The 57,671-nt window shown below is 48.3% G+C and carries 47 protein-coding genes; 44 read left to right on the top strand and 3 right to left on the bottom strand.

Features of this window, described 5'->3' with window-relative positions; genetic code table 11:
* The first annotated feature begins 285 nt into the window (after window positions 1-285).
* The 29 genes from ASG81_RS15145 to ASG81_RS15285 all read left to right on the top strand — a co-directional run bounded on the left by ASG81_RS15145 (window position 286) and on the right by ASG81_RS15285 (window position 33,813).
* A complete protein-coding gene (locus ASG81_RS15145) occupies window positions 286-2,370 on the top strand; it encodes a hypothetical protein (protein WP_056635727.1) in 2,085 nt (694 codons plus the stop codon).
* An 80-nt stretch (window positions 2,371-2,450) separates the two neighbouring features.
* Entirely contained in the window at window positions 2,451-2,939 is a 489-nt protein-coding gene (locus ASG81_RS15150; protein ID WP_235548886.1) for a hypothetical protein, read from the top strand.
* Between the two features lie 113 nt (window positions 2,940-3,052).
* Window positions 3,053-3,331: an alpha/beta-type small acid-soluble spore protein gene (locus tag ASG81_RS15155; protein ID WP_056635734.1), complete on the top strand. Its 279-nt coding sequence runs from the start codon at window positions 3,053-3,055 to the stop codon at window positions 3,329-3,331.
* A gap of 159 nt (window positions 3,332-3,490) precedes the next feature.
* Window positions 3,491-4,705, top strand: a complete 1,215-nt coding sequence (gene metK / locus ASG81_RS15160) for a methionine adenosyltransferase (RefSeq protein ID WP_056635737.1) — start codon at window positions 3,491-3,493, stop codon at window positions 4,703-4,705.
* 182 nt (window positions 4,706-4,887) lie between these two features.
* Window positions 4,888-9,270 carry an Ig-like domain-containing protein gene (locus ASG81_RS15165; RefSeq protein ID WP_056635742.1) on the top strand — a complete coding sequence of 1,461 codons (4,383 nt, stop codon included), beginning with the start codon at window positions 4,888-4,890 and terminating at the stop codon, window positions 9,268-9,270.
* Between the two features lie 176 nt (window positions 9,271-9,446).
* On the top strand, window positions 9,447-12,158 hold the full coding sequence (locus ASG81_RS15170) for a stalk domain-containing protein (protein ID WP_056635745.1): 2,712 nt from the start codon (window positions 9,447-9,449) through the stop codon (window positions 12,156-12,158).
* A gap of 76 nt (window positions 12,159-12,234) precedes the next feature.
* Entirely contained in the window at window positions 12,235-13,395 is a 1,161-nt protein-coding gene (locus ASG81_RS15175; protein WP_056635749.1) for a sensor histidine kinase, read from the top strand.
* 7 nt (window positions 13,396-13,402) lie between these two features.
* The gene (locus ASG81_RS15180; RefSeq protein WP_056635867.1) at window positions 13,403-14,131 is read left to right on the top strand and encodes a response regulator; all 729 of its coding nucleotides are present in this window, start codon (window positions 13,403-13,405) and stop codon (window positions 14,129-14,131) included.
* Between the two features lie 415 nt (window positions 14,132-14,546).
* Window positions 14,547-15,008: a hypothetical protein gene (locus ASG81_RS15185; RefSeq protein WP_056635752.1), complete on the top strand. Its 462-nt coding sequence runs from the start codon at window positions 14,547-14,549 to the stop codon at window positions 15,006-15,008.
* Window positions 15,009-15,129: 121 nt separating this feature from the next.
* On the top strand, window positions 15,130-17,253 hold the full coding sequence (locus ASG81_RS15190) for a DEAD/DEAH box helicase (protein WP_056635755.1): 2,124 nt from the start codon (window positions 15,130-15,132) through the stop codon (window positions 17,251-17,253).
* Window positions 17,250-18,143: a ComF family protein gene (locus tag ASG81_RS15195; protein ID WP_056635758.1), complete on the top strand. Its 894-nt coding sequence runs from the start codon at window positions 17,250-17,252 to the stop codon at window positions 18,141-18,143. Before ASG81_RS15190 ends, ASG81_RS15195 begins: the two co-directional genes overlap by 4 nt.
* Before the next feature lie 112 nt (window positions 18,144-18,255).
* Window positions 18,256-18,672 carry a TIGR03826 family flagellar region protein gene (locus ASG81_RS15200; RefSeq protein ID WP_056635761.1) on the top strand — a complete coding sequence of 139 codons (417 nt, stop codon included), beginning with the start codon at window positions 18,256-18,258 and terminating at the stop codon, window positions 18,670-18,672.
* A gap of 111 nt (window positions 18,673-18,783) precedes the next feature.
* Window positions 18,784-19,050 carry a flagellar biosynthesis anti-sigma factor FlgM gene (gene flgM, locus ASG81_RS15205; protein ID WP_056635763.1) on the top strand — a complete coding sequence of 89 codons (267 nt, stop codon included), beginning with the start codon at window positions 18,784-18,786 and terminating at the stop codon, window positions 19,048-19,050.
* Window positions 19,051-19,058: 8 nt separating this feature from the next.
* Entirely contained in the window at window positions 19,059-19,562 is a 504-nt protein-coding gene (locus ASG81_RS15210; RefSeq protein WP_056635766.1) for a flagellar protein FlgN, read from the top strand.
* Window positions 19,563-19,580: 18 nt separating this feature from the next.
* Window positions 19,581-21,140: a flagellar hook-associated protein FlgK gene (gene flgK / locus ASG81_RS15215; protein ID WP_056635769.1), complete on the top strand. Its 1,560-nt coding sequence runs from the start codon at window positions 19,581-19,583 to the stop codon at window positions 21,138-21,140.
* A gap of 27 nt (window positions 21,141-21,167) precedes the next feature.
* The gene (gene flgL, locus ASG81_RS15220) at window positions 21,168-22,127 is read left to right on the top strand and encodes a flagellar hook-associated protein FlgL (protein WP_056635772.1); all 960 of its coding nucleotides are present in this window, start codon (window positions 21,168-21,170) and stop codon (window positions 22,125-22,127) included.
* Between the two features lie 11 nt (window positions 22,128-22,138).
* Window positions 22,139-22,705 (top strand): DUF6470 family protein, encoded by a 567-nt coding sequence (locus ASG81_RS15225; RefSeq protein WP_056635775.1) that lies wholly within the window; start codon window positions 22,139-22,141, stop codon window positions 22,703-22,705.
* Between the two features lie 109 nt (window positions 22,706-22,814).
* A complete protein-coding gene (gene fliW / locus ASG81_RS15230; RefSeq protein ID WP_235548887.1) occupies window positions 22,815-23,207 on the top strand; it encodes a flagellar assembly protein FliW in 393 nt (130 codons plus the stop codon).
* 12 nt (window positions 23,208-23,219) lie between these two features.
* Window positions 23,220-23,444, top strand: a complete 225-nt coding sequence (csrA, locus tag ASG81_RS15235) for a carbon storage regulator CsrA (RefSeq protein WP_056635777.1) — start codon at window positions 23,220-23,222, stop codon at window positions 23,442-23,444.
* A 139-nt stretch (window positions 23,445-23,583) separates the two neighbouring features.
* Window positions 23,584-24,714 carry a flagellin N-terminal helical domain-containing protein gene (locus ASG81_RS15240; protein WP_056635780.1) on the top strand — a complete coding sequence of 377 codons (1,131 nt, stop codon included), beginning with the start codon at window positions 23,584-23,586 and terminating at the stop codon, window positions 24,712-24,714.
* A gap of 116 nt (window positions 24,715-24,830) precedes the next feature.
* The gene (locus tag ASG81_RS15245; protein WP_081417364.1) at window positions 24,831-25,244 is read left to right on the top strand and encodes a flagellar protein FlaG; all 414 of its coding nucleotides are present in this window, start codon (window positions 24,831-24,833) and stop codon (window positions 25,242-25,244) included.
* A 27-nt stretch (window positions 25,245-25,271) separates the two neighbouring features.
* Complete coding sequence (gene fliD, locus ASG81_RS15250; RefSeq protein ID WP_056635785.1) at window positions 25,272-27,068, top strand: flagellar filament capping protein FliD; 1,797 nt, start codon at window positions 25,272-25,274, stop codon at window positions 27,066-27,068.
* An 11-nt stretch (window positions 27,069-27,079) separates the two neighbouring features.
* Complete coding sequence (gene fliS / locus ASG81_RS15255; RefSeq protein WP_056635787.1) at window positions 27,080-27,505, top strand: flagellar export chaperone FliS; 426 nt, start codon at window positions 27,080-27,082, stop codon at window positions 27,503-27,505.
* Complete coding sequence (locus tag ASG81_RS15260) at window positions 27,465-27,803, top strand: hypothetical protein (protein WP_235548888.1); 339 nt, start codon at window positions 27,465-27,467, stop codon at window positions 27,801-27,803. The genes fliS and ASG81_RS15260 overlap by 41 nt, the downstream gene beginning before the upstream one ends.
* Window positions 27,804-27,990: 187 nt before the next feature.
* Window positions 27,991-28,188, top strand: coding sequence for a cold-shock protein (locus ASG81_RS15265; protein ID WP_056635794.1), 198 nt, complete (start codon window positions 27,991-27,993; stop codon window positions 28,186-28,188).
* 274 nt (window positions 28,189-28,462) lie between these two features.
* Entirely contained in the window at window positions 28,463-29,008 is a 546-nt protein-coding gene (hpf, locus tag ASG81_RS15270; protein ID WP_056635797.1) for a ribosome hibernation-promoting factor, HPF/YfiA family, read from the top strand.
* Window positions 29,009-29,147: 139 nt separating this feature from the next.
* Window positions 29,148-31,655 (top strand): preprotein translocase subunit SecA, encoded by a 2,508-nt coding sequence (gene secA / locus ASG81_RS15275; RefSeq protein ID WP_056635800.1) that lies wholly within the window; start codon window positions 29,148-29,150, stop codon window positions 31,653-31,655.
* Window positions 31,656-31,722: 67 nt separating this feature from the next.
* Window positions 31,723-32,830, top strand: a protein-coding gene (gene prfB / locus ASG81_RS15280; RefSeq protein ID WP_155971574.1) for a peptide chain release factor 2 whose coding sequence is annotated in 2 segments (ribosomal slippage) — window positions 31,723-31,794 and window positions 31,796-32,830 — 1,107 coding nt in all. Because the reading frame shifts where the segments join, the coding sequence is not laid out codon by codon here.
* A 98-nt stretch (window positions 32,831-32,928) separates the two neighbouring features.
* Complete coding sequence (locus ASG81_RS15285; protein WP_056635805.1) at window positions 32,929-33,813, top strand: YitT family protein; 885 nt, start codon at window positions 32,929-32,931, stop codon at window positions 33,811-33,813.
* 14 nt (window positions 33,814-33,827) lie between these two features.
* Here the strand turns inward: ASG81_RS15285 and ASG81_RS15290 are convergent, their stop codons facing one another.
* A complete protein-coding gene (locus tag ASG81_RS15290) occupies window positions 33,828-34,232 on the bottom strand; it encodes a hypothetical protein (RefSeq protein ID WP_056635808.1) in 405 nt (134 codons plus the stop codon).
* 372 nt (window positions 34,233-34,604) lie between these two features.
* Here ASG81_RS15290 and argC point away from each other — a divergent pair, with 372 nt between their 5' ends.
* The 7 genes from argC (at window position 34,605) to argH (ending at window position 42,736) form a co-directional block, all read left to right on the top strand.
* On the top strand, window positions 34,605-35,654 hold the full coding sequence (argC, locus tag ASG81_RS15295) for an N-acetyl-gamma-glutamyl-phosphate reductase (RefSeq protein ID WP_056635809.1): 1,050 nt from the start codon (window positions 34,605-34,607) through the stop codon (window positions 35,652-35,654).
* Between the two features lie 68 nt (window positions 35,655-35,722).
* Entirely contained in the window at window positions 35,723-36,964 is a 1,242-nt protein-coding gene (gene argJ / locus ASG81_RS15300; RefSeq protein ID WP_056635812.1) for a bifunctional ornithine acetyltransferase/N-acetylglutamate synthase, read from the top strand.
* Window positions 36,965-37,015: 51 nt separating this feature from the next.
* A complete protein-coding gene (argB, locus tag ASG81_RS15305) occupies window positions 37,016-37,801 on the top strand; it encodes an acetylglutamate kinase (RefSeq protein WP_056635881.1) in 786 nt (261 codons plus the stop codon).
* A 5-nt stretch (window positions 37,802-37,806) separates the two neighbouring features.
* On the top strand, window positions 37,807-39,009 hold the full coding sequence (locus tag ASG81_RS15310; RefSeq protein WP_056635815.1) for an acetylornithine transaminase: 1,203 nt from the start codon (window positions 37,807-37,809) through the stop codon (window positions 39,007-39,009).
* Window positions 39,010-39,054: 45 nt separating this feature from the next.
* Complete coding sequence (gene argF / locus ASG81_RS15315; RefSeq protein WP_056635819.1) at window positions 39,055-40,014, top strand: ornithine carbamoyltransferase; 960 nt, start codon at window positions 39,055-39,057, stop codon at window positions 40,012-40,014.
* A 50-nt stretch (window positions 40,015-40,064) separates the two neighbouring features.
* A complete protein-coding gene (locus tag ASG81_RS15320; RefSeq protein WP_056635822.1) occupies window positions 40,065-41,294 on the top strand; it encodes an argininosuccinate synthase in 1,230 nt (409 codons plus the stop codon).
* Window positions 41,295-41,320: 26 nt separating this feature from the next.
* Complete coding sequence (gene argH, locus ASG81_RS15325) at window positions 41,321-42,736, top strand: argininosuccinate lyase (protein ID WP_056635825.1); 1,416 nt, start codon at window positions 41,321-41,323, stop codon at window positions 42,734-42,736.
* Between the two features lie 123 nt (window positions 42,737-42,859).
* Here argH and ASG81_RS15330 read toward each other — a convergent pair whose 3' ends face one another.
* On the bottom strand, window positions 42,860-44,311 hold the full coding sequence (locus ASG81_RS15330) for a VanW family protein (RefSeq protein WP_162255031.1): 1,452 nt from the start codon (window positions 44,309-44,311) through the stop codon (window positions 42,860-42,862).
* Between the two features lie 203 nt (window positions 44,312-44,514).
* On the opposite strand from ASG81_RS15330, the gene ftsE reads away from it, so the two are divergent.
* From ftsE to ASG81_RS15370, 8 genes are all read left to right on the top strand, one after another.
* The gene (ftsE, locus tag ASG81_RS15335) at window positions 44,515-45,201 is read left to right on the top strand and encodes a cell division ATP-binding protein FtsE (protein ID WP_056635834.1); all 687 of its coding nucleotides are present in this window, start codon (window positions 44,515-44,517) and stop codon (window positions 45,199-45,201) included.
* Window positions 45,191-46,108: a permease-like cell division protein FtsX gene (ftsX, locus tag ASG81_RS15340; RefSeq protein ID WP_056635838.1), complete on the top strand. Its 918-nt coding sequence runs from the start codon at window positions 45,191-45,193 to the stop codon at window positions 46,106-46,108. Before ftsE ends, ftsX begins: the two co-directional genes overlap by 11 nt.
* A 12-nt stretch (window positions 46,109-46,120) precedes the next feature.
* The gene (locus ASG81_RS15345; RefSeq protein WP_235548889.1) at window positions 46,121-47,422 is read left to right on the top strand and encodes a murein hydrolase activator EnvC family protein; all 1,302 of its coding nucleotides are present in this window, start codon (window positions 46,121-46,123) and stop codon (window positions 47,420-47,422) included.
* Between the two features lie 183 nt (window positions 47,423-47,605).
* Complete coding sequence (locus ASG81_RS15350) at window positions 47,606-49,063, top strand: S41 family peptidase (protein WP_056635839.1); 1,458 nt, start codon at window positions 47,606-47,608, stop codon at window positions 49,061-49,063.
* 105 nt (window positions 49,064-49,168) lie between these two features.
* Window positions 49,169-50,449, top strand: a complete 1,281-nt coding sequence (locus ASG81_RS15355; RefSeq protein ID WP_056635843.1) for a PDZ domain-containing protein — start codon at window positions 49,169-49,171, stop codon at window positions 50,447-50,449.
* Window positions 50,450-50,876: 427 nt separating this feature from the next.
* Window positions 50,877-52,877 carry an excinuclease ABC subunit UvrB gene (gene uvrB, locus ASG81_RS15360; RefSeq protein WP_056635887.1) on the top strand — a complete coding sequence of 667 codons (2,001 nt, stop codon included), beginning with the start codon at window positions 50,877-50,879 and terminating at the stop codon, window positions 52,875-52,877.
* 16 nt (window positions 52,878-52,893) lie between these two features.
* Window positions 52,894-55,776: an excinuclease ABC subunit UvrA gene (gene uvrA, locus ASG81_RS15365; RefSeq protein WP_056635845.1), complete on the top strand. Its 2,883-nt coding sequence runs from the start codon at window positions 52,894-52,896 to the stop codon at window positions 55,774-55,776.
* A gap of 626 nt (window positions 55,777-56,402) precedes the next feature.
* Entirely contained in the window at window positions 56,403-56,618 is a 216-nt protein-coding gene (locus tag ASG81_RS15370) for a hypothetical protein (protein ID WP_056635848.1), read from the top strand.
* A 61-nt stretch (window positions 56,619-56,679) separates the two neighbouring features.
* On the opposite strand, the gene ASG81_RS15375 is transcribed toward ASG81_RS15370, so the two are convergent.
* Window positions 56,680-57,648, bottom strand: coding sequence for a sugar phosphate isomerase/epimerase family protein (locus ASG81_RS15375; RefSeq protein WP_056635852.1), 969 nt, complete (start codon window positions 57,646-57,648; stop codon window positions 56,680-56,682).
* Window positions 57,649-57,671: the final 23 nt, after the last annotated feature.

Raw genomic sequence — 57,671 nt, forward strand, 5'->3', positions numbered from 1 at the left:
ATACAACGAATTACGGAATATTTCGTGAACCGCCGTATACCGAACGGTATGTACGGTGGTGTGAGAGGTCGGGGGCTAGCCGCCCCCTCCTACTCGATTCATACGCACATTAAATAGCTTAGTAAAACTAACAATTTTATCGTTTTTATTAGTTAGAATAGGAGGTTAGCGATGCTTCGAAAGCTTGTTTGATATCTTTATAAATCAATCACTTTTCAAGCGAAACAAATACCTATCTTTTATCGTCTAAATATGAAAAGCTAAAGATTAGGAGTGATTAATAACATGCGACACAGCATTAGAAAAACATCCATATTCATATCCTTACTTATGGTTCTAGTCGTAATGCTGAGTGCAGTTCCTTCCAGCTTTGCAGCTGCAACAGCAGAAGCGGCGGTGAACAAGAAGGTGTACATAACAAAGGCATCTTATGTACAGCTTATCGATGCCAATTTGATTCCAAGCTCGAGTGGAGCTACGGCTAGCTTTACATTTACTTTTTACAATGGGGATAGCAAAGATCTTATACTTAACGATTATTGGGCACGCTTGAGATCGGTTGGCGGTACGAAATACACATTAACGCTGCTCGATCAAACAAAAAAGAAGATAGCGCCAAAATCGTCTGCAACATTAACGTTCTACAGTCAAGTCGGATCAAAAGCAAGTTTGGATCAGTTAGTAATCAACATTATTAAATTTGATTTTTCGGTTTCCGGCTATGAACGCACGGTAGCAAAGTATACCTTTCCTAAAGGATACTCGAATTTTGTGAAGGCTGGCGGTTTCAAAACCATTTTGGTCAACAATTCCAATGTCAATGTAAGAATTGACCAAATTAACGTAAGGAAAAAGGATAAGAACTATGAATTTAATCTAAGTTATGTGGTACGTAATACAAGCAGGTTTGGTGTTACCCTCCCTCAGTATAATTATTATGTGCAAACTTCGGCAGGGTTGTATAAGCTGTCATTGAAAAACAAGACAGACGAAACTCTCCTTCTAGAGCCAACGGTGCTAAATGCGGTACGGTTAACTGGCAGCATCCCATCGACGCTGGCGATTACAGGCTGGAAGCTCATTATTACTGATAATGCAGGCGCTGAGGCAAACAAAGTAGAGTTACCAGTCGTTACTTTAGATATTCCTTTCAAATTGACAACAACTCCAGCTGGTTCGTCGGTTACCACTTTCACAAACGAAAGCGGTACTTATGAGGTTACGCTCAAATCTGTGCAGAGATTGCCATGGACGACGAAGGACCGCGTTATCGCAGAGATGGTCATTCGCAACAAAGAATCGGTTTTTGTTCCATTACCGGATTTGACCGGGCAATTTGTCATTGATGAGAACATTAAGCTAGATTCCAAAATAGTTGCAGGCACTGAGGTTATCGGGTTAGCGCCAGGCGGCTCAGCGACCGTACATTTTATTGGAGAAATTCCTTTCTCGTATTCTTGGAGGAAATTCAGTCTTCAATTAAGCGAGAAGACAGGAGAACAAACAAATTTGCTTGCTGATCTTACAAAATCTTCGATTGCAGCTGTTCCAACCGTAAAAGCAGGTTCTGTATATACACAATCTGTTGCCGGATCTCAGCTTACTGCTCAAGTAACCGATGTAAGAACCTATAAAGGCGAAGATAGTGATATATATGCCGTCTATGTCGAAGTGACGAATAAACAAAATCGAAGCAATTTCCTTCCGGCATGGGCAGGCTATTTTAAAACAGCAGACGGTAATTATTATGAAGTTAAGATGGTTAAGGCTAACAATGTGATCAAGCCTTCCAATAAAGAGCAAATTATTTTGTATGCAGATTTACCGGTTAATGCAAATAAAGAAGGTATACAGCTTCTGATCGGTGAGGCTTACGATGATAGTGGCGTGATTATGGGAACAGGCACAGCTAAAGGATATATTCGACCAATTCAACTTGAGCTTCCTGCTGAGAAAACAGATATTTCAAGCTTTAAACAAATGAAGGCAGGACCATATACAGTAGATATGACATATTTCAATGCATTTATGGATGGTTACTTGCTCGATATTGACATGGGAGCAACCTTGGTGAAAGACCGCATGTATGATGGCTTTACTCAAAACAAGTTGACAATGGTGCTGGAAAAAGAACGTACAAATGAAGTCATTTTAACACATACCATAGATTTGGAAGGCAAGTCGGATGGAGGAACGACCTGGAAGGTTGGAGAAAACTACTCCGAATTGACTAAAGATATGACGACAACGCCGGTATGGGATGACTATACGCTTAATATCTATGAAACGTTCGAAGGGCATAAGATAAAGCTAGCCTCGGTAGATATCAGCTGGTCCACCTATATCAACTGGCTCGACGGAACGCACTAAATTGTAAAGAAAAAACTGGTTTCTCCTACTCAAATCTAGTATCTTTATAGGAGATGCTAGAGTTGAAGGGAGAATACCAAGTGAAGAAATATGCAATTCGCGGTATAGTTTCCGCTTTGATGATTGCAGCAGGCGTGTGGGTCGGCGTTAACTTTGCTTCACCGCTTGAAGCAGAAACAAATGCGCTGACTCCGGGCTCTGTAGATGATCCAGTAGTTACAAAAAGCTATGTGGATGAGCAGGTGGCTAAACTGGGCGGCGGCACACCAGGCGGTGAGACCGGTGCTGGTTCAGACACTGCATTAGAAGTTGTAACGGTACCGGCAGGCAAGACGCTTATGGCTGGCCAAGGCACGGAGGTCATTGTGCGTGTTGGCAAAGCGGTTGCTTACAGCTCAGATGCCAGCGGCATTGCCGATCTCACGGGCGGTACGGATTTGACGAAGGGCAAGGCAGTGCCTACGAATCATCTGCTGCTGTTTCCACGTGAAGGCCGCGGTATTTTACCCGATCCGAACCAGAAGAATGGGCTGACTGTATTGGTGAAAGGCAGCTACACATTACAATAATATGGCTTAATGCTCTACATTTTACCCGAACTGACAATAGGTTATACGCTTCAAAAATGATGGAAAGATGCACAATACAATTGTGTTCCCACATTCTTTGGAGGTGTCATTTTATGAGTCGTTCGAATAAAGTGGTAGTACCCACATGTAAAGAAACATTAAATCAATGGAAGTATGAAATTGCGGCAGAATTCGGATTAACGTCAGGAGCCTACGCGGGCGCGGGCGCAGATACGGAATTCGCTGGAGAGCTAGGGGCGTCTTCTGGAGCCGGAGGCGGAAATAGCGTACAGTGGTCGGCAATTTCGACACGTCAAGCTGGTTCAGTAGGCGGAGAGATCACCAGAAGGCTGATCGCTCAGGCAGAATCGGTGCTCGGTAGCTACAAATAATTGCCGGGTAGTCCGGCGTCCATTGACACAATGCGACATTTTCGGTATCATACTGTTTTAGAAGAGTTGTCAAACAACCTTTTCCTTCGGGAAAAGGTTCATTTTTTGTGTAGAATGTTTGCACTTATATCATAATAAGGTTATAGGAGGTTGATACGGATGTCGGTTAAAGGACGCCACTTGTTCACATCAGAATCAGTAACTGAAGGCCATCCGGATAAGATCTGTGATCAAATATCCGATGCTGTCTTAGATGCATTTCTAGAAGCAGATCCAAACGCACGTGTCGCTTGTGAGGTTTCTGTTGCAACAGGCCTTGTGTTAGTAATTGGTGAAATTAGCAGCCGCGCGGATTATATTGATATTTCATCAATCGCACGCCGCACAATTAAGGAAATTGGCTACACACGTGCCAAGTACGGCTTTGACTCCAGCACATGTGCAGTATTGACGTCGCTCAATGAGCAGTCGGCTGATATTGCGCAAGGCGTTAACGCTGCGCTTGAGACTCGTGATGGCAAAGACATGAAGCAAGAGAACGAAGATATCGGCGCAGGCGACCAAGGACTTATGTTTGGTTTTGCAACAAACGAAACGCCTGAGCTTATGCCGCTTCCGATCGCATTGTCGCACCGCATCGCTCGTCGTTTGTCTGAAGTTCGGAAAAACGAGACGCTTGCTTATCTTCGTCCAGATGGTAAAACACAAGTTACCATTGAATACGTGGACGGCAAACCGGTACGTGTAGACACGATTGTCGTTTCCACGCAGCATGCCGAAGAAATCACGCTTGAGCAAATCCAACAGGATATTCTTGAGCATGTTATCAAGCCGGTCGTTCCAGTGGAATGGCTGGATGCGGATACTAAATATTTCATTAACCCTACAGGCCGTTTCGTTATCGGCGGACCTCAAGGCGATGCAGGCTTGACTGGCCGCAAAATTATCGTTGATACGTATGGCGGCTACGCTCGTCATGGCGGCGGCGCATTCTCCGGCAAGGATCCTACAAAAGTTGACCGTTCGGCAGCTTATGCCGCTCGTTATGTAGCGAAGAATATCGTAGCTGCAGGACTGGCAGACAAATGCGAAATCCAATTGGCTTACGCAATCGGTGTTGCCCAGCCGGTATCGATCAACGTAGACACTTACGGCACAGGCAATATTGGCGAAGATAAGCTCGTTGAGCTGATCACAAGCAACTTTGACCTTCGCCCGGCTGGCATTATTAAAATGCTTGATCTGCGTCGTCCAATTTACAAACAAACGGCTGCATACGGTCACTTCGGCCGTACGGATGTTGATCTTCCTTGGGAACGCGTCGACAAAGCAGAAAAGCTTAAAGCAGACGCTGGCGTAAAAAGCGGAGTATAAGCTTACATTTATTTTATAAGATGCCTTTACAGGCTTGAAAAGCTGTTTACAAAGTAGATTATCTACTTCGTAGACAGCTTTTTTATTTGCGGTCCGACTCAAAAAAGTGGAATAACCTAAATTTTTCATGTCAACTAACCGACAAATAAGGTACGAGTGTATTATTTGAGGAGTGAATTGAAATGAATCGTACCAGCAAGCTGTCTTCGTTTATCGCCATTATGCTGCTGCTGCAACTAAGCTTGACAGGCTGGTCGTCAGATCCGCAGCCTGCGGCAGCCGCATCGGCAGGACCGGTCATATTAAGCCTCAGTCCGGCTGACGATCTTAATAATGTATCCATAACGGCTGATTTGAAAATAACCTTTGATGAAAATGTAAGTAAAGGCTCTGCTTCAACATCTATTTCCATTTATGATTATGCAACGAGCAATTTGGTGGAAAGCATTCATTTATCGTCAAATCGTTTATCCATTGATTCATCGCAGCGTATTGTGACCATAGATCCAATGACTAATTTCGCACTAAATACGAATTATTACATATTGGTTGATGCCGGAGCGTTTGTTAACAATTCGAATGGTGTCGGTTATGCCGGAATCAACAGCGCAAGCAGCTGGAATTTCCGGACGGTGGCAGCGGTGGACGTGACAAGACCGACGCCTACCGGGCTTGTTCCTGCTGCTTTGCCTGTTGCGGTGACCACTCCGGTTATCATTACTTTTGACGAGCCGGTATATGCAGCAAGCGGAAACATTCAGTTGAATTCCGTAGAGGATAACAGAACGATAGCGGTTACATCGAATGCGGTTAGAGGCAGCGGGACGAACCAAATCGTTATTCAGCCTCCGGCAGCCTTACAGCCAAACACAACATATTCTGTTACAGTCCCGAGTACAGCCTTTCAGGATGCTTCAGGGAATTTTTATAATGGTACGACATGGAGCTTTACAACCGCAGCTGCGCCAGTGAACGCAGCTGCTCCTTTCGTGCCGGCAGACAATGCGACTTCCGTGCCGATTAACGCAGCACTTATGATCGAATTTGATAAAAGCGTTCAAGCACATGCTGGTAAATATATTGAAATACGGAGAATTAGCAACAATACAACCTTTGAGCGATTCAATGCGAATTCATCGAGGGTTGTTATTAATAATAATCAGGTACGGATTACGCCGAGCTCGAATCTGGAGGCGAATACGGCTTATTATGTATTGATTGATGCTGGCGCTTTTACCCAGCCTGAACCAAACGGGGATCAGTGGTATCACGGGATTGCAGGCGCATCGGTATGGAATTTTAGTACGGATCCAGGCAATGAAACGACACCGCCTGCCGCAACAGCCTTTTCCCCGGCAGCCGGCGGAACGAGTAGCAACTTGAACGCTCTGCTGCAAATCACCTTTAATGAACCTGTCTTTCCGAGCAGCGGAGCGATTGAAATTAGGGAGTCGGCAACAGGGGCGTTATTCCGAACGATTCCAATTACTTCAGAGCGAGTAACGGGCGGCGGAACGTATCAAATTACGATAGATCCAAATAAGGCGGTTAATAGCGAGGCAGTGAAAGCTTTCGTAAATAATACGAAATATTATATAACAATCGGCAATCGTGCCATTCGCGATGCGGCAGGCAATTATTATGCCGGAATTTCATCTCAGGCAGCCTGGTCTTTTACAGTCGCACAGGATACAGCAAGACCAACGCTAATGTTATTGAATCCGCTTGATAACGCCGTTTCGGTGGGGCTAAGCCAAGCCTTTACCGCAACATTCAGCGAAGCGATCAAGAAAGGCGCTGCCGGTTCGGTAACGTTCAATCCTGTCGGCAATAACGCGCTTCAGCCTATTCCGGCTAATTTTAATGTAGACGGCAACAATAATAATGTATTAATCATTACGCCAACAGAAGCACTCCAGACCAACACCGCTTATTATGTGACGATTGATGCCAGCTCGGTAACCGATCTGGCCGGAAACAATTTTGCGGGGATACTGAATGAATACCAATGGACATTCCGAACGTTTGGCTCAGATATAACGGCACCCGTCGTAAGCAAGCTGGAGTGGAGCGGAAGGGCGATTACGCTGTCCTACAATGAAGAGTTAAATGTAAATACTGTCCCGTCTATGGGAAGCTTTTACGTGACCGTTAATGGGGCGCCGCGTTCGGTGACCGGCGTTCAAATTAGAGGAGAATCGGTCATTCTAACCCTTTCAAGCCCAATCGTTGCTGGACAGCAGGTGAAGCTGTCCTACTCGAAGGCGGCAGTTGGACTTATTCAAGATGCTGCAGGAAATGAAGCAGTAAGCATTGCCAGACAGGATGTATCAGGCGTAAAGGATGTAACGCCGCCGGCAATAGTGGGCGGCAACGCTTCAGGCAGCGCGATTACCCTGGCATTCAACAAGGATTTAATGGCAGTAAACAGCTATGCCTATCTGCAATTTTCGGTTAAGGTTGGCGGAGTCACCTACAGCACCACCTCAATCTCAAGCACAGGCGGCAACATTTTGCTGACGATCAATGGTCAGGTACAAAATTATCAGAACGTTTATGTGTCTTATTCACCTGGCTCATATCCTGTTCGCGATACAGCAGGCAATTACTTGGCTGCATTCAGTAACTACAGCCTAAGCAGCGAGCCTGATCCAGGTACGCCCGCCCTTCAGTCCGTAAGCGTTAATAATGGAACCATTACGTTAAAATATAACAAAAGCATAAATTCACAAAGCGTCCCTTCTGTTGGACAGTTCAGCGTATCGGTAAATAACATCGCTCGTTCCGTTCTTCAAGTTCGCGTTTCCGGTGATTCCGTCTTATTGACGCTGGCATCAGCCGTAACGACCGGACAAGCCGTGTCCGTATCCTATTTGGCTTCCATGTCGTTAATAACGGATCTTGCAGGGAATGCTGCGCCGTCCTTTAATGATGTAACGTCTACCGGTGGTGGCAGCGCTTCGCAAAACGGCTCCATATATGGGGTTATTGCGAAGGGATCTTCGTTAACGCTGACTTTTGCCGAGACGCTAAATAGCGGCTATGTGCCTTCTTCCGCGCAGTTCCTCGTTAATGCGAACGATTCTGCAAGATCGGTATCAAAGGTAGAAATAAGCGGTTCATCCGTTATTTTAAATTTATCCTCTCCCTTTTCGGTAGGAGAGGCAGTTACGGTAACGTATTATTCGACTTCGACGGGTCTTCGTACAAATGGCGGTTTAACGATAAACAGCTTTGCGAATATAAGCGCAGCAAATCAAACGACAATATTTGACGGGTTGTCCGGTGATTATGAAGCAGCCGATGGCGGCGGTATTGGCCTGAAAACGACGGCAGCGGCCGCCACGATTGACATATCGCCTGCTGGCGTTCAAGCTAACCGTTATACGGTATCAAGCGAGAAGGCGCTTACGGCATACCAAACTGCCCGTGCTGCCGGTTTAGCTATTCCGCGCGTTGCTTTTAAGGTTCCGGTATCCGAGCGTGCTGCTATTGTAGCTATTCCAATAAGCACGCTGGACGCAGCTTACCGCTTAAATGCGAATTCGGTGTTTGCTGTTCAATACGGCGATGCAACCTACGAGCTTCGTTTAAATTCGACAGATTATGCAAAAATTAATACGCTGCTGGGCGGGCATAGCGCAGCGGGCCAGCTGCTCATTCGAATTGACCAAGGTCTATCAAATGTAACCGGAAATATCAATACAATAATAAACAGCGCCAATATTCAGCAGCTTGCCGGTCCTTATCATTTCGACGTTACCGCAGTGTATGGGAATGTGCAGCAGTCTTTAAATGAATTTAATGGTTATGTGTCGCGTACCATTCAAACCTATCAGGCTGTGGACACTGGCAAAACAGCTGTCGTATGGTTTGATCCCGCCACAGGCGGACTTTCCTATGTTCCGACAGAGCTGTCGACAAGCGGCGGCAAGACGACGGCTACGTTCAAACGGAAAGGCAACAGCTCCTATGCGCTTGTATCTAATTCATTCAGATTCTCGGATCTGTCTAAGCACTGGGCAGCCGCCGCTATCCATACGATGTCGCGAAAATTCATCGTAGAAGGCCGGACGGCAACGAATTTTGAACCGGATAAGGCTATTACACGCGGTGAATTTGCGAGCTATATCGCGAAGGGGCTTGGCTTAAGCGGCGACAAGACGGCAGCTGCTAAATTTAAGGATGTAAACACGAATACGGCAATGGGAGCGTATATTGGAGCCGCATCGAAAGCAGGAATCGCAGCAGGCAATACCGATGGCAGCTTTAAGCCGAGCAGTCCGATTACGCGCCAGGAAATGGCCGTCATGATGATTAGAGCCGCTAACGTGGCTGGCTTAATGGTCCAGCTCCCTCAATCGGCTGCCGCTTATCTTCAAAAGTATAAGGATCGCAACAAAGTTGCCGCTTGGGCGCAGGCAGATGTAGCGAAATCGGTATACATTGGCGTCATAAGCGGTAAAACGGCGACGACATTGAGTCCAAAAACGAATGCAACCCGCGCGGAAGGAACGGTCATGCTTATGCGGTTGCTGCAGAAAGTGAAGTTTTTGACCCCATAGTAAGTGAAGTGAGGCTTAACCCGCCCAAAAGATTGTGCGGGTTAAGCCTTTTTTCTTATATAGATGATATCTATCGGTTATAAGAAAACGATAGTATTAATCCATCAGACGGAACTTTTCTACTACTCTTGTAGTCTATATCTATTAGATAAAATGATGGGAGAGTTGTTAATCTAATGGGTAAGGTTCAAAATATCATCGAACGAAAGACACAGAGCTTGGGGAAGCGTGTCATGATCGCAGCGTTAGGCGGCGTATTGCTCGTGCAGCCGCTGGCATCGATCCTGCCTGGAAACTGGCAGAAGGCAATCATAGAGTCAACAGAGGCGGCTGCCAGCGATTCTGTACTGAAGCTGTCACAGCAATCATACATAACAGCAGGGGCTAAGCGGCTGGATTACGTCTTTCAAACGACGCGCGGCAGCTCGAAGGCTCAAACCGATGTGCATGTCATTGAAATCGATCTAACGAATCCCTACGTATCTTTAAATGCGATGAGCGGGAAAAATAATAGCATCGGTCAAGTAAACACAATCCTTAATATGACAAAAGAAAATGGGGCAGTAGCTGCCATTAATGCGGACGTATTCGTCATGGGCAATGAAGGTGCGCCCCTTGGCAGTCAGATTACCAGCGGCATGTTCATGACGAGTCCCGCCAAGTTAAAGGGAATGTATGCGTTCTCGGTATCGAAGGACCGAAAGCCGATGGTTGATAACTACACCTTTGAAGGCTTGGTGACGGCGTTGGATGGTTCCACCTTCCCGCTTGAGGGCCTCAATCAATCGGCCTATATTCCGGAAACGACAGGCTCTTCTTATAGTCATGTGAATGCGATATACATGTATACTAGTGCCTGGGGCGGAGCGGAGCGCCCGAAAAATTCCGGGACTACGCCTACGGAAGTGTTAGTCCGTGGCGGGCTTATTGCAGAGATTTCGATCGACAAGGCGATCACGGGACAGGCGCCGGCGGACGGATACATTTTGCGTGCGCATGGCCTTGCGGCCAAATTTGTAAAAGAGCATCTGCAGGTTGGAGAGACGATCACTGCTGATTATTCCCTAGTATCTCAAACGACTGGTTCAAAGATAGATCCCGCATCCTTCGAAATGATGGCAGGCGGACATACGCTGCTGGTCAATGACGGTGCAGCCGCATCTTTTTCCCGTGATGTTGCGGGAGTTAGCGGCTCCTCATATACTTCCCGTTCAGCAGTCGGTTATTCAATGGACGGGACGAAAGTCTATCTCATTACGAGTGAGCGCTACGGAAACAATACGGGTGTCAGCCTAAAGGAGCTTCAGCAGATCATGCTGCAGCTGGGCGTATATAAAGGTGTCAATCTTGACGGCGGCGGATCGACGACGATGATCGAGCGCCCGCTTGGAAGCATTGCGCTGCAGCTTGCCCATAAGACGCAATACGGCCCCACGCAGCGGAGCGTCGCGAACGGAATCGGCGTATTTACAACTGCTCCTAAAGGAGAGCTTAAAGGCATTGCTGTAAGTGGTGCCAGCGTCATGCTTATAGGACAGAAGTCGTCCTATGCGATAAAAGGTTATGATACATATTACAATCCGTATGAAGTGGACAACGCTTCGGCAGTGTGGGGCTCGGAGAAGGCGATTGGCATCTTCAACGGCAGCGAGTTTACGGCGGTTAAAGCCGGAAAAACGACGCTCAGCGTGAAATCGGGCGCCATATCGACCAAACATGAGGTCGAGGTGATCGGGCGGGATCAGATTGCTTCTCTTTCCATAGATACGGCAGCCGGAGTATTGGCAAAGGGAGCCGTCATCTCCGTACCGCTTACCATGAAGCTGAAAAACGGCAGCACCTATAAGCTCAGCGGCGGCTCCGTTAAATGGGAGTTTATCGGGTTCACCGCCGTACAGAATGGCGATAGCTTAACCGTTCAATCGGTTAATGCAGGAGTGAGCGCCGGCTACGCGATTGCCCGCTATGACGGTTATCCGGCCATGATTCCATTCACGCAAGGGGAAGCAGTCAGTACCTTCGAAGACTTCGAGAAACCGGCTTATTCTATTACTTCCCAGGTTACGCCTGCCGATACGACTACAGGCAGCGTAAATCTGGTATCCGATTTTCCAGGCCAAACCTCAGCAAAGGCCTTGAAGCTGGATTATGATTTCACGAACGGTACCGGGACGAAAGCATCGTATGCGGTGTTTAATTCAACCGGCCGCACGATAGCAGGCTCGCCTACCTCGATGACTTTAGACCTATACGGGGATAACAGCCTGAACTGGGTGCGCGCAGAATTCATTGATGCAGACGGAAAGTCTCATTTTCTGGATCTAGCGAAGCAGCTTGATTTCAGCGGCTGGAAAAATGTGAAGGTGAATCTATCGTCCGAAGGAATGAAATTCCCGGTTAAGCTGAAGCGCATATATGTCGTGACGCTTGCCGAGGGACAGGATGAGCGCTCGGCTTCCGGTTCGATTGGACTAGATAACATCGAGCTGCAATATCCGCCTTCCGTAGAGGTAGATTCGAATACAAAGGTCGAAATGATTGTAGGCAAGACAGCAGCTACCGTGAATGGAAACGGGATAAAGCTGGACTCGGCGCCGATTGTATTGAATGGAACGACGTATGTACCGGTCCGGTTCGTGTCGGATGCGATGGGAGCCAAGCTGTTCTATAATGGTATAACAAAGCAGGTTACAGTGCTGCGAGGCAATAAGCTGATGGAAATGACGCTGGGTAAAAAGGACCTTATTTTGAATGGCGAACTTCAATTCTCAGAGGTAACTCCGATCATTCGTAACAATCGTACATTGATTCCTGTACGCTTGTTTTCGGAGAAGCTGGGATTAAAGGTTGGCTATGACGCTAAAGTGAAAAAGATTACCATCGATTAACGCTGGACGAAAGATGTCCAATCTGTGTTATGATAGAGTGGATTAACCTTCAAGAGAGAAAGGTTGCCGATCTGTCGTGGACCACCTAACAGGTGATTTAAATCGAGTTATTAAAAATACAATTTCAGTGATGGAAGACAGCAAATACCAGATTTATGAAATATGTGAGTCGGCGCGTGCGGAGATGGAGTCGCTGGTGCAGGAGCTTGAGATCGTGCTTCAAGAGACGGTAAAGACGATCGATAAGGTAGATCTGCTGGAGCAGGACTACCGCCGTGCGCGTATTCGATTGACGGAAGTAAGCCGGGATTTTGTGCGTTACAAGGAAGAGGATATTAAATCAGCTTATGAGAAAGCGACGCAAATCCAGCTGGATTTAATGGTTTACCGCGAGAAGGAGTCTTACTTAAAGGCGCGCCGCGATGATTTGCAAAAACGTGTCCGTAATGTGGAAAACTCTATCGAGCGGGCTGAAACAATTGCATCGCAAATCAATGTCGTGCTGGAATATTTAGCCGGGGACCTGAACCAGGTTACCCGGATAATCGAATCTGCCAAAACAAGGCAGATGCTGGGCTTGAAAATTATATTGGCGCAAGAGGAAGAACGAAAGCGGATTGCCAGAGAAATTCATGACGGACCGGCTCAATCGCTCGCCAATATCGTCCTGCGAACAGAAATTGCAGAACGGATGCTTATCAAGCAGGAATTTGTAATGGTACAGGAAGAATTAGTAGATTTAAAGGGACAGGTCCGTTCCGGTCTTGAGGAGATCCGCAAAATAATATTCAATTTGCGTCCGATGGCATTGGATGATTTGGGAATTGTGCCGACTCTTCGTAAATTCACGCAGGATTTTGAAGAGAAAACGAAAATACATACCGTTTTCGAGCTTAACGGTAAAGAGGCGCGGATGCCCTCTGCGATGGAAGCTGCTATTTTCCGACTGGTTCAAGAAGCCTTTACCAATGCCTTGAAGCATGCGAGCGCTACTCATATATCGCTCGAGATTAACTATCAGCCACATCATATTTCACTCATTATTCAGGACAACGGCGTTGGATTTCATAGCGAATTAATTGAGCAGGATGCTAGCCGAAACGCACATTTTGGATTGGTGGGGATGAGAGAACGTATTGAGCTGATTGAGGGAAGGATGGAAATAGACTCAAATCCCGGTAGAGGGACGAAAATTATGATAGATATACCAACAACTGCCGAATCTAGAAAGGAGTAAGATGATGATGATTCAGAAACCTGCAAATAGTGCAAATACAATCAAAATTTTACTTGCGGATGATCACCAGCTGTTTCGTGAAGGACTTAAGCGGATTCTGAATATGGAAGACGATCTTGAAGTTATCGGCGAGTGCGGAGACGGTATTCAAGTTATGGAATTTTGCAATCATACGATTCCTGAAATTGTTTTGATGGATATTAATATGCCGATCGAAAACGGTGTTGTCGCGACTGAGCGTTTGAAAAGCTTGTTTCCTGATGTGAAGGTTATTATTTTATCAATTCATGACGATGAGAGCTATGTGTTTGAAACGCTTCGCAAAGGGGCTACAGGCTACCTATTGAAGGATATGGAGGCAGAATCGCTCATTAACGCTATTCGTTCTGTCGTTCAAGGCCATGCCTATATCCATCCAAAAGTAACGGGCAAGCTGATTAACCAGCTTCGCCGCATGACTTATCTGGACGAGATGGGAATCGTTTCAGGAGCAGCGGCGGCGGCGGAGCCGGGCGTTAAGTTCATTGCAGGCGACGAAAGCCCGCTAACGCGGCGCGAGGCAGAAGTGCTAAGGCTTATGGCAGAAGGCAAGAGCAATAAGCTTATCGGGGAATTTTTGTTTATTAGCGAAAAAACGGTTAAAAACCATGTGAGCAGCATTTTGCAGAAGATGGAAGTCGATGACCGTACACAAGCTGTCATTCAATCGATCAAATACGGCTGGGTTACGTTGTAACTCACATATTACACAAAAATCCCCCGTATCAGCTGGTACGGGATTTTTGCGTGCGCGCTTGTTGAAGAAAAGTTCTATGAATACAAGCGTAAACGGCTGTCGCCGTCCTTTGGCGGCAACAGCTCGTTTCGCGGTGAAATATAAGCTTATTTATAAATGTGAAATTTATAAATTTTTATATTTTGAAAAAATCTCCGAAGCTGCTTACATTTCGTACGTATGCATGGATACGTAATAAGAGGATAACATATATTGTAAATTGCTCAAGGGTGTTTCTTTGTCGTTATTTGACTGTTATTTTGTATGAGAAATGATGTCTGGTGGACATGGCGCACATTTTGTCGCCCTTGTCCCCCTATAGCGGAACCAGTGGGCGCCTCGTGGCATATAGTGTCACAAAGAGGAGGTGGCCGCCATGTTTGAGCTTCTGCTTTTTGTTGTTGGCTGTTATGTTCTGGCTGCATTGTCGGTGCATCTGGCGTATCGAATTTGGCGCGGACGACAGCAATCGAGCAAGCATTTCGTACTCGTTGCGGACGTCCGGCAAAAAAATATGGAATGGTACGTGCGTTCGTTGTTTTCTTTTTCGCGGAGAATGGGCAAGGATGTTCGTCTTACGATTGTTAGCCGCGGCGTGACGGATGAGACGCTTGCTATTGTTGAACGTTTGGCTAGAGGTGGCAAGGAGGTCAGCGTGCACCTGGCAGAAGATACTCCAAAAACAGAAAATAAGGATCATAATCGTTCACAAATGACGGGCGTGGATGGTACACAGCTGTTGTGGATGCTGCAGGCAGAAGGAATCGTATCGCATTCCGATCATGCGGTGCTGGTTGATTTGCAAAATCCGTCGGATTTGTCGAAAATGCCATTTTAGTATATAATTTGCGGTAGATCCATATTTGGAGTGAAGCACACTCAATGACGCAGGCTGCGTTGTTGGGTGTGCTTTTTTTCGTTTGAAATATTAGGGGGAACGGCGAGGGGAGTGAAAGACGATGAGGGCTCAGGTATACATTGTGGAGGTACGCGGGTGCTGGAAAGCACGGGTAACGATTTATCCGGAGATGGACAAGCATTTTTGGATGAATGGCGAGTTTGGCAAAGCAGGAAGCTTAAATGAGGTTCTTGCCGAGTCGGGCTGGCTGTTAAAAGAACCGCTGCCGCTTGGCGATGCTTTCCGTGCTGTAGAGCTGTGGGAAGCGGAGCTAATTCGGAGAAGAGGGAAACGGGCTGCTGTAGATGCGGACTCGATTGGGCAAGGGAGTATAGCTGGCAGCTGTAAGGCGATAGAGCTGCTGCTCGCCTGTGCTGAGGAGGCTAAGCGCGAGGGGTTAAATGACGGGAAAGCAGGTGGCAGGAGAGTGTGGTGGCGATGGGGGAGTGGACGTCAGCGGCAAACGATGGGGGGAGCGGGCATGCCCGATTTGGTGGAGCGTTGGGAGCGGAGCCGGGATGGAGGGATTGGCGGAGCGGGGGGAGAGGGCCGCGTGAGTGATGAGCGGGGGCGGGGCGGTGAGAGGGAGCGGGTGATTAGCGACGCGGAGCTGGGGGAGATTGCGGCAGGGGCGAAGCTTGCCGCGGAGGTCATGCAGGGACGTGCGCTATTGCGCATCGAAGCGTACGCCCTGTTGGTTGACGCGGGCGGGCCCGGCGCCGCAGCAAGATGGGGCGGAGTGCTCCAGCTTGCTGCGCTGCTCGGGCGGGTGAGCCTGAGCGGATCAATCGCAGCCGGAAATGGCGGGCGATTGGACGCGTTGGGGCGCCGCAGGCGCGAGCGCAGCTGTCTGCGCTGCGGGAGTGGCGAGGCTTATATGCACCGCACGGCATGTGCAGCGTGCGGGCGGTTATGCGCCTATTGCTCGGCGTGCATTGGGATGGGGCGGAGCCGGGAATGCGAGCTGCTCGTCGTAGGGCGGCATGATGCGCAGCTTGGAGAGAAGGCGGGGCCAAGCTGCCTTAAGCAGCAAGTTATGCGGCTCTCGTTCGAGCAGCGGCTTAATAAATGGCGGCTTAGTCCTGCGCAGTCAGCCGCTGCTGCGAAGGCACTGCAGTTCGTGGAGGAGAAATCCGCTGAGCCGGCTCAATCATCAACGGGAAAACCCGCCAAGATAAGAGATTTTTTGCTCTGGGCGGTTACGGGTGCGGGCAAGACGGAAATGATTTTTCCGCTCGTAGAATCGGTGCTGCTGCGGGGCGGCAAGGCACTTATTGCAACGCCGCGCCGCGACGTCGTGATCGAGCTTGATCCGCGCATTCGACAAGCTTTTCCCGCGGCTTCCGTAGTGACCTTATATGGCGGCAGCGCGCAGCGCTGGGAGAGCGGCGACATCACGATTGCCACTACTCATCAGCTGCTGCGCTTCTATCAAGGCTTCGATCTGGTTGTGGTTGACGAGCTCGACGCTTTTCCCTACCATGGCGACAAAATTCTCCAATATGCGGCAGATAAAAGCTGCGCGCCGGGTGCCGCCCGTTTGCTGTTGTCTGCTACGCCGCCAAGCGAGCTGCAGCGAGCGGCGATACGCGGCAAGCTTCCGCATGCCAGGGTGCCCGTACGTTATCATCGGCATCCGCTGCCTGTGCCGAAGCTCATCCAAACTTCAGCTGTGAGACAAATGCTTCAGCAGCGCAGGCTGCCGCCAAAGCTGTTAGCTGCGATGCAAGCATCACTCCATCGCGAGGCCCAGCTGTTTGTATTCGTGCAGCAAATTGCACAAACCGAACCGATGGCAACCTTGCTGCGTGCTGCGCTGCAGCATTCGGCTGTAGCGGCAACCTCCTCTCAGGATGCTGAACGAGCGGACAAAGTGCAGCGTTTTCGCGCGCGGGAGATTCGGGTGCTGGTCACGACAACGATATTAGAGAGAGGAGTCACCATTCCGAAAAGTGACGTTTACATCCTTGATGCGGATGGACGGCTATTCGACGAGGCATCCTTGGTCCAAATGGCAGGAAGAGCCGGACGGTCCGCTGAGGATCCGTTCGGCCGCGTCTATTTTTGCAGCCGCGAGCGCAGCCGGTCACAGCTATCAGCCGTGCATCATATACAAACGATGAATCGAATAGCCCGCAAGCAAGGTTATCTGCTTCCCGCCGGCAAAGGAGGCGCGCCAAAGTGAAGGACTCGCCGCAAAACTGGCTACAGCGTATCCAATCCGCTTTCACCGCTTCCGCGCAGCTGCTCGCTCCCCGTCCGGCCGCATGTCTGCTATGCGGCAAACCGCAAAACGAGGCTCGCAGCGCGGCCAACTATAACCATGCGAAGCTGACCACCCGGCTTCGACAGTCTCTTTGCGGAGCGTGTCTCTCCGCAATACCGTGGCTTACCCGCATTGCCTGTCTCAAATGCGGGCGCGGCATCCCATGCGAAGACTGCATACGCAGTCCGCATCGGCCATTCGTATGCAACCGCAGCGCAGTTCACTATAATCAAGCGATGAGGGCGATGCTTGCCTTGTATAAATACCGGGGAAACGAGCAGTTGGCCCCGCTGCTTGGCGATATGCTGCTGCCAACGTTCGAGGCCATGACTGCAGAAATTTCCCGGCGGTTCAGCACGCCAAGCGGACGCCGATCTAAAGCGAAATGGAGGATTGCTGATTACTGGGATGCTGTCACTTATGTCCCCGTCAGCGAGGAGCGGTCGATCGATCGGGGCTTCAATCAAGCGGAGCAGCTTGCAAGTCATATTGCGCAGCGCTATCGCTTGCCGCTCATGCATCTGCTCATCCGTTCCCGTCATTCGGAGAAGCAAAGCTTTAAGACGCGCTCGGAGAGAATGCGCGATACAAAATCCCTTTTTAGCGGAAATTCTGCCGAGCTTCGCATGCTGCATACATATGCACTTAGCTCACTCGGCAGAGCTCAGCCAAGCCGTAAAGTCATTCGCGTCCTCCTTATAGACGATATTTTTACGACAGGAAGCACGGCAGATGCCTGTTCCGAGCAATTGAACCGACATGCGGAGCATCCGCTGGAAATATACGTTTTGACCTGGGCTCGTTCCTGATTAATAACGGATCATACAGCTGCGAAATAGATTCATAGTGAAAAAGTTAGCGCTTTCGTTTAAAATGAGAATAATAGTTGACCAGATTCGACAAAAAAGGGGGCGCAGAGCAATGAATTTAGATAATTGTCCACGCTGCGGTAAGCTTTTTGCCAAAAACTTTAGAGACGTATGTCCGGTATGCATTCGTGAAATAGATAAAGAGTATGAGCTTTGTGCAAACTATTTGCGTGAGTTCAAAAATTCGATTATTACTGAGGTATCGGAAGCTACTGGAGTTACAATCAAGCAAATTACGAAGTTCATCCGCGAGGGCCGTATTTCCATTGTTAATGCGCCGAATATGGGGTATCCATGTGAATCTTGCGGAACGATTATTCGTGAGCAAAATCTTTGCGACAGCTGCCGTGAGCGCATAGAGAAGGACAAGAGACATATGCTCGAAAGTCTGGCGAAGAGTGAAGAGTTGAAAAGAGCTTCTAAAACAATGGTCGTATACAAAGGATTAGACAGATACAAAGAAAAATAAGCGAATTCATGCTAATATGACCATGACTATAAAATTTCACTTGACTGAAGCCGATAATACTTGTAAAGGTAATCGGCTTTTTTAGTTCCTGTAAATAATGAGGTGGAAAAAATGAAAATAAACAAGACGAATCGTATTAGCGCGATTAATCCGTACCAGAAGCATGCGGAAAACAGAGCAGGCGGTACAGGTAAAGCAAAGCAGAAGGACGAGGTCCAAATTTCTGCTGCTGCCAAGGAGATGCTGACGACGAGTAAAGCAAGCGGAACGGACAGAATAGAGCATATAGAGAAGTTGAAAAAATCGGTATCATCGGGCACCTATTATGTGGAAGCGGGCAAGATCGCCGAGAAGCTGCTTCCCTATCTGAAGGAGTAGTCATCTAAATGAATGAAAACATCCAGCAAATTCTAATGATTTTGCAAGAGCTATTAGACGAGCACCGGCAGCTTATTGAATACGGCAATGCAAAGACAACGGCCATTACCGCAAACAATGTGGAGACTCTTTCGTATATTTCGGGCAAAGAGAAGAAGAGTCTTCAGCGCATACTGGAGCTTGAGCAACGGCGAATCTTTCTGATCGGAAAATATATGCTGGATCAAAAGCTGACGAGCCACCGTTCCTTCAAAATGGAGAAACTGATACAGGCTGTTTACCATGCCAATGAGAAGCAGCAGCTTCAGGCTGTATGGCATGAACTATCGGCTGCTCTTAAGAAGCTTCAAGATATTAATGAATTTAATCAGCAGCTCGTTAAGATGACTTTGGAGCATTTGCATTTCACGCAGGATTTGCTGCTCGGTGAGGCTGAGGAAGAGGCGACCTATCATCGGGCTGTGCAGGGTATGGCCTATAATCGAAGCAGTCGATTTAATACGAGAACTTAAGAAGAGAGGTCAACTGCTATGGCATCAACATTTCATGGGTTGGAAACGGCAAGGCGAGGCTTATTTACGACGCAATCGGCTCTAAATACTACCGGACATAATATCGCGAATGCTAACACAGCCGGTTATTCGCGCCAAGTTGTAAATATGACTGCTTCTAGACCGATAGATGCCGTTGGATTCACGAAATCGGCAGCGGCTGGCCAGCTTGGTACGGGTGTCGAGGCAAGCGCAATTACGCGTGTCAGAGAGAAGTTTCTCGATAATCAGTACCGCAATGAATATAAATCGCACGGTAATTTCACTGTACAGCTGGATACGCTGGAGAAGCTGGAAGGCATCGTCAACGAGCCGAGCGATACGGGCATAAGAACAGTGATCTCTAATTTCTGGAATTCATGGTCCGATATGAGCAAAAACCCGGAAAACGCCGACGGCCGGAAAGTCGTGATGGAGCAGACGATGGCTATGGCGGATGCTATTAATTATACTGCCAAGCAGTTGACCGATTTGAAGGATGACTTGACGGAAAATGTTGAGATCAATCTGAGTACCGTCAATTCGCTTACTACAAGCATTGCTCAATTAAATAGCGAGATTCGCAGAATTGAAGGCTTGGGCGACAGTGCCAACGATATGCGGGATCAGCGGGATTTGCTTACCGACCAGCTCTCAGGGCTGGTTAACATCCGGGTAGAGGATCAGGCAGACGGGTATAGAATTACGATGGGCGGCGCGGAGCTTGTTCAAGGAACGACTTCGAGTCCATTAGATATTGGGGCTATAACGACTGCATTTGATTCAGGCGACCTGAATAGCGGAACGATTTACGGTACCATTCTTTCGAGAGATCATTTCGTTGATGGCTACATAAGCGAGCTTAATAAAATGGTTCAAACGATGGCGAGTGGTGAATTTGAGGTCACGCTGCCAAAAGGATCGGTTTTGCCTGATGGCACGATTATCAATGGGGTGACATACACAGGGGCGGACCGTACGCTGGCCGATGATTTGGCCGTTACGGTCAATGGCTTGAATGGCCTGCATCAGCTGGGATATTCATTAGCCGGACAGGAACCGGGCTTGCCTTTTTTCACGGACAGCACAGGCGGAACCAGCGGTTTAACCGCAGGCAGCATCACTCTAAACCCGGCGATTGCAGCTAATTCAAATTTAATCGCATCATCTATGCGCGTTACTATAAATGCAGATGGCTCGGAAACGGTAATTAGCGGTAACAATTCGTTAGCTGTGTTGTTTTCGCAAATGAGAGACACCCGGTTAGACTTTGATTCAGGTGCAGGCGAGGATATGAATACAATTGACGCGTATTTCCGTTCCGTCGTGGGACAGCTTGGCGTACAAGCGGCAGAAGCAACCCGCATGCAAGCCAATCAACAAATCATCGTTGAGCAAGTGGATTCCCGCAGGCAATCGGTCAGCGGCGTATCGCTCGATGAAGAAATGTCCAATATGATTAAGTTCCAGCATGCATATAACGCGGCCGCAAGAAATATGACAATGATTGATGAAATGCTGGATAAAGTAATAAACGGGATGGGCCGAGTAGGTCTTTAACCATTAAGAGAATGGAGGTGACAGGTTATGTCATTCCGCGTGACACAATCGATGATGAATACGCAGATGCTGCGTAACATAACGAACAACCTGGGACGCATGAATAATATGCAAAACCAGCTCTCGACAGGCATGAGGATCAATAAGCCCTCAGATGATCCAGTCGGTATTACGTTCGCGCTTCGTTATCGCAGTGAGCTTGATTCGAATGACCAGTACATAGACAATGTAAGCTCAGCAATATCGATGCTGGAGTACACGGATACCACAATCGGTCAAGCCGGCGATGTTATGCAGCGTGCCAAAGAGTTGTTAGTGCAGGGTTCTAATGGAACCTTGGAGCAAACAAACTTGGACGCCATTAAAACTGAAATTTCCCAGCTTTACAATCAAATGGTCGGAATTGGGAACACTCAATTTAACGGCAAGTATATATTCAATGGTGAAAATACGGTTGAGCAGCCTTATCCTACGATGACCCTAGAAGAATCGGCTGATCCTTTGGCTACTCCACCGATGCTTAAGGCGTATCATGTCACTTCGGATACCGGTACTGTTAAATATGAATTGTCTTCTGGGATGAGCATGGCAATAAACATTACGGGGAACGAAGTGTTCGGTGAACCGATAAGCAGTGAAGGGGATACAGGAAGCGACAATATCTTTCAGCTCTTGCGCCGTGCTTATGATACGTTATCGACAGGCGATAAGGAAGGGGTATCTGACTTAATAGGGCAAGTGGATACCCGTATGAACACGATGTTAACGAAGCGTGCGGAAGTAGGAGCGAAGATGAATCGAGTAGAACTCATTCAAAATCGATTAAACGATATCGATATTAATCTTCAAACCGTTAAATCGAAGACAGAAGACGCAGACATGGCTAAAGTCATTACGAACATGAAAAATGAAGAAAATGTTTACCAAGCCTCTTTGTCAGTAGGGGCACAGATTATTCGTCCAAGTCTCGTTGACTTCTTAAGATAGGGGCGGTCGGCATGCAGATTCCACAAATTCAAATTCGGCAGCAGTACGCACAAATCTATATAGATGCAGATATCGGAAAACAAGAGCTGCAACAGCCTCAAGCTACTGTGGAAAGGGAGCAGATTAAGCCAGAGCAGCATTTTACCACCTCGAGAGGACAGCTTGAAATTAATCAGGATCCCGCGTGGGATGCGCTAGGGATAGGCGATAATTTGAAGACGATGAGTAAAATTTATTCCATGTCTTCTGAAATGGCTCTGCGCGGTCTCGCTCGAATCGTCGAGAATGGCAACCGTTTGGCGGATATTCATTTGGGCGGCAATCCGATTTCAGATATGGCCGGAGATTGGCAGCGTACTTACCCGGAATTTGATTTCCGAGGGGAAGCTTCTTACGATAATGTAGATATTACTTACACGCCGGGAGAGCTGACAATTGAAACAACACCTGGCCGAATCAATATGAATGTGGAAGTAAACCGACCTAGCCATCATTATGAACGCGGAAAGCTTGATATCTATATGAGCCAATATCCAAAGGTGGAAATCATACCACCGCAAATTAATGAGCTTTTGTAATAGAGGAATTCCAGTGAAATCAAACTATAGACCATCTGTAACCTATCAGGTATACGTGGTCTATAGTTTTATTTGTGAGAACGGGGTTATATTATAGGGAGGTTTTATTTTGAGCATCGAATCAACCGTGTATCATTTCGAAAATGGCATTCCTGGCTTTGAGCATTTACAACAGTTTGCGTTCTCTGAGATCGAAGGAGAGCTGCCGATGAAGCTTATGAAATCCGTTGAGGATGAAGAGATCTCTCTTCTAATAGTCAGTCCCTTCTTCATATATCCGGAATATGAGTGGGAATTGTCGGAATCTTCAAAGCAAGAACTATTCATTCATACTGAAGCGGATATAGAGATATGGTCAATCATTACGATTCCTTCAGAACCTATGCAAGCAACAATCAATTTGATGGCTCCACTTATTCTCAATAAAAATAAAAAAATAGGGAAGCAGCTCATCCTTCACGAGAACCATTTCAGCTCGCGCGCCCCGCTCATTAGAGCTTAAGGAGGGAATCCAATGTTAGTTCTATCCCGAAAAAGTAATGAATCCATCATGATCGGAAGCAATATTGAGATTGTCGTGCTTGGAGTTGATGGCGATACGGTCAAATTAGGCATTAGGGCGCCAAGAGAAGTGGATATATACCGGAAAGAAATTTACATGGCGATTCAAGAGGAAAACCGTGCAGCAGCGACCAACCCAATAGCATTTGATGAAGTTTCGAAATTATTTAAAAAATAACCAATTTTTTAATAAAGATCTATAAAAAAATGGAATGATCTGCCGATATATATAGTAGCACGGAAGATAGGGCGGCCGACCTAAATCCGTAAGCTTCCGCAAGGATGCGGAAATTCGAAAATTCAGGGAGGAAATATCAATGCGTATTAATCATAACATTGCAGCACTTAACACTCACCGTCAGTTGTCTACTAACACAGCTAACCAAAGCAAGTCTATCGAGAAGCTTTCTTCAGGACTTCGCATTAACCGCGCTGGCGATGATGCAGCTGGCCTTGCAATCTCCGAAAAAATGCGTGGACAAATTCGCGGTTTGGAGCAAGCAACTCGTAATGCTCAAGACGGTATTTCGTTGATTCAAACAGCTGAGGGTGCATTGAACGAAACGCATTCGATTTTGCAGCGTATGAACGAACTTGCAACTCAAGGTGCTAACGGCACTTTGTCCGCTACAGATAGAACAGCAATTGGTGATGAAATTACCCAATTGAACAGTGAGATCGATCGTATTTCTACTTCAACTAAATTTAACGGCCAAACTCTATTGGCTGGTACTTTTGGTTCTCAATTGGACACGACTGCATCAGGTATTGGAGTTGGCAATGCCGGTGTAACCGCTATTGATATTAGTGGCGCAACTGCATCTACTACATATACAATAGCTGTAGGTGCCGTTGGTGGCGCTGGTACTGTTATGTTAGATGATGGCAACGGAAATGTTCAAGAGGTTGCTTTAGCCGACAATACAGCTGGAGTATTAGATTTTGATAAATTAGGCGTTAAGATTTCTGTAAACAGTACATGGGATATTGCTACTCTGGCAGCTGCTAGCGTTGGTACAGGAACAGGCACAATTGATACAACTGCATCTGCAGCAGTTAATATTCAAATTGGATCTGAGAATGCAGCGGCACAAAAATTAGGGATCTCGATCAGCAAGATTGATGCGACGTCTCTGAGTACTGCAGGTGTTGACGTTTCTTCCTCAGCGACTGCAGCAACAGCAATGACTACAATCCAAAATGCTATTGATGTGGTATCTGCTCAACGTTCCAAATTGGGCGCATACCAAAACCGTCTAGACCACACAATCAACAACATCAGCACAGCATCCGAGAACCTGACTGCTGCTGAATCCCGTGTGCGCGATGTAGACATGGCGAAAGAAATGATGGAGCAAACGAAAAACTCAATTCTTGCTCAAGCTTCCCAAGCGATGTTGGCTCAAGCGAACCAACAGCCGCAAGGCGTTCTGCAATTGCTTCGTTAATCTTAAACAAACATGGAGAGACCCTGATATTTCTAGGGTCTCTTTTCTTTTTTCTAATTAATTGATCATCTATAGCCGATATATAAAGTAAAAGAAACGTTGGAGGTTGATTTGTGATGAACATCAATACATCGGCTACAGGCTCAAGCGGATCTGTTGATCGTGTAGCTTCAGGAAGCAAATCGTTTGAACCGGTCACAGATCCAGTACTTGTAACGGCACCTCATTCTATACCGGCAGTCTCTACCTTCACGAATGTAGATGCGCTTAAGAAGGCGGAGCTGCGTGGAGATAACTATACGGTTAGTGATGAACAAGTTGTAAAAGCGATTGAGCGGGCTATTAAAGCGATGCAGGGAAAGGCAACAAGTCTAGAGTTTTCGATACATGAGAAAACGAAATTGATTGCCGTCAAAGTTATCGATAGTGAGTCAGGTGAAGTCATACGTGAAATCCCACCTGAGAAATCATTAGATTTTGTCGCTAAATTATGGGAGATGGCTGGGATATTAATTGATGAAAAAGGATAGCTTTTAATAAGGAAGGGAGTATAAATTATGCGTGTAAGTGGTCTGGCTTCAGGTATGGATACCGATGAGATAATTAAGTCACTAATGAAAGCACAGCGAATTCCAATGGATAAGCTGTCTCAGAAGAAGCAGTTACTAGAGTGGAAACGCGATGATTACCGAACACTTAACAATAAGATATTGGAGTTCCGTAACGCTGCATTTGATATGAAACTTGAGTCAAGTTATTTAGCCAAGAAGGTAACTTCATCACAAGAGAGTATCGTATCGGTAACAGGCTCCCCAGCAGCAAATGAAGGACAATACACACTCAACATCGAGAAGCTGGCTAAATCAGCTTCTTTAACCTCAGGGGATTTGACCGGCGCTGCTAGTAGTACCAAGACAATTGGAAGTTTAGGCTTAGTCAGTGATACACAGTTAAAAATTACTGGGGAGAAAGGCATAAAATCAATAAATATAAAAACCGGTGATACGATAGAGCAGCTTGTTACGGCTATTAACAATGAATCGGCTTCTACAGGCGTAAAGGTTTCTTATGATTCGACAATGGATAGACTTTTCTTCAATTCTTCAAAAACGGGAGAGACATCAAAAATAAATCTAGAGTTAGTGAATGGTGAAAGTATAAACAATATTCTTGGTGTTGAATCTAAGGATGGGGCCCAAAGCTTTGCATCTAAAAGTTCATTAGTCAATGGGGCATTGGTTGGTACATCAGTATTCACGGTTAATTATGACAATATTAATTATGACTTCAATGTCACCAATACCACTACCGTCGGTGATTTAGTAGACCAAATGAATAATGATTTGAATGGGGCCGGAATTAATGTCTATTTAAATAGCAGCGGGAAATTATCTGTATATAACAGAGATACAACCAAGACCGTCTTTTACTCGGATGATCAAGGCAGCTCTGTAGTAAATGCGTTAGGCCTCGACGCTATGACAGTGAATAATTCCATTACAAGTGTTACGGGTTCAAATGCTAAGGTCCTCTTTAACGGCATTGAAACGGAATACGATTCTAACACATTTTCAATTGTAGGCATGACTTTTAATGCCAAGCAGGTGAGTGCCACCACTGTTGATATAGGTGTATCGCAAGATGTAGATACCGTTTTGGATACCATTAAGAAATTTGTTGAGAAGTACAATTCACTTATTGATGAGGTGAATAAAGAAGTAATAGAGAAACGAGATCGGGATTATCAGCCGCTTACTGATGCAGAACGTGAAGATTTGGATGATGATGAGATAAAGAAGTGGGAAGAACGTGCTAGAAATGGGATGCTCGCGAACGATGGAATAATAACGGGTGGATTAAACTCACTTCGTCGTGGATTATCTGATTCAGTAAGTGGACTCCCAGTGGGACAATTAAAAAGTCTGGCTGAAATTGGTATATCAAATATTAATATAAAGAGTTCTACGATCACTGGCTCTTATGCTGACCGTGGGAAACTATATATAGACGAGACAAAGTTGAAACAGGCGCTGACTGATAATCCGGATGAAGTTATGGCTTTATTTACTACAAATGGAGCGACCGAATCGACTGACGGCATTGCGACCCGATTGTACGACAAAGCATCGGCACTCTTTAATCAAATTACGGAGAAAGCAGGCGCAACAGCTTCAGTCGAAACTACTTATTTAATGGGGAAAGAGAATATTCGCTTAACGAAGCAATTGTCGAATCTAGCTGACCGCTTAGATGATCTGGAATCACGATACTACAAGCAGTTCACAGCAATGGAAACCTATCTTAGCCAAATGAACTCTCAAAGCGGATGGCTATCCCAGCAATTTAGCTCATAGGAGGCTTCAACATGCAACTGCAACAGCGTAATAAATATTTAGAAACGACAGTGCAAACGGCTTCGCCTGCACAATTGCTCATTATGCTCTTCGATGGAGCTATTCGTTTTTGTCGTCAGGGCATTGCAGCGATAAAAGACAAGAATCATCCAGACGCAAACACGAACTTGTTAAAAGTTCAAGAAATCATTAATGAATTTATTATTACAATAGATCGCAGTTCCCCGATGGCCGACAACTTGCTTCGCTTATACCAGTATTTTAATACCCGTCTTTTCGAAGCAAACGTGAAGAAAATAGTAGAACCAGCCGAGGAAGTGTTAGCTCATCTATTGGATCTGAAAGAAACCTGGATTCAAGCTGCCAAACAATACAATCAGTTAGCGGGACAAGCGAGTGGAAGCACTCCTAAAACAACTCACTCATCTGTCGTCTAATCTAATGGAGCGATTGAGCAGCTGCGGGCTTGAGGATATTGAAACCTATATGCAGGAGCGGGATTTAATCTTTGCTGAACTTCAGCGGCTTAATCCTGCTCCTGATCAAGCTGCAGCCTTGCGCCCTCAAGTATTGCATATTGTGGAGATGGACACCGTCATCACAGGCAGAATGACGGAGCTGCGCGATGAAGCAAAACGGGAGATGGACAAAATCAATCGGGGGAAACGCTCCAAGTCGATGTATGAGTCAAGCTCATATGGAGACGAAAGTCTATTCTTCGACACGAAACGATAAAGAGAAAAATTTGCATAAAATTTCATCTTTCGACATGATACGACAACCCTGAATGCCGCTAAAAATCTCAAATGAATTCGCTTACAATAAATTGTTTGACAATTCCGTGAAGTGGGTGTTATAGTCAAATTGTGGGTTATACAATGAGATGCCTCACAGTATTTGAAGATGAAGGGAATGTTTGCACATGCAAGGTAAAGTTAAATGGTTTAACGCAGAGAAAGGTTATGGATTTATCGAGACTGAGCAAGGCGGCGACGTATTTGTTCATTTCTCCGCTATCCAAACCGAAGGTTTCAAAACACTTGAAGAAGGCCAATCCGTGGAATTCGATATCGTTGAAGGCGCTCGTGGACCACAAGCTGCTAACGTAATTAAATTGTAATTATTCGGCTGATCCAGCCAACCTATATTTTGGATCATAAAACAAGCAATTACACAAAGCTCCGGGTAACCGGGGCTTTTTTTTGTAACGGAAAATGTTGTGATGGAATAAGAAAAACTCAGCTTATTGCTTCAGGAATAATGTTTTTTTGCGGCTGCGACAAGTCTACTTCCTCTAAATTAATTTTATCTGAATATTCCAAATAAAATAAAAACTATTTTGATCTAAGCGCTCACATATGCTATAATAAGACCATGTAAAGGAGGAGTTCCCCATGAACTACAACATTCGAGGTCAACACTTTCAAGTAACAGATGCATTGAGAGACTACGTCGAAAAGAAACTCAACCGATTGGACAAATATTTCGAAGCACCAATCACCTCCGATATTAACGTTACACTATCGGTCACTAAAGGGAAACATGCAGTTGAGGTGACCATTCCACTCATCGGCGTTATGCTCAGAGCCGAGGAGAAAAGCGAGGATATGTACGCATCGATCGATCTTGTAGCGGATAAACTCGAACGACAAATACGTAAGCATAAAACCAAAGTAAATCGTAAGTTCCGTCAAGGAAGCGGCGTACGCGCCTTGTTCAAAGAGGACGGCTCAGCAGTGAGCGTTCTTGAGGAAGAGGATGATCTGGAGCTTGTACGTACTAAGCGCTTTGCACTTAAGCCTATGGACGTAGAAGAAGCGATTTTGCAAATGAATATGGTTGGACATAATTTTTTCGTATTTTCGAATGTAGACAACAAAGAAATTAGTGTTGTATACAAACGCAGCGATGGCAAATACGGTTTAATTGAGCAAGGCTAACAGCAATTATACTTAACTCAACGAGCCTTTTCTCCTTTTTGGAGAGAGGCTTTTTCTTTTACAAGTGTCCTCGTTGCGGCAGTGTCGACAAACTGATACAATTTAATGCAAAGAGGCGTCATTACGAAAGGGGAATTCCATGCTCGGATTAGTGAAGAAGATATTTGGTGACCATAACGAGCGCGAGGTAAAACGGCTCCAGCGGACGGTAGATGAAATAAATGCGATAGAATCGAAATTTACGTCTTTATCCGATGAAGCGCTGCGCGCTAAAACAGAGGAATTTAGAGCGAGAATTGAAAAGGGCGAGACGTTAGACAACATTCTTCCGGAAGCTTTTGCAACGGTCAGAGAAGCATCCAAGCGTACGCTTGGCATGCGTCATTTTGACGTGCAGCTGCTCGGTGGTATCGTTCTGCATGAAGGCAAGATTGCGGAGATGAGAACGGGCGAAGGTAAGACGCTCGTGGCGACGCTTCCGGTTTATTTGAATGCGCTGCTTGGCAAAGGCGTTCACGTTATTACGGTCAATAACTACCTGGCACAGCGTGATAGCGAGCTGATGGGAGAGCTATACGGCTTCCTTGGCATGACAGTTGGCTGTAATCTGCATGGTTTGTCACATGATGAGAAGCAAGTAGCCTATGAATGCGATATTACGTACGGTACGAACAATGAATTCGGATTCGATTATTTGCGTGACAATATGGTGCTTTACAAGGAACAAATGGTACAGCGCCCGCTTTATTTTGCCATTATCGATGAGGTGGATTCCATTCTAGTCGATGAAGCGCGGACGCCGCTTATTATTTCCGGCCAAGCTGCCAAATCGACAGAGCTTTATTTTGCTGCTGACCGCTTTATAAGCCGTTTGAAGCCCGAAGAGGATTTCACGATTGATATTAAGCTGCGCAGCGTTATGCTGACGGAATCAGGCGTGGAGAAGACCGAGAAGGCTTTCCAAATTGAGAATTTGTTCGACCATGCGAATGTGACGCTAAACCACCATATTCAGCAGGCGCTGAAAGCTAACTTTATTATGAAGCGCGATGTAGACTATGTTGTTGAGGAAGAAGAGGTCGTCATTGTCGACGAATTTACCGGCCGTCTTATGTCTGGACGCCGCTATAGCGATGGCTTGCACCAAGCGATTGAAGCGAAGGAGCAGCTGAAGGTTCAAAACGAGAGCATGACGCTCGCGACTATTACCTTCCAAAACTACTTCCGTATGTATCGCAAGCTGGCAGGTATGACTGGTACAGCGAAAACGGAGGAAGAAGAGTTCAAGCGTATTTACGGGCTTGATGTAATTCAAGTGCCTACAAACCGTTCTATGATTCGTAAGGATATTGCGGATGTCGTGTACAAGTCCGAAAATGGTAAATATAAAGCGGTCGTTGATGAGATCGTTCAGCGTCACAGCAAAAACCAGCCGGTGCTCGTGGGTACTATATCCATTGAGAACTCGGAAAAGTTATCGGAAATGCTGAAGCGCAGAGGCGTGACGCACAAGGTGCTCAACGCGAAGTTCCATGCCGAGGAAGCGGAAATTATTTCGCGGGCGGGTCAAGCCGGCGCTGTGACAATTGCAACGAACATGGCTGGCCGCGGTACGGATATTTTGCTGGGCGAATCGGTTCCTGACCTTGGCGGCTTGCACATTATCGGTACGGAACGCCATGAAAGCCGCCGGATCGATAATCAGCTGCGCGGTCGTGCGGGACGTCAAGGGGATCCTGGCTCTTCGCAGTTTTACTTGTCGCTTGAGGATGAGCTGATGCGCCGCTTCGGTTCGGAAAATATTATGGGCATGATGGAGAAGCTCGGACTTGATGAGGATCAACCGATCGAGAGCCGGATGATTTCAAGAGCGATCGAATCGGCGCAGAAGCGCGTTGAGGGCAACAACTTTGACATTCGGAAAGTCGTGTTGCAATACGATGACGTGATGAATCAGCAGCGTGAGGTTATTTATAAGCAGCGCCGCGATATTCTTGGTTCGGAGAACATCCGCCAGGAAGTTATGGACATGATTAAGCCGGTCATCGAGCGCATCGTTGAAGCGCACTGCGCGGAGGATATTCCGGAGGAATGGGATTTGCAGGCGATTGTAGATTATGCGCATGCAACCTTCCTGCAGGAAGGTTCTTTGACCAAAGAAGAGATTTGGGGCAAAGAGAAGGAAGAGATCATCGACTACATTTATGAAGAAGTCGTTGCTTCTTACGATGAGCGCGAACAAGAGCTCGGGCCGGAAATGATGCGCGAGTTCGAGAAGGTCGTTGTGCTGCGTGCCGTAGACAGCAAGTGGATGGATCACATCGATGCGATGGATCAGCTTCGTCAAGGTATCCATTTACGCGCATACGGCGGCACAGATCCGCTTCGCGAATATCAATTCGAAGGCTTTGAGATGTTCAAGGAAATGATTGAGCACATTCAAGAGGAAGTCGCAAGATACATTATGAAGGCGCGCGTAGAAAGCAACCTGGAGCGTCAGGAGATAGCTCAAGGCCAAACGACGACGACGAGCGGCGGCGGAGAAGAGGCCCAGAAGCGTCCGGCGAAACGCGAGGAACGCGTAGGCCGTAACGATGCGTGTCCTTGCGGCAGCGGCAAGAAATACAAGCTGTGCCACGGCAAGTAAGGAACAGCGCTAGGCCGTACAGCATACGGTGAAGAATGAACAACTATTTTGAGGTGAAGCGGAAGCTATGATAGACATAACGGTTAAACAGGACCTGCGTGAAATGGCCAAGCGGCTCCAAGAGCTCAGGGGGTCTCTTTGACTTAGATCTCAAGCAGGAGATCATTGCTAACTTCGAAGAGAAAATGACGTTCCAAGGTTTCTGGGATGATAACGACAAAGCGCAAAGCGTTATTTCTGAGCTAAATGCGGTGAAGTCGGTTGTCGAGCATTACGATAGGCTAAACAGCGAGCAGGAGGATCTTCAGATGATGCTCGAGCTCGCGGAAGAGGAAAGCGACGAATCGCTTGAGGCGGATGTCGTGAGCGGCGTTGAGAAGCTCGTGCGTAAGGTGAGCGATTTCGAGCTTCAGCTTCTCCTTAACCAGCCTTACGATAAGCTCAATGCCATTCTCGAGCTGCATCCTGGCGCAGGCGGAACGGAATCGCAGGACTGGGGCCTGATGCTGTACCGGATGTATACGCGCTGGGCCGAGAAGAGCGGCTTCAAGGTGGAGCTGCTCGATTACTTGCCCGGTGATGAGGCAGGGATTAAGAGTGTTACCATTTTGATCAAAGGCTACAATGCTTACGGTTATCTGAAGGCAGAGAAGGGCGTGCACAGGCTTGTACGCATATCTCCGTTTGATTCCGCGGGCCGTCGTCATACGTCGTTTGCTTCCTGTGATGTTGTCCCGGAAATCGACGATAGTATCGAGATCGAGATTCGCACTGAAGATTTGAAGGTGGATACGTACCGGGCGAGCGGAGCGGGCGGCCAGCACGTCAATAAGACGGAGTCTGCTATCCGAATTACGCATATCCCTTCAGGAATCGTGGTCGCTTGCCAGCAGGAGCGTTCGCAAATCCAGAACCGGGAGCGGGCGATGAAAATGCTTCGTTCCAAGCTGTATGAGAAGAAGATTGAGGAGCAGATAAAGCACTTGGCGGAAATTCGCGGCGAGCAATCCGAGATCGCCTGGGGCAGCCAAATTCGTTCTTATGTTTTCCATCCGTACTCTATGGTGAAGGATCATCGCACGTCGGTGGAGACAGGTAATGTCGGCGCAGTTATGGATGGCGATATTGATGCTTTTATCGATGGGTATTTGCGGCATCAGATTCGTCATGATTGAATTAGCGTTAAATGCATAAACTTGGGGAAGAGTTCCAACACGGACAGCGTGTGGGGCTCTTCTTTTTGCTAAAATTAGCTTATAAGGAGATTGAAGGCATGAACAAAAGCACGGTGAAACGGAGAAAGGGCGGGCGAAGCTTAAGTCCGAGGGCACAGTCGGCTTGGAGCATCATCCAGCTCCTGATAGGCTCGATCATTGTCGCGATTAGCTTCAATATGTTCATGGTGCCCAATGGTATTGCTTCAGGCGGCATAGCCGGGGTATCTATTCTCGTGCAGAGAATGACGGGCATTACACCGGCGCTCACGCAATGGGCAATTAATATTCCGCTGTTTATCGTAGGCTTGTGGCTGCTTGGCAAACGGTTTGCGGTTAAAACAGCGCTGGGCTCGATCATATTACCGCTGTTTGTGCTGCTTACGGATGGGTGGCCGTCGCCAACCGATAATCCGCTTCTTGCGGCTATATATGGCGGTATCGGAGTAGGGCTCGGACTTGGTCTTGTTTTTCGGGGAGGCGCATCTACGGGCGGGGTGGATTTAGCAGCTCAAATTTTACATCGGTATACGGGACTTCCGCTTAGCTTAGCAATCGTTTGCTTTGATGGATGCGTTATCGCGGCTGCTGGAATCATTATTTCGCCTGAGATTGCCCTGTACGCATTGATTGGGTTATTTGTGACGAGCAAGACGATTGATTTTGTGCAAAGCGGTCTTCAATTGTCCAAAGTGGCCTTCATCATAAGCGACCATGCCGAGGCTGCAGCCGAAGCGATTTTAACTGATTTGGACCGCGGCTTGACGAGGCTTGATGGTCACGGCGGATATACAGGAGCGGGTCGTACGGTGCTAATGGTGGTCGTTGGGCAGAATGAGGTGACGAAGCTGAAGCAATTAGTGCGGGCTATCGACCCGGGCGCATTTGTTATCATTAGCAACACGGCAGAGGTGCTCGGGCAAGGGTTTAAGCTGGAGGGTTGATTAAATCCTTGTTCTTATTTTCGTTTAAGTTTTTCAATTTCTGTTTTTACGCTTAACTGCTCTCGGTTCAAAATATCGATTCCAAACTCATGCGTATGCAGTTGAGAAGCTACCTTGCGCTCTAAGCTTACTTGAGCGGACTCCAATCGCTTAGAAACATCCAGTGTTTCCAGCGCGGCTTGACGAACCAAGGGGATATCAACGACCAAGGACTCGATTTTGCGCAGCCGCTGGTTCGTTGTTTGCTGCTCCCGTTTCATATCCTTTTGCTCGTCTTCGATAGATTGGAGCTTATGACTCATTCCCGCCTGTTCGTTTTCAATGGAATCCAGCTTCCCGAGAATTTGTTTCATTTCCCTTTGTTCGCCTTCGATTGAATCCAACTTTTTCAGTATTTGCTGCAAAATTTGTCCGTCCATCCTGTCATCTCTTCCGTTCTTTAAGGATGAAGTATCTGTTGGCTTTCTCGCCGTTCTTGTTTCTCTGTTTGCAAATAGTATACCATGCATCATGTTTCTATGATATTATAAAATGAGAACATTTGTTCTCTTATTATTAGACGTTGCAGGAGCGAGAAGTCATCAATTGTTCATTGTATTAATATAAATTCGATTGTATAATAATACGAAACGATGTGAGTATTTCCATCAACAGTCGAATGTTGTACAATTATAAGTTGAGGAAGAAGACAACCTTTCCGCATGCGGAAAGAGCAATAGATGGAGCTGCAGCGCACTCGTCCGAAAGGGGCGAACTCAGCGCGCAGCATCTAGTTTCGGGGAGAGATTAACATGAGCACAAAGGTGAAAATAGCGATTATCGGTTCAACCGGCTACGGCGGTGTAGAGCTCATTCGAATGCTCGCATCCCATCCGCTGGCAGAGGTGACATCGGTCATTTCGTCATCCAGCGCAGGTACGCCGATTACGGATGGTTATCCGCATTTATCGGGCATCCGCGAGGAGCTGCTCGATGATGTCGAGCCTGCTTCTATTAAAGCGAAGGCAGATGTCGTGTTTCTAGCTACGCCTGCCGGTGTAGCTTCTAAGCTGGTTCCCTCCTTGCTTGAGGCCGGCTTGAAAATTATTGATCTTTCCGGGGACTTCCGGTTGAAATCGCCTGCTCTATATGAGCAGTGGTATAAGAAGCCTGCTGCGGATGAAGCTTATTTAGAGCAAGCCGTATTTGGACTGGCAGAAATATACGGAGATCAAGTGCCGGATGCTCCGTTTATTTCTAATCCGGGCTGCTACCCGACTGCGACGCTGCTTGGGCTTATTCCGGCGGTTAAAGAGGGCTGGATCGATCCGTCGACGATTATTATTGATGCCAAATCGGGCGTTTCCGGTGCTGGGCGCGGCGCTTCGCTGGGCACTCACTATTCGGAGCTTAATGAAAACCTCAAAGCTTATAAACTAAATAAACATCAACATATTCCAGAAATCGAAATGGTGCTGTCCGCAGTGGCTAATAAGCCTGTCGTGACGACCTTTACGACACATCTCGTGCCAATGACGCGCGGCATTATGTCCACGATGTACGCGACTATTCAAGGCGAGCGAAGCACGGGAAATTTTATCGATCTATATCGCTCCTATTATGAAGGACGCAAGTTTGTACGGATTCGTCCGGAAGGACAATGGCCGTCTACGAAGGAAGTATGGGGCTCCAATTATTGCGATATCGGCTTTGCAGCCGATGAGCGTACTGGCCGTATAACCATAGTTTCCGTAATCGACAACCTGGTTAAAGGCGCAGCGGGTCAAGCGATTCAAAACTTGAACTTAATGATGGGCTGGGACGAGACGCTTGGACTGCAATTCGTTCCCGTTTATCCGTAAAATAAAAGAAAGATTTCTTTTGATCTTATTATCAATACTCATACAGGTGAAGGAGATACGATTTTACGATGGGACAGGACAATACGGCATCCTTGTTCTCGGTCGTCGCGGACGGCTCGATAACAACGCCCCAAGGCTTTAAAGCAGGTGGACTGCACTGCGGTCTCAAAAAAACGACTCGTCATGATTTAGGCGCGATCGTATGCGAAGTTCCAGCCGCGGCAGCGGGCGTTTATACGACGAACGTGTTTCAGGCTGCGCCGCTTCAAGTAACGCGTGAGAGCATCGGCTCGGGCGGACTGCTGCGCGCAGTACTCGTGAACAGCGGAAATGCGAATGCCTGCACAGGCAAGCAAGGAGAGGCAGACGCATACGAAATGAGAGCAAGATTCGCGGAGTCGATTGGCGTATCAGCAGATCAAGTAGCGGTTGCATCGACGGGCGTGATCGGCGAGCTTCTGAAAATGGACAAAGTACGCGCCGGCATCGACGGTCTACCGGCTAAGCTGGATAGCAACCGTGAAGGGGCGGATGATTTTTGCCAAGCGATTCTGACGACGGATTTGGTTCAGAAGATGGTATGCGTCGAGATTGAGCTGGATGGTAAGCCCGTTTATGTAGCGGGTGCAGCGAAGGGCTCAGGCATGATCCATCCGAATATGGCGACAATGCTCGGATTCGTCACGACGGACGCGGCAATAGGCAGCGAGGCGCTTCAGCAAGTGCTGCGCCAGTCGACGGATCTGACTTTCAATATGATTACGGTTGACGGCGATACGAGCACGAACGATATGCTTGTAGCTATGGCGAGCGGACTTGCGGGCAACCGAGAGCTGACAGCAGGGCATGAGGGCTGGGCAGCATTCGCCGCAGCGGTCCGTCATGTGTGCGAGGTACTCGCAAAAGCAATCGCCCGTGATGGCGAAGGCGCGACCAAGCTCGTTGAGGTGCAGGTAAACGGAGCAGTAAGCGACGACTCCGCGCAAGCAATCGCGAAGACGGTTATCGGATCGTCGCTCGTGAAGTCTGCCGTGTTCGGAGCGGACGCGAACTGGGGCCGTATTATCGCGGCCGTTGGCCGTGCAGGCCAGCCTGTTAATCCGGAGACGGTCGATATCCGTCTTGGCGATATTTTGACATTGGAGCAATCTCGTCCTGTCGTATTTGATGAAGAGATAGCCTTGGAATATTTAAAAGGCGATACCGTTGTAATTCGTGTTGACTTACATAATGGCGAAGGACAGGCAACGGCTTGGGGCTGCGATTTGACGTATGATTATGTCCGCATTAATGCGGCATATCGGACGTAAGCAAAGTAGACGCTTGGAGGGTATGGAAAAGTGGCGGAGCAACGATTTGTAATGAAATGCGGAGGCAGCACGTTAGCGGCGCTTCCAAACAGCTTTTTTGACGAACTGCGGGAGCTGCAGCTCTCTGGCGTTCTCCCGGTCATCGTCCATGGCGGCGGTCCGGCCATATCAGAGACGCTAGGCAAGCTCGGCATCAAGACGGGGTTCGTGAATGGCCTGCGCATAACGAATGATGCGGTGCTTGATGTAGTCGAGATGGTGCTTGCGGGTCGTATAAATAAAGAAATCGTTCGTAAAATTCAAATCAACGGCGCGAAGGCGCTCGGCCTATCGGGCGTTGACGGAAAACTCATTCAGGCTCAGCCTGTTGCGAATGCCGATGAGATCGGCTTCGTAGGCGACGTTACGGATGTGAATGCTGCGATTATCGAAGGTGTGATGGCTATGGGCTATATTCCAGTCATTGCTCCAATCGGGATTGACGATCAAGGCCAGCGCTACAATATTAATGCGGATACAGCGGCAGGCGCGGTTGCATCGCATTTAGGCGTGGAGCGAATGATCGTCGTAACGGATGTTCCGGGCATTTTGAAAACGGTGGATGACCGGAAGCAGGTGCTTCCGGTTGTGTCCGTAGCGGAAATCGAAGAGATGATCGCGAGCGGTGAAATCTACGGCGGCATGATTCCGAAAGTACGCGCAGCCATTCAGTGCATACAGGGGCGTGTGCGCGAGGTTGTGATTGTAAGCGGCGAGGAGCCGGGCGTGCTGACAAGAGCTGTCCGCGAGGGCGGCGTCGGTACACGAATTGTTCAAACGAATGAAGGGCGGGTGTAGGGTCGATGAATGAGACAAAAACAGCGGCTGCTGTTGACCAATCTTTGTTTCCTACCTATGCAAGATATCCGATCACTTTGGTAAAGGGTGACGGAAGCTGGCTATGGGATGATAAAGGAAATAAATACCTTGATTTCATGAGCGGAATTGCCGTCACGAATCTCGGGCATGCTCCTAAACAAATCAAAGCGGCTTTAATTAAGCAGCTGGATGAGCTATGGCATGTATCCAACCTGTTTCATATCCCGAACCAAGCGGATGCGGGGAAGCTCATTACAGATAACAGCTGCGCGGATGCGGTATTTTTCTGCAATTCGGGCGCTGAGGCGAATGAAGCGGCAATGAAGCTGGCACGCCGTTACAATCAGAAGGTGCTGAACAACGGCCGTTTTGAAATCATTACATTCGAGCAATCGTTCCACGGACGCACGCTTGCGACGCTTACGGCAACGGGTCAAGCGAAGGTGAAGGAAGGCTTTGCGCCGCTGCCGGAAGGGTTCAAAACGGTTCCGCTGAACGATTTGGCTGCGCTTGAAGCGGCCGTATCCGATCAGACTGCAGCGATTATGCTGGAGATGGTGCAGGCGGAGGGCGGCATTTATCCGGTTGATCCGGCCTTCATGAAAGGACTTGTCGCATTGTGCGAGAAGCAAGGCATCCTGCTTATTGCGGATGAGATTCAGACCGGAATGGGTCGAACGGGCAAGCTGTTCGCGTATGAGCATTACGGCATCGAGCCGGATATTTTCACAATGGCCAAAGGCCTCGGAAGCGGATTCCCGGTCGGCGCAATGGCAGCTAAGGAAAAGCTGCGCGAAGGCTTCACCGCAGGCAGCCACGGCTCGACGTTTGGCGGAACGCCAATAGCGACTGCAGTCGTAAAGGCGACGCTTGAGACCATTGTGGGCGAAGGCTTGTCCGAGCGCGCAGCGCAGCAGGGCGAGTATTTAATGTCGCAGCTTCGGGAGAAGCTGGCCGGGAATGCTTTTGTCCGTGAGGTTCGCGGCCTTGGTCTGCTCGTCGGAATCGAATGTGCGGAGCCGATTGCGGATATTTTGACCTCGGCGCAGGAGCGCGGTCTGATCGTCATCTCGGCAGGGCCGAACGTGATCCGTCTACTGCCTAATTTACTGGTCACAAATGATGAAATCGACACGGCTGTTACGATATTAGCGGAATTATTGGATGCGAAGCGTACTGTCGTTTAACAACATAAGAAAGTAAATTGCATTAACCTGGAGGAGGGCTTTAACATGCAAGGAACGGTAAAAGAGGAATTGGCGCAAAGCTTAAAGGGGCGCGACTTTCTAATGCTGGTTGATTTCAAGCCGGAGGAAATCCGTCACTTGATCGACCTCGCCATTGATCTTAAGCAAAAACAAAAAGCAGGCGAAACCCATCATGTGCTAAAGGGTAAGACGCTTGGCATGATTTTCGAAAAGTCCTCGACACGGACACGCGTTTCTTTCGAAGTCGGGATGTATCAGCTCGGCGGACAAGGGCTGTTCCTTAGCGGGAATGATCTGCAAATCGGCCGCGGCGAGACGATCTGGGATACAGCTCAGACGTTGTCCCGTTATTTAGACGGCATTATGATACGTACATTCGCACATCGCAAAGTGGTTGAGCTGGCTCGTGGAGCAACGATTCCGGTCATTAACGGATTAACGGATCTGTCGCATCCATGCCAAGCTCTTGCAGATTATCAAACGATTCTCGAGAAGAAAGGCCGTCTGGAAGGCTTGAAAATCGCCTACATCGGTGACGGCAACAATATGACGCATTCCCTGCTTATGGGCGCAGCTAAGCTTGGTCTTCATATGTCCGTAGCGACGCCGGAGGGCTATGAGCCGGATTCGGATATTATTAAGCAAACGAAGGATCATGCTGCCGAGACAGGCTCGAAAATCCACATTTGCCGCGACCCGAAGGAAGCGATTGCGGATGCCGATATCGTGTACACCGACGTATGGGCGAGCATGGGCCAGGAAGCGGAGCAGAAGGAACGCGAGATTGCTTTTGCCGATTACCAGGTGAACGAGGCTTTAACGAAATACGCGAAGAAGGACTACCTGTTCATGCACTGCTTGCCGGCGCACCGCGGCGAAGAAGTGAGCGAGGGAGTGATCGACGGCGACCGTTCGATTATTTTTGATCAGGCTGAAAATCGGCTCCATGCGCAAAAAGCGATTATGGCTGCAATTATGTCCTAGCTTAATCGCTTCAAATATATGAATTCATTCGAAGGGAAGTAAATACTACTATGGCAAAAGAAAAAATCGTGCTCGCCTACTCCGGCGGGCTTGACACTTCGGTTATCCTCAAATGGTTGAAAGAAACTTATGACGCTGAAATTATCGCTTTCACGGCGGATATCGGACAAAAGGACGAGCTGGACGGCTTGGAAGCGAAAGCACTGGCAACAGGCGCTTCCAAAGTATACATCGACGATCTTCGCGATGAGTTCGCCAAAGATTTCATCTACCCGATGTTCCAAGCGGGAACGCTTTATGAAGGGCAATACTTGCTCGGCACCTCGATCGCCCGTCCGCTTATCGCTAAGCGTATGGTCGATATCGCCCGTGCAGAGGGCGCGGCTTATATTGCGCATGGCGCAACAGGCAAAGGCAATGATCAGGTTCGTTTCGAGCTGACTGCTGCTGCACTGGCTCCTGAGATTGGCGTTATCGCACCTTGGCGCCTTGAAGCATTCCGTGAGGAATTCCCGGGCCGTGCAGAAATGATCGCCTACGCCGAAAAGCATAACATTCCGGTTACCGCATCTGCGGCGAAGCCTTATTCGACCGACCGCAACCTGCTGCATATCAGCTTTGAGAGCGGCATGCTGGAAGATCCATGGTTCGATCCAAGCTCCGAAGAAAATGAAAGCATGTATGTGCTGAGCGTATCTCCTGAGAATGCGCCGGACAAAGCGGAATATGTGGAGCTTACTTTTGTAGAGGGCAATTGTACGGCTATTAACGGCAAAGAGCTTAGCCCGCTTGAAGTAATGGACACGCTCAACGAGCTTGGCGGCAAGCATGGCATCGGACGCGTTGATATGGTAGAGAACCGTTTCGTCGGCATGAAGAGCCGCGGCGTATACGAAACACCGGGCGGAACGATTTTGTTCATGGCTCACCGCAAAATGGAATCCTTGACGATGGACCGCGAGGTTATGCATCTTCGTGACTCCTTGATCGCAAAATATAGCCAGCTCGTATACAACGGCTTCTGGTTTGCGCCGGAACGCCTTGCCCTGCAGGCACTTGTTACCGAATCGCAAAAGAACGTAAGCGGCGTCGTTCGCTTGAAGCTTTATAAAGGAAATGTTATCGGAGCAGGCGTTCAAAGCCCGGTTAGCTTATACAATCCTGACATTGCAACGATGGAAGCTGATCCGTCGAAAGCATACGATCAAGGCGATGCGACAGGCTTCATCCGTCTAAACGCTTTGCGTCTGAAAGTATCCTCTGCTGTTAGCAATAAATAAGTTTTACAAGGGAGTGTGACGAACCAGTGAGTAAATTATGGGGCGGTCGTTTTACGAAAAAAACAGATCAGTTGGTAGAGGAATACACGGCATCGATCATGTTCGACAAGGAGCTAGCTGAAGAGGATATTCAAGGCAGCCTGGCGCATGTAACGATGCTCGGCAAGCAAGGCATACTTCCTGCGGATGACGTTGAGAAAATTAAGGACGGCTTACACCGCGTCCTGCAGCGCATCAAGCGCGACGATATCGAATTCTCCATCGGAGATGAAGATATTCATATGAATATTGAGAAGACGCTGATCGATGACGTCGGATCTGTAGGCGGCAAGCTGCATACCGGCCGCAGCCGGAACGACCAAGTGGCGACGGACATGCATTTGTGGCTTCGCAAGCGTGTTGTCGAGTTCGTTGATATGCTTTACAAGCTGCAATCTGCGCTTATCGAGCAAGCCAAAGCGAACATCGATACGATTGTGCCGGGCTATACGCATTTGCAGCGGGCGCAGCCGATCCTGTTCGCCCACCATTTGATGGCGTATGTATCGATGTTTGGCCGGGATATCGAGCGACTGCAGGACAGCTACAAGCGCATTAATGTGCTTCCGCTCGGGGCAGGCGCGCTCGCGGGAACGACGTTCCCGATCGACCGACATTTTGTTGCGAGCCAGCTGAAATTTGATCGTGTTTATGAGAATAGTCTGGACGCGGTAAGCGATCGTGATTTTATTGTTGAATTTCTGGCTGACGCATCAATCATCATGATGCATTTATCCCGGCTGAGCGAAGAGCTCATTCTATGGTCGAGCACGGAGTTTCATTTTGTCGAGCTGGATGATGCGTTCTGCACAGGAAGCAGTATTATGCCGCAAAAGAAAAATCCGGATGTGCCCGAGCTTGTACGCGGCAAAACCGGACGGGTTTACGGCGATCTTGTCGGCCTGCTGACGGTGCTGAAATCATTGCCGCTTGCTTATAACAAGGACATGCAGGAAGACAAAGAAGGCATGTTCGACACGGTGAAGACGCTGCAAGGCGCGCTTCAGCTGTTTGCGCCGATGATCGCAACGATGAAGGTGAACAAGGATCGGATGCGTCAAGCGGTTAATCAGGATTTCTCGAACGCAACGGATATTGCGGACTTCCTGGTCGGCAAAGGCTTGCCTTTCCGCCAAGCGCATGAGGTAATCGGCAAAACGGTATTGTACTGCATCGAGCAAAACAAATACTTGCTGGACCTGACGCTGGAGGAGTTCAAGCAGTTCTCGTCGCTATTCGATGACCGCATTTATACGGTGCTGCAGCCAGAGCAGGTTGTTAATGCGCGTAATGTTTACGGCGGTACGGCAAAAATACAAGTACAAGATGCAATCGGACGTGCAGAACTGGCATTAGAGCAAACAGCTGCATGGGTAACCGAATATCTTGAGCGCAGCAGATAAGGAATGCAGCTTCCCAGGGGGCTGCCTTTAAATGAAAAAGCAGTTCAGCGGAGCCTCTTGAGGCAATCCGCTGAACTGCTTTTTTTTGCGGCAATAATACTGACTACGCCTAATGGCCGATCATTAAACCCCATCCTCAAGCAGCGGCTCTGTGGTGCTCGGCGGAGGAGTCGGCGTTGCAGACGGGCCGCTTCCGTCCTTCATCGGGCCAACCTCGATTACGATAGGCTGTGCCTTGTACGTATCTCGCGATACACGTTCGCGCGACACCTCATTTCCGTCACGAAAAAGCGTTCGGTAAGTATCGACGACATAGCCCTGCTTGCCCGTCTCTACGGGAACCTGTTGGCCGGGCGATAAACTCGCATTGCTTATAACCTGAACCGCTGGAGCAATCGTTTTGAGCGTCGTAGACTCGATTTCGTAGCGTTCGTTCGTGTTCATCGTTCCGAAAAGCTTGATCGTGAGCTTTCGGTCCGCCACGACGGTGCGGATAAGGAGATGCTTGCCTGTCGTGTTTTTAAACCGGAAGTTAATGGCGCCCCCCGCATAAGTGGCATCCTGGCCGATAGGCAAATAAGCAACGGGCAAGGAATGGTTGCGTCGTTCCACGATTTCTAAGCCGGAGCGCAGTACCGCGTTATAAAGGGTGCTCGATACTTGGCAAATCCCGCCGCCGATTCCAGGAACAAGCTTTCCGTTCAAAATAACCGGTGCCTCGCGGTAGTCATATAATTCTTCCGCCCTTGCGATAAGCTTGCTGTAGTCGAATACTTCATCCTGCGCCAGCTCCCAATCATTTAGCGCCTCAGCGGTCACGGTTATGTTATGGGCACGCCCTTCAGCGCTCGTCCGGAATTCTGTGGAAAACGAAATAATTTTACGCTCGATGCCCTCGTCCTTGAGCTTCTCAAGCGTCACCTCGGGGTGAATGGCGGTAACCGGAAGCTTAGCATCCAAAGCCTTCTCCACAGGTGAACCAATTTGTTCTTTCTCCAGTACAACCCAATCATCAACCTCATCCAATAGCTTTCCGGTATCCAAGCGATAAGCGTCAACATGAGGCTCATAAATCACCTCATCATCAGCTGTTATGATGCGCGCAGCATTTTTAGTTTCGTTTTTTTCAATCCAGCTCCACTGCTTTCGAAGGGCGGCATCAAAGGCATCATGATTCCAGACTTGCGTTAGCTCGTATTTTTTTTGAAATTGATAGCGGTAGACAGCTCGTTCCCAAATATCACCGGTGCTAAGCCTTAATAAGGCTTCGCGCGCGCCTTTAAATTCCGCCTTATAGCCAAGCACTGCAACGGTCCACTGCTTGCTGTCACTGGCCGCAGCTGTGCCATGAATCGTAATCGTGCGCTGAAGCAGTGAGTTCTCATATTGCCCGAGCAGCTCCAAGGCATCGTCTACCGGCATGCCTCCGATTGAAATGCCGCCTGCATCAACCTTTGAGGGGACGGTTTTTTGAAGCGCATAATTCATAACAAAGCCCCAGCCGACAGCTGCAACGAGCAGCAGCGAAGCGATAACGATAATGCTGATATGTATACGTTTTACGATACGAATCACTCCTTCCTGCATGTTAAAAACAAGACAGTCTTACATGTATATGCATCGTGTTGTGAAATTTTGTCTATTGCGCGGTCTTAGCTCGATTCGACAAATGAATTTAATATGAGATTTGTGAAAAATGAGGAAAGCTACCTCCTTATGAAGGAATTCAGCACAAACTGTCGAAATAGTACTACTGACTATAAACAGGATGTGATAATGTGATTGAGATGCAAGACATATGGAAAACGTACATCGACGGAACGCATGCGTTAAGAGGCGTCTCTGTTCGTATAGATCGCAATGAATTTGTTTATTTAGTAGGACCGTCGGGTGCAGGAAAATCGACATTTATGAAATTGATTTATCGCGAGGAAGTACCGACAAAAGGACAGATTTCAGTCAACGGATTTAATATAGGCAAGCTGAGGCCGCGCAAAATTCCGTTTGTTAGACGTAATATAGGCGTTATATTTCAAGACTTTAGACTATTGCCTAAATTAACGATCTATGAAAATGTCGCCTTTGCCATGGAAGTTATTGAAGCGCCGTCCCGTGTGATCAAGAGGAGAACGATGGAGGTGCTTGATCTCGTCGGTCTGAAGCATAAGCATGCCAGTCTGCCTGCTCAGCTGTCGGGAGGCGAGCAGCAGCGGGTCTCGATCGCGCGGGCGATCGTAAATAACCCATCCGTCATTGTAGCGGATGAGCCTACGGGCAACCTGGACCCGGAAACGTCGCTTGGCATTATGAACTTGCTCGAGGAAATTAATTTCCGCGGCGCAACGATCGTAATGGCCACCCACAACAAAGATATCGTCAACTCCATGCGTAAACGCGTCATTGCTATCGAGAACGGCAATATCGTTCGTGATGAGGTAAGAGGGGAGTACGGCTATGAAGCTTAGAACCATACTCCGTCATCTCCGGGAAGGCGCCAAAAACATCATTCGGAATGGCTGGATGTCGTTTGCTTCCATGAGCTCGATTTTTATTTCCTTGTTCATTCTCGGCATGTTTTTATTGCTTGCAATGAATGTGAACCAGATGGCCGCTCAAATTGAGAGCCAGGTGCAAATTCGCGTGTTCCTCCAGCTGAATGTCGATAAAGCGAAAATCACGGAGTTGCAGAACAAAATCGGTAATCTTACCGAAGTAAGCAAAGTTACGTTTGTGTCCAAAGCGGAAGGGCTTGAGCTGCTGCGTAAAAACCTGGGCGATGAAAATAAGGATCTGCTAGATGGCTATGAAAAAGAAAAAAATCCACTGCCCGATTCATTTACGGTAGAGGTTTATGATCCGCAATCGATCGAAGCGGCAGCGAAGCAGATCGAAGCGATCAATAAAGCAGATGCGCTCATACCGATTGCCAAAGTCAAATATGGACAAGGCACGGTCGAAACGCTGTTTAAAATTACAAATGCTGTCCGTTACATAGGGATTGTCATCGTCATCGGATTGTCGGTAACTGCCATGTTCCTCATCTCGAACACGATCAAAATGACAATTCTCGCAAGACGCCGCGAGATTGGCATTATGAAGCTGGTTGGCGCAACGAACGCTTTCATTCGCTGGCCGTTTTTCATTGAAGGCGCAATGATTGGCATCATTAGCTCGGTTATTACGACGATAGCCGTATTGGCCGGTTATTCACAGCTCGTAAAGTTTACTCAAATGGAATTATCACTCATGATGATTAAGCTCGTCACGATCGAGGAGTCCGGCCTGCTGACCGCGGCGCTTCTCATCGGACTCGGATCACTGATCGGCATATGGGGCAGTACGATTTCGATACGAAAGTATTTGAAAGTGTAGGTGGAAGCGAACGTGAAGAAGAGAAAATGGTTACTATTCACAGTTACGATGATGCTCACAGTGTTTGTATTGCAGCCGACAGGCGGAGAAGCCGCATCCCTTAGCGATATCAAGAAACAAATTGCGGCCGCAAAGGCGGAAATGAAGGAAGCGGAGAGGCTTGCCGCAAAAACGGAGAAGCAGGCTGCAGATGCTAAGCGGCAGGCGGCAAATGCGCACCAGCAGGCGCAAAGCGCGAAGAATGAAAAGGGAAACATCGAGGATAAGAAGACGGAAGCCCTAAAGTCGATTGAGAACTTAATGGCCGAGATCGATAATGTCGTTATTACCAAAACGAAGACGCTTGCGCAGCGAGATGCCAAGGAAGAAGAGCTGCTTCAGACTGGTCTTGAGCTGGAACAGGCAGAGGAACGGGTAAAAACGCGCGATGCGCTTTTGCAATCGCGTATGCGCCTTATGTATACGAACGGTTTTGTTTCTTACATGGACGTGCTGCTCAGTGCGACAAGCTTTACTGATTTTATCGATCGCTTCGATGCGCTCCAATCGATTCTGTCGCAGGATCGCGATATTTTGGCAGAGCAGCGGGAGGAAAAGAAGCTGGTCGCCCTCAAAAAGGTAGAGGTAGAGAAGCAGTTTGCCGAAATGTCGAAAATATATGAAAAGCTGGAGCTGTATGAGGCTCATCTTGCGAAGAAGGAAGAAGAGAAGCAAACGATGATTGCTAGCTACAATAGCAATATCGAGCAGCTGGACGGCAAGCTTCAGCAAATTGACAGCGAGCTTGAGCATATTGACAGCACGCTGGAGGAGCTTGAGGGAATCAGCAAGGAGCAGGAGGAGCAGCTGATGGAAATCGCTGCGAAAGTATCCAAGCTGAATGCGGAGAAAAATAGAATTTCGAACCCATACTCGGGCGGCAGGCTGGGCTTGCCGGTCAAGGACGGCTACCGGATAAGCTCAAACTTCGGTACGCGGATCCATCCCATTACGGGCAAGAGGCATACGCATACGGGTATAGATTTTGCCGCTCCGCAGGGCACTGATATTTATGCGGCTGAGGATGGCGTCGTGCTCATCGCGCAAACGTGGAGCACCTACGGAAATTGTGTTATTATCGATCATGGCAACGGATTGTGGACACTTTACGCACATATTCGCAATGGCGGAATCAAGGTTGAAAAAGGCGAAGCAGTGAAGAGGGGCCAAAAAATTGCCGAGGTAGGCAGCACAGGCAACTCGACAGGGCCGCATTTGCATTTTGAAGTGCGTAAAAACGAAACGCCCGTTAACCCGAGCAGCTATTTAAAATAAGCAATCATTCATACTCATACATCTAGAGGCAGCCCATGTGGCTGCCTTGTTTGAAATAGGAGATCATGCAAATCAGGAAATGATCATCTTTACCGTATAAGACAAATAATTGTAAGCGGGTTGTCATATACTAGGGTGGTCTTAAATCTAAGACCGTGTAAGATGAGAAGGTGGTGTAGACAGGTGCATTTCAAAGGACGCACAGTATTCGCGTTTGTTATGCTGACGATGATTGCATCCGTACTCGTTACGTTAACGGTTGCGGATCAAATCATTATGCCGGACAAGCCGTCGTCGCCTGCACTTACGGCATCGGCAGCCGGTGAAGGTGAGCGCTTCAGGCTGAAAGAGGATGAGCTGACGAAGCTTAATGCGGTACTGGAATTAATCGAAACAAAATATTATCAAAAAGTCGATCGCCTTGAGCTGCTCGATGGCGCGGTCAGCGGAATGATGTCGTCGCTGGATGACCCTTACTCCGTCTATATGGAGAAGGACGCCGCGCAGCATTTTTCGGAATCGATTGAGGGCTCGTTTACCGGTATAGGCGCAGAAGTAACGCTTGAGAATGGACGCATTGTCGTCGTTTCTCCGATCAAAGGCTCGCCCGCGGAGCGCTCGGGCTTATTGGCCAAGGATGTGCTGCTCTCTGTGAACGGCGCGAAGCTGGACGGATTGAATTTACAGGATGCTGTAGCTAAAATTCGCGGGCCAAAAGGAACGAAAGCAAAAATTATGGTACAGCGGGCCGGTTTCTCCGAGCCGATTCAGCTTGTGCTTATCCGCGATGATATCGATGTGGAAACGGTATATGGCAGCCTGCGTCCCGACGGGACAGGCGTCATTGAAATCAGGCAGTTTTCTCTGCATACTGCGGAGCGCTTTAAGCAGGAGCTCGCTAAGCTTGAAGAGCAGGGGATGAAGGGGCTTGTACTGGATGTGCGCAACAATCCGGGCGGTGTGCTGCCGGTTGTCGTGGAAATCGCGCAGTCCTTTTTGGCCAAAGGAACGACCGTCGTACAGGTAGAGGATCGGGACGGAAATCGGGAGAAGACGCTATCGCAGGGACAAAGTAAATCGTACCCCATAGCAGTTCTCATGAATAACGGCAGCGCAAGCGCGTCAGAAATCTTAGCAGGCGCATTGCAGGAAGGTGCGGGAGCGAAGCTGGTTGGCGAAACCTCCTTCGGCAAAGGCACAGTGCAGGTGAGCTACAACAAGGCGCTAGGCGACGGAAGTCTGGTGAAAATGACGATTGCAAAATGGCTGACGCCGAAGGGCAATTGGATTCATGAAAATGGCATTAAGCCGGATCTTGCCGTGCAGCCGCCAGATCTATATACGGTAGCGAGATTGTCGTTGGCTGAGACGCTGAAGCAGGATATGCTGGGCGAGCAGGTGAGAAGCGTACAAATTATGCTGCACGGGCTCGGGTATGAACCGAGGCGCGAGGATGGGTATTATGGAGCGGAGACGACAGCGGCCGTTAAGATATTTCAAGCGGAGCACAGCTTGCCGGCTACGGGACAGGTCGATAAGCTGACAGGAGAGGCGCTCGAGAAAGCGGTCGTTAAATGGATTCAGGATGAAAAAAATGATACGCAGCTGCATGAAGCAATTAAGGCTGCAGGCAGGAAATAATGCGCGCATGTCGAATGAATAAGAGGTTGACTTTGTTTAACAGAGTCGGCCTTTTATTTTTTTATGCTTATAAGGACATGCGGTACGAGCGAAGGAGTGTTAGCTTTGGAAACGGCGATGGAGTTGCTTGAAATGCTCGGGCAAGCGGCTGTCCAATTGGTTGCACAGCCATTTTATTATATCGCGGTATTATTTATTATTTTGCAGTACACGAGACAAATACGGATGGAGCGTCAAATGTTTGCGGTAAAGCTGCACAATTGGCCAAGCTTGGTTTTAAAAGCGATGTTAGCGGGTCTGCTGATTGGATTAGCCGTGTCGGCTGCGGGAGCATTCGTTGGCGTGACTTTAACGGGCGAATCGGTTATTTGGCTGTGGGCGGTTGCAGCTGTCCTCATGCTTGCCCGGATTCGCTATTTATGCTTTGCGTATAGCGCGGGAGTCATTACTCTGCTTCAATGGCTGCTCGGGTGGACGCCGCTTTCGGAGAGGACGGATTGGATTGGATCCGTGGCAGCCTCGCTTGCAGGCATAGATGCCGCGGGCCTGCTCGTTCTGGTCGCACTGCTGCATCTGGCTGAAGCGGTTCTCGTACGCTGGCAAGGAGACCGGCTGGCTACGCCGTTGTTTCTCGAAGGAAAAAGAGGCAAGCTGGTTGGCGGCTATATGCTGCAGGGATTTTGGCCGGTGCCGCTGCTAATGCTCGTGCCGACTGCCGGAAGCGGCGCATCGACAGCGGCATTGCCATGGACACCGCTATTTGGAGCAGAGTGGTCGCAGGGCTGGTCGTTCGTGGCGTTGCCTATGATTATCGGCTTTACCGAAATGACAAGATCTTTATTGCCCCGTGAGAAAGCAAAGTACGCGGCCAAAGGGCTGCTGCTGTACAGCATTTGCTTGGCGGGCGCAGCTATCCTGGCTTGGTGGCAGCCTATGCTGCTGCCGCTTGCGGCAATCGCCTCATTATTGCTGCATGAAGCTATCATATGGCGCAGCCGGTCGGTAGAAGCGGCTCAATCGCCATTGTACGTCCATGACTCGCGCGGTCTGCGCATACTTGGCATCGTGCCTGGAACGCCTGCCGCGGCGATGGGACTCGTTACCGGCGAGGTTTTGCACAAGGTTAACGGGATGCATGTAAGAACGAAAGAAGACCTTTATGAGGCGCTCGTTCACAACTCTGCGTTCTGCAAGCTGGAAGTTTTGAATCTTGAAGGCGAATTGAAGTTTGCGCAGCGTGCGCGCTTTGCCGGCGAGCATCATCAGTTGGGCGTTATTCTCGCTCCTGACGAGCAGGCCAATTATTACGCTGCATCAGGACCGGCCTCGCTGCTCGAGCTGCTGCGCAGCTCCCGTACCGCGAATCGCCGCGATGCCCAGCTTTAAAGGGAGAGAGCTGAGCGAGGCATTATGTTCGATCATCACAAGCGTAAACGGCTGGCGCCGTTCTTGAAGGCAAAGCTCGTTATTGCGCCATAAGCATCGTATAAGATTCAAATTTGTAGGTAATATCGCCAAAAAAAAGCCGGTTGGACGAGTTCGTTCAACCGGCTTTTTTAATTATACTTTTCTGCGTTTGAATTTTAAGGCTAATTCTTGGGTATGGGCGTACAGATGGATATATCGCATCGCAAGACTTAAACGGACCATGCAAAGAGGATTTTTTTGTTTTGGGATCATTGCGCCGCTTGACAGATAACGGTATAATATACGGGAACAAACATTCTTATTTTTATAACAACAGATGAAATGAAATGCCTATAATTGACTATAATGATAAGAGCGTTCGGAATGATGGGGGTGGATGACAGGCGTGAGTGAACTTGCAAAGGAAACGAAGCTGTTTCAAATAAAATCGGATTATACGCCGCAGGGCGACCAGCCAAAAGCGATTGAGCAGCTATTAGAAGGAATTAAGGCGGGCAAGAGGCATCAGACGCTGCTGGGCGCGACCGGTACAGGCAAGACGTATACGATTGCGAACATGGTGGAGAAGCTGAATCGGCCAACGCTCGTAATAGCCCATAATAAGACACTGGCCGCTCAGCTGTGCAGTGAATTCAAATCATTTTTTCCCGATAATGCTGTGGAATATTTCGTGAGCTATTATGATTACTACCAGCCTGAAGCGTACATCCCTTCAACCGATACCTTTATCGAGAAGGACTCCAGCATCAACGATGAGATCGATAAGCTACGGCACTCGGCGACGAGCTCTTTGTTTGAACGCCGAGACGTTATTATCGTAGCAAGCGTTTCTTGCATATACGGTCTCGGATCGCCGTCGGAATACGGTGGGCTGGTGCTTTCGCTGCGTGTAGGGATGGAAAAGCCGCGCGATACGATTTTGCATAAGCTTGTCGACATTCAATATCAGCGCAACGATATTAGCTTTACGCGCGGAACGTTCCGCGTTCGAGGCGACATTGTCGAAATTTTCCCCGTGGCTAATAATGAGAGGGCCATCCGGGTGGAGCTGTTCGGTGACGAAATTGAGCGAATTTCGGAAATTGATGTCATTACCGGGGAAATAATCGGAGAACGCGATCATATCGCTATATTTCCGGCCTCTCACTTCGTTACGCAAGAGGAGACGATGAAGGTGGCGCTCGTTAATATTGAGCGAGAGCTGGAGGAGCGGCTTGTCGAGCTGCGCGAGGCAGGCAAGCTGCTTGAAGCGCAGAGGCTGGAGCAGCGGACGCGATACGATTTGGAAATGATGGCGGAGATGGGCTTTTGCTCGGGAATCGAGAATTACTCCGGACCGCTGACCTTTAGGGAGCGCGGCGCGACACCTTATACGCTGCTTGATTATTTTCCCGACGACATGGTTATTGTTATCGATGAATCACATGTATCCCTGCCGCAAATCAGGGCGATGTACAATGGTGACCGCGCCCGCAAGGAGATGCTCGTTAATCATGGCTTTAGGCTTCCTTCGGCGATGGATAACCGTCCTCTCCGCTTTGAAGAATTTGAGGCGAAGGCGAAGCAGCTGGTTTACGTATCTGCTACTCCGGGCCCCTATGAAATAGAGAATACCGACAAAATGATCGAGCAGATTATTAGGCCTACAGGTCTAATCGATCCAATCATTGACGTCCGCCCAACGAAAGGGCAAATCGACGATCTGCTGGAAGAGATCCGCGATCGCATGGCGAAGGATGAGCGGGTTCTCGTAACGACGCTGACGAAGAAAATGTCAGAAGATTTGACCGACTACATGAAGGAGATAGGCATTAAGGTTAGATATCTCCATTCCGATATTAAGACGCTGGAGCGATTAGCTATATTGCGTGATCTCAGGCTTGGCGTATTCCACGTACTCATCGGAATCAACCTGCTCCGGGAAGGACTGGATTTGCCGGAGGTATCGTTAGTTACCATTCTTGACGCGGATAAGGAAGGCTTCCTGCGCTCCGATCGCGCGCTTATCCAAACCATTGGACGCGCGGCTCGTAACAGCGAGGGACGGGTCATTATGTACGGCGACAAAATAACCGATTCGATGGATCGCGCGATAAAAGAAACAGAGCGGCGGCGTACAATTCAGCTTGCTTATAATGAAAAGCATGGCGTGACGCCGCAAACGATACGTAAAAAAGTGCATGATGTGATTGAAGCGACCAAGGTAGCCGAGCAGAAGGCCGATTATTTGACCGACGCAGGTGCCGGCAAAATGTCAAAGAAGGATCGTCTGGCGCTTGTTCAAAGGCTGGAAGCGGATATGAAGGACGCAGCGAAAAATCTGCAGTTCGAACGTGCAGCAGAGCTTCGGGATGCGCTGCTTGAGCTGCGCGCTGAGATGGGTTAAGTAGGAGGAGAAACGATTGGCTAGCGATAAAATAGTTATTAAGGGCGCTCGCGCCCACAATCTTAAAAACATTGACGTCACCATACCACGCGACAAATTTGTCGTGCTGACAGGTCTCAGCGGCTCAGGCAAATCCTCGCTTGCATTCGATACCATTTATGCGGAAGGACAGCGCCGTTATGTTGAATCCTTATCTGCTTACGCGCGCCAATTTCTCGGACAAATGGAAAAGCCGGATGTCGATTCTATCGACGGGTTATCGCCTGCCATTTCCATCGACCAGAAGACGACGAGCCGCAATCCGCGTTCTACAGTCGGAACGGTAACCGAAATTTACGACTATTTGCGGCTATTGTTCGCACGGATCGGCAAACCGCACTGTCCGGATCACGGTATTGAAATTACGTCGCAAACCGTTGAGCAAATGGTTGACCGCATTATGGAATATCCCGAGAAGACGAAGCTGCAAATACTTGCGCCCATTATTTCCGGGCGTAAGGGCGAGCATACGAAGCTGCTGGCCGATATTCAGAAGCAAGGGTTCGTACGGGTGCGCGTGAACGGCGAGCTGCGCGAGCTTAGCGAGAAGATTGAGCTTGAGAAAAACAAAAAGCATAGCATTGAAGTGGTCGTCGACCGTATTGTAGTGAAGCCGGATGTGCAAAGCAGGTTGGCGGATTCTCTTGAAACGGCGTTAAATCTGTCCGAGGGACGCGTAATCGTCGATATTATCGACCAGGAGGAGCTTCTCTTCAGCTCCAACCTGGCCTGTCCGGAATGCGGCTTCAGTATCGATGAGCTGGAGCCGCGCATGTTCTCCTTCAACAGCCCTTATGGCGCTTGTCCGGATTGCGACGGCCTAGGCCTCAAAATGATCGTAGATCCGGAGCTGCTCGTTCCGGATACGAGCAAATCGATTGAGGATGCGGCTTTCCTGGCATGGGCGGGAAGTACGTCCAACTACTATCCGCAGTTTTTAAGCGCGGTTTGCGTGCACTACGGCATCCCGCAGAACGTGCCGGTATCGGAGCTGGATGCCGAGCAGATGAAGAAGCTGCTCTACGGAACGGGCGGAGAGCGCGTTCGTTTCCTTTACGAAAATGATTTTGGACATCGGAAAGAAGCCTATGTGCCGTTCGAAGGCATCGTGAATAACCTGGAGCGCCGTTACAGGGATACGGCATCGGATATGATGCGCGAGCATATTGAGAACTATATGAGTGCTAAGCCATGCGGAGGCTGCAAGGGACAGCGGCTTCGCAAGGAGAGTTTGGCGGTAACGATCAACGCGCAAAACGTATCGCAAGTAACATCATTCTCCATTGGCGATGCGCAGCGTTACTTCGAGTCGCTTGAGCTGACGAAGAAGGAACTCACGATTGCGAGCCTCATTTTGAAAGAAATTAATAGCCGCCTTGGCTTCCTTGTCAACGTTGGGCTTGAGTATTTGTCGCTCAGCCGTGCAGCAGGAACGCTGTCCGGAGGCGAAGCGCAGCGGATTCGATTGGCAACTCAAATCGGTTCCAGTCTGATGGGAGTCCTATATATATTGGACGAGCCGAGCATCGGCTTGCATCAGCGCGATAACGACCGGTTGATAGAGACGCTTGAGCATATGCGAAATCTCGGTAATACGCTGATCGTCGTAGAGCATGACGAGGACACGATGCTCGCAGCCGATTACATTATCGATATCGGGCCGGGCGCGGGCATCCATGGCGGCATGGTCATCGCCGAAGGTACGCCGGAGGAAGTGATGGCGAATGAAAACTCGCTGACCGGTCAATATTTAAGCGGACGCAAGTTTATCGAGGTGCCGGCAGAACGCCGCAAGACGAATGAAAAATGGCTCGAGGTTCGCGGCGCAAAGGAAAACAACCTCAGAAACGTAAACGTAAAAATTCCGCTTGGCGTATTCTCGGCTGTAACGGGTGTTTCCGGTTCAGGTAAATCGACATTCGTGAATGAAATTCTTTACAAGACACTAGCGCGTGATTTAAACAAGGCAAAGACGCGTCCAGGTCAGTACAAGGAGCTTCGGGGCATCGAGCATTTGGAGAAGGTCATCGACATTGATCAATCGCCGATCGGCCGGACGCCAAGATCGAATCCCGCCACGTATACCGGCGTTTTTGATGACATCCGCGATTTGTATGCGAGCACGACTGAATCCAAAGTGCGCGGCTATAAAAAGGGCAGATTCAGCTTTAATGTGAAGGGCGGCCGCTGCGAAGCATGCCGCGGCGACGGAATCATCAAGATCGAAATGCATTTCCTTCCTGATGTATACGTACCTTGTGAGATATGCAAAGGCAAACGTTACAATCGTGAGACGCTGGAAGTGAAATACAAAGGCAAAAACATTGCAGAAGTGCTGGAAATGACGATTGAGGACGGCTGCTCCTTCTTTGAAAACATTCCTCGTATTCATCGCAAGGTACAGACGCTGCTTGATGTAGGCCTTGGATATATGAAGCTGGGACAACCGGCAACAACACTGTCTGGCGGTGAGGCGCAGCGGGTGAAGCTGGCCGCTGAGCTCTATCGTCGTTCGACGGGCAAGACGCTTTACATTTTGGATGAACCAACGACAGGCTTGCATGTACATGACATCGACAGATTGTTGACCGTACTGCATCGATTGGTTGATTCAGGTGAATCGGTGCTCGTTATCGAGCATAACTTGGACGTGATCAAGACAGCGGATTACTTAATCGACTTAGGTCCTGAAGGCGGCAGCGGCGGCGGCTTGATCGTTGCGACAGGAACTCCGGAGCAGGTCGTGAAGGTAGAGCAATCGTACACCGGCAAATACTTGAAGCCGATTCTTGAGCGGGATCGCGAGCGGACGGTTGCGCTGCACAAAGAGAATTTGAAGGTTGCTGCGGCAGCAGAATAGTTTGGATGGAGGCTGCTCCAATGGATTTAAACACCTTGGGGGCAGCCTTCTTGTTTCCGTTTTCCGTTCTATAAAGGCGCTTATACAGCAGGGAATAGCCGCTAATATTGCATCTAAACCATATAGCCTCTAAAGTGAAGGGTGTTCTTTTTGCAAATTTACAAACAAAACGATGCAAATCGCAATTCGTAAAAACACTTGTATTTAAGGTTGTAAATATATAAAAAAAATATGGAACTAAGTAGGGAATCCTTTTATATTAAAAGGTTTTCATTTTTACTATATGTGGTTATATAGACAAAAATATTATTCACATCTATTGGGTTATTGTGGCAAAAGTTCAGCTTCCTCTTGGTAAATTTCCCTTTTTATTGCTGGAACAGATAAAAGAACGTTTTATTGTGCCATCGGGTTGTTATAGATTATGGAAGCGAAGGACATTTTATATTTGCGGGACACAAAGAAGTTTTGGTCCATAGGATCCTTTTAGATACGATAATTAATGAAGAGATTTTTAAAAATTCGTGACAAAGTTGTTACGAATCCCGATTCGGACTTGCGTCGGAAGCCACAAAAAGCTAACATATATTAATATAGGTTACGTGCGAAAAAAAGGAGGTCCCTTCATGTTTTTAGCAGAAGAAGCAGCTCATACAGCAAGTAAAATCGGTACTTTCGATTGGTTCATGCTTGCCTTTACCATTTTGATCGCCATCGGTTTCGTTCGACTGTTGACCGCTCGTCCGAAGAAAAACATTTTCGCGATCGGTTTTACGGCCGTTTCGCTCGGTTTGTTTCTGTTGATCGACTTTATTATGATCACTAAAGTTTGGTTTGCATAACATTCCACATAGAAAAAGGTCTGCCGGACAAGTCCGGCAGACCTTTTTCTTCTGTATAAGATTAAACCCACCACATCTCGCCAAGCGGCTCGCGGATCAGGATTTGCTGAAGATTTTGAACGGCCTTCGTGAAGCCTTCGTCAACTGACATTAAGCCGTCCTCATGCTCGATGCTGACAACGTAGTCATAGCCGACAAGACGGAGCGCGCTGAGAATGTCTGCCCACGTTTTTAAGTCATGGCCATAGCCGACAGTACGGAATTGCCATGCGCGATCCAGCATTAGAGCATAGGATTGCATGTCTGTTACGCCATGATGGTTGACGTTGATTGGATCGATTGTCGTATCCTTCGCATGGAAGTGATGAATAGCTCCTGCACGGCCTAGAATATGAACCGCTTGAACCGGGTCGATTCCTTGCCACCACATGTGGCTTGGATCGAGGTTAGCTCCGATTGCATTTCCAGCCGCTTCGCGAAGGCGAAGCAGAGTAGCCGGGCTATGAACGGAGAAGCCGCCATGAAGCTCCAGACCGATTTTCACGCCGCCAGCAGCAGCAAGCTTGCCGATCTCAGACCAATATGGAATAACTTTTGCTTCCCACTGCCATTTCAAAATATCTTGAAAATCATTTGGCCAAGGAGCAATCGGCCAGTTCGGATATTTCGCATCCTCGTGATCGCCTGGGCAGCCGGAGAATGTATTCACGACAGCTACCTCAAGACGGTTAGCAAGCTCGATCGTTTTGCGGATCACCTCATCGTGCTCAGTCGAAATCGCTTTCTGCGGGTGCAGCGGATTAGCGTGGCAGCTGAGTGCACTGATCATCAAGCCGCGTGATTCTACCGCATGCTTAAACGCTTTCAGCTTACCCTCGTCAGCAAGCAATCCATCCAGGTCGCAGTGTGCGTTTCCCGGGTATCCGCCAGTACCGATTTCAATGGCATCAAGTCCTTTGGAGGCGATATAATCGAGTGCTTCCTCGAACGGCTTTTGTGCAAAAAGAACGCTAAATACTCCTAATTTCATTTGTTCATTTACCTCCCGAATCC

Origin of the sequence: Paenibacillus sp. Soil522 (assembly GCF_001428245.1) — a bacterium.
Taxonomy (GTDB): Bacteria; Bacillota; Bacilli; order Paenibacillales; family Paenibacillaceae; genus Pristimantibacillus.

Excerpts from the sequence above, each read along its gene's own strand:
- ASG81_RS15145 (WP_056635727.1), top strand. The coding sequence starts at position 286 with ATGCGACACAGCATTAGAAAAACATCCATATTCATATCCTTACTTATG.
- ASG81_RS15155 (WP_056635734.1), top strand. The coding sequence starts at position 3,053 with ATGAGTCGTTCGAATAAAGTGGTAGTACCCACATGTAAAGAAACATTA.
- metK (WP_056635737.1), top strand. The coding sequence starts at position 3,491 with ATGTCGGTTAAAGGACGCCACTTGTTCACATCAGAATCAGTAACTGAA.
- ASG81_RS15165 (WP_056635742.1), top strand. The coding sequence starts at position 4,888 with ATGAATCGTACCAGCAAGCTGTCTTCGTTTATCGCCATTATGCTGCTG.
- ASG81_RS15170 (WP_056635745.1), top strand. The coding sequence starts at position 9,447 with ATGGGTAAGGTTCAAAATATCATCGAACGAAAGACACAGAGCTTGGGG.
- ASG81_RS15180 (WP_056635867.1), top strand. The coding sequence starts at position 13,403 with ATGATTCAGAAACCTGCAAATAGTGCAAATACAATCAAAATTTTACTT.
- ASG81_RS15185 (WP_056635752.1), top strand. The coding sequence starts at position 14,547 with ATGTTTGAGCTTCTGCTTTTTGTTGTTGGCTGTTATGTTCTGGCTGCA.
- ASG81_RS15190 (WP_056635755.1), top strand. The coding sequence starts at position 15,130 with ATGAGGGCTCAGGTATACATTGTGGAGGTACGCGGGTGCTGGAAAGCA.
- ASG81_RS15200 (WP_056635761.1), top strand. The coding sequence starts at position 18,256 with ATGAATTTAGATAATTGTCCACGCTGCGGTAAGCTTTTTGCCAAAAAC.
- flgM (WP_056635763.1), top strand. The coding sequence starts at position 18,784 with ATGAAAATAAACAAGACGAATCGTATTAGCGCGATTAATCCGTACCAG.
- ASG81_RS15210 (WP_056635766.1), top strand. The coding sequence starts at position 19,059 with ATGAATGAAAACATCCAGCAAATTCTAATGATTTTGCAAGAGCTATTA.
- flgK (WP_056635769.1), top strand. The coding sequence starts at position 19,581 with ATGGCATCAACATTTCATGGGTTGGAAACGGCAAGGCGAGGCTTATTT.
- flgL (WP_056635772.1), top strand. The coding sequence starts at position 21,168 with ATGTCATTCCGCGTGACACAATCGATGATGAATACGCAGATGCTGCGT.
- ASG81_RS15225 (WP_056635775.1), top strand. The coding sequence starts at position 22,139 with ATGCAGATTCCACAAATTCAAATTCGGCAGCAGTACGCACAAATCTAT.
- csrA (WP_056635777.1), top strand. The coding sequence starts at position 23,220 with ATGTTAGTTCTATCCCGAAAAAGTAATGAATCCATCATGATCGGAAGC.
- ASG81_RS15240 (WP_056635780.1), top strand. The coding sequence starts at position 23,584 with ATGCGTATTAATCATAACATTGCAGCACTTAACACTCACCGTCAGTTG.
- ASG81_RS15245 (WP_081417364.1), top strand. The coding sequence starts at position 24,831 with ATGAACATCAATACATCGGCTACAGGCTCAAGCGGATCTGTTGATCGT.
- fliD (WP_056635785.1), top strand. The coding sequence starts at position 25,272 with ATGCGTGTAAGTGGTCTGGCTTCAGGTATGGATACCGATGAGATAATT.
- fliS (WP_056635787.1), top strand. The coding sequence starts at position 27,080 with ATGCAACTGCAACAGCGTAATAAATATTTAGAAACGACAGTGCAAACG.
- ASG81_RS15265 (WP_056635794.1), top strand. The coding sequence starts at position 27,991 with ATGCAAGGTAAAGTTAAATGGTTTAACGCAGAGAAAGGTTATGGATTT.
- hpf (WP_056635797.1), top strand. The coding sequence starts at position 28,463 with ATGAACTACAACATTCGAGGTCAACACTTTCAAGTAACAGATGCATTG.
- secA (WP_056635800.1), top strand. The coding sequence starts at position 29,148 with ATGCTCGGATTAGTGAAGAAGATATTTGGTGACCATAACGAGCGCGAG.
- ASG81_RS15285 (WP_056635805.1), top strand. The coding sequence starts at position 32,929 with ATGAACAAAAGCACGGTGAAACGGAGAAAGGGCGGGCGAAGCTTAAGT.
- ASG81_RS15290 (WP_056635808.1), bottom strand. The coding sequence starts at position 34,232 with ATGGACGGACAAATTTTGCAGCAAATACTGAAAAAGTTGGATTCAATC.
- argC (WP_056635809.1), top strand. The coding sequence starts at position 34,605 with ATGAGCACAAAGGTGAAAATAGCGATTATCGGTTCAACCGGCTACGGC.
- argJ (WP_056635812.1), top strand. The coding sequence starts at position 35,723 with ATGGGACAGGACAATACGGCATCCTTGTTCTCGGTCGTCGCGGACGGC.
- argB (WP_056635881.1), top strand. The coding sequence starts at position 37,016 with ATGAAATGCGGAGGCAGCACGTTAGCGGCGCTTCCAAACAGCTTTTTT.
- ASG81_RS15310 (WP_056635815.1), top strand. The coding sequence starts at position 37,807 with ATGAATGAGACAAAAACAGCGGCTGCTGTTGACCAATCTTTGTTTCCT.
- argF (WP_056635819.1), top strand. The coding sequence starts at position 39,055 with ATGCAAGGAACGGTAAAAGAGGAATTGGCGCAAAGCTTAAAGGGGCGC.
- ASG81_RS15320 (WP_056635822.1), top strand. The coding sequence starts at position 40,065 with ATGGCAAAAGAAAAAATCGTGCTCGCCTACTCCGGCGGGCTTGACACT.
- ftsX (WP_056635838.1), top strand. The coding sequence starts at position 45,191 with ATGAAGCTTAGAACCATACTCCGTCATCTCCGGGAAGGCGCCAAAAAC.
- ASG81_RS15370 (WP_056635848.1), top strand. The coding sequence starts at position 56,403 with ATGTTTTTAGCAGAAGAAGCAGCTCATACAGCAAGTAAAATCGGTACT.
- ASG81_RS15375 (WP_056635852.1), bottom strand. The coding sequence starts at position 57,648 with ATGAAATTAGGAGTATTTAGCGTTCTTTTTGCACAAAAGCCGTTCGAG.